Below are 55,508 nucleotides of genomic sequence, written 5' to 3' on the forward strand. Positions count from 1 at the left end.
GGACGTACCGGACGGAGGACGGCCGCTGCGTGCCGGCGGTCTGAGGTGCCGTAGCGCCCGGTGAGGCGGTGTGCGCCCGGTCAGGAGTCCAGACCGATGGCGAACGCCGCCTCCAGGTCGTGCTGGGAGTACGTGCGAAAAGCGACGTGCGTGTCCGTGCCCTCCACGCCGGGGATCTTGCTGATCCGCCCCGGAATGACCTCCGCGAGGTCCTCGTGCCGGCGCACCCGCACCATGGCGATCAGGTCGTACGTGCCCGTCACGGAGAACACCTCGCTCACCGATTCCAGCGAAGCGATCTGCTCGGCGATCTCGGGGATCCGGTCCACGCTGGTCTTGATGAGGACGATCGCGGTGATCACGGCTGGTTCTCTCCCTCGGGGGCCGGAGCAGGGGCGGCTTTCACTCTAGTCGCCCGCCCGTCGCCCACCACCGCCCCTCCCGGGCCCCGCTTCGCGCCCCTGTCCTTCCGGAAGAGGACCCACGCGACCAGGAAGCCCAGCCCGAACCCGATCAGATGGGCCAGGTACGCCACCCCCGGGCCCTGGGTGGCCCGCCCCGCCGCCAGCCATTGCAGCGCCGCCCAGAACGGCAGGACGACCCACGCCGGGAAGCGCAGCGGCACAAAGAACAGGAACGGCAGGAGACTGGTCACCCGGGCGCGGGGAAAGAGGGAGAGAAACGCGCCGAGGACCGCCGAGATCGCCCCCGAGGCGCCGACGAGCGACTGCTCGGATGCGGCGTGTGCGGCGGCGTATCCCAGCAGGGCCAGACAGCCGCAGCCGACGTAGAACACGACGAACCGGCCGCGGCCCATCCGTTCCTCGGTCATCGCTCCGAAGACGTAGAGGAAGAGCATGTTGCCGAGCAGATGCACCCAGCTGCCGTGCACGAACAGGGCGGTCACGGGCGTCAGGGCCGCTCGCGGGGAGCCCCGGAGGAGTTCGGCCGGGACCACGCCCCAGCGCCGGAACCAGGCCCGCTGGGCGGTGAGCAGCTCGTCACCGTGGCCGTAGGCCGGGTTCACACCCGCCGCCGGCCCCAGCAGGAAGATCAGGCAGCACGCGGCGATCAGTGCGTACGTCACCGGGGCCGAGGTGCGCCGGAGGGTCCTGGTCGCCTTGCCGACCGCGGTCGTCCAGTTGCCGATCATGTCTACAGAGCATGACGTAACGGGACGCATCGGACGAGGCCGCCTCGCCGCCGTGGACGGACCAGCGGCGAGTCACCGCCAGGCCGTAGGGTTACGAGCCACACGCACCGGGGAGCCCGGTGCGTCACCGACACTGGAAGAAAGCGAACAGTCACGATGACGGTTCCCCTGCCGACCGCCACGACGCGGTGGCGCTGCACGCTCTGCGGCAACCTCACCCGCTTCGACGTGACCCGCTCGTCGAAGGTCGTCGAGTACGTGCACCTCGATCTCGCGGGCGAGCCCAAGGTCGAGGAGCGCGAGGTGCTCAGTGAGACCATCGAGTCGGTGCGCTGCCGCTGGTGCAACGCCGTGGACCAGGTGGAGCTCGTGGACCGGCCCGCGGCCGAGGCCTGAGCAGAGCGCCCCTCACGGCCGACAGGGAAACGTACGACAGGTACAGGAGTGACGGATGGTGGAGACCGCAGGCGGGGGGCCGGGCGACGGCGCCGCTGAGGTGCTCGACCGTCCGCTGCCCGACGGCGTGCGCCGCAAAGTCGTCCAGATCGTCGCGGACGGCTTCGGCGGACTGACCGTCGGCGAACTGCCCGCACAGCTTCGGCAGTACGCGCGGTTCGCGCCGAACCGGCGGGCCAAGTTCGCCGGGAACGCGATGGCGGCCGCGCTGGAGACGGATCCGCTGTTCCGGCAGCGGATCGGCGAGAAGTTCAGAGAAGCGCAGCCGGAACTGGCCGGCGCCCTGGACTCCGGCTCGCCGCCCCCGGCCGCGGACCCGCTCGACGTGGCGGCCGCGGCCTATGTTCTGCGGCCGGCGGGCTGGGTCAAGCTGGTCACGGCGGCCGGCGAGGAGGCGCAGCGCGCCCACGCCGAGCGCGCCGACGAGGAGAGCCGCGCCGAGCTGGAGCGGCTGCGCGAGCTGCTCGCGCAGACGAAGGAGCACACCCGGGCCGAGACCGAGCGGCTGCGCGCGGAGCTGGACCAGGCCAAGAAGGAAGCGGAATCGCTTCACCGTAAGCTGCGCGCCGCCCTCAGCGACGTCAAGCGCGGTGCGGCGGCCGTGCGCAAGGTGCAGGCCGAGATGGAGACCGTACGCGCCGAGGGGCAGGCGCAGGTGTCCGCGGCGGAGAGCGAGTCACGGCGCCTGAAGGCGCGCCTCAGCGAGGCGGAGGCCGCCCTGGAGGCGACCCGCCGCGCGGCGCGCGAGGGCCGCAGCGTCGAGGACATGCGGGTCCGGCTGCTGCTGGACACCCTGCTGGACGCCACTCAGGGGCTGCGGCGGGAACTCGCCCTGCCGCCGGTGTCCGTGCGCCCGGCCGAGACCGTGGACGCCGTCGAGCCGGGGCGGATGACGCCGAAGGACATCGCGGCGCGCGCCCTGTCCGAGAACGACCCGGCGATCCTCGACCAGTTGCTCGCCCTGCCGCAGGCACACCTGGTCGTCGACGGCTACAACGTCACGAAGACCGGCTATCCCCAGATGCCGCTGGAGAAGCAGCGTCTGAGGCTCCTCGGGCAGCTGTCCGCACTCGCCGCGCAGACCGGCGCCGAGGTCACCTGTGTCTTCGACGGGGCCGAGCTGGTGGCGCCGGTGCTGCTGGCGCCGCCGCGCGGGGTGCGGGTGCTGTTCTCCAAGCCGGGCGTGACGGCGGACGAGCTGATCCGTCAGCTGGTGCGCGCCGAGCCGCCCGGCCGTCCGGTCATCGTCGCCTCCACCGACCGTGAGGTGGCCGACGGCGTCGCGCGGGCCGGTGCCCGGCCGGTGGCTTCTGCGGTACTCCTCAAGCGACTGTCCTAGAAGGTGAACGCACGGCCTCAATGCCCGAATTGAGGCTCCTGGCGCTCCACGGACGGTCAATCCGGTGTCACCCCTGGTGAGTTGTGTGCAAAGAATGCATGGCGGGGCCGGATTTTTTGCTGTGAGGATTTGAATGATCACAAGAAGGTCACTAGGGTCTGCCATCGAACCTCCGAACGGGTGATCACTCACAAGAAGGAGTTCGCCTCCGTGGCGTCCCACCGTCGACCCAAGCAGCCGAGCCGTGCACGTGTGACCGTGCTGACCACCGCAGCCGCCGCTGCCGTCGCCATCAGCGCTCAGGCGGCCAGCGCGGCGCCCAGCGAGAAGCCGAGCAAGGACGAGGTCAAGGCCAAGGTCGACAAGCTCTACGAGGAGGCCGAGCAGGCCACCGAGAAGTACAACGGCGCCAAGGAGAAGCAGGAGAGACTCCAGAAGGACATCTCCACCATCCAGGACAACGTGGCGCGCGGCCAGGAGGAGCTCAACGAACTGCGGGACGGCATAGGCCAGGCGGCCGCCGCCCAGTACCGCAGCGGCAGCATCGACTCCTCCGTCCAGCTGTTCCTCTCCGCCGACCCGGACGACTACCTCGACAAGGCCTCCACGCTCGACCAGTTGAGCGGCCAGCAGGTCGAGGCGCTGAAGAAGATCCAGGAGAAGCAGCGTCAGCTCGCCCAGGAGCGCTCCGAGGCCGCCGCGAAGCTCAAGGACCTCTCCACCACCCGCACCGAGCTGGGCAAGAAGAAGAAGGAAGTCCAGGGCAAGCTCGCCGAGGCGCAGAAGCTGCTCAACTCCCTGACCGCCGCCGAGAAGGCCGCCATGGCCGCCGAGGACGCCCGCGCCAGCCGCTCCGCGAGCAGCCGCGTCGACCTCGGCAACTCCAAGGCCGCCTCCGGCCGCGCCGCCGCCGCCTTCTCCGCCGCCCAGTCCAAGCTCGGCTCGCCGTACGTCTACGGCGCCTCCGGCCCGTCCTCCTTCGACTGCTCGGGCCTGACCTCCTGGGCCTACGCCCAGGCCGGCGTCTCCATTCCCCGCACCTCCCAGGCCCAGGCGAACGCCGGCACGCGCATCTACTCCATGAGCGACCTCCAGGTGGGCGACCTGGTGCTCTTCTACGGCGACCTGCACCACGTCGGCCTGTACGCGGGCAACGGCCAGGTGCTGCACGCCCCGCGCACCGGCACCGTCGTGCGCTACGAGTCGATCAACAACATGCCGTTCCAGTTCGGCGTGCGGATCTGACCCTGGCGTCACCCGCCGGGACACCTCGGACTCGACAAGATCAACACGTCGTGCCGCCCGAACGGGCGAATCGTGGCGACGGGAAATGACCCCACGCCCCGCCGATGACCTGCGTCAGCGGCGGGGCGTCACCGTGTGTGGCCGCGGCGGTCTTTGGCCGCCGGCCCGTGGCGGGGCTACTGTCTGCCGCGTTTCCCCCGGCCTTCGCCGTTCACGGTGTACCCGGTGCCGCGGGGAGCAGTCCTGTTCCCCAGTGGAAGGAGCGCGGCCTCCCGTGGGTTCCCATCGCCGTCGCCTCGCGCACTCCGGGTTCGACCGGGGCGCGTGCGCCGCCCTCAGTGTGCTGTCCGTCGCGGCCGCCGCCCTCGGCGCCGTACCGGCCGGTTCCGCCGTGGCCGCGCCGCAGGGCGACGCCCGGGCCGAGGTCGACCGCCTCTACGAGGAGGCCGAGAAGGCCACCGAGGCGTACAACAAGGCCGACGAGCGCACCGACACGCTGCGCCGGCAGGTGGGCGACAGCCAGGATCTGATCGCCCGTCAGCAGGAGAAGGTCAACGCCCTGCGGGACACGCTGGGTTCGCTGGCCGGCGCCCAGTACCGCTCCGGCGGCATGGACCCGGCCGTGGCGCTGCTGTTCTCCGCCGACCCCGACGACTACCTGGACAAGGCCTCCGTGCTCGACCGGATCACCGCCCATCAGGCGGGCCAACTGCACGAGCTGCAGGGCGCCCTGCGCGAACTCGCCCAGGAACGCGCCGAGGCGACCCGGCAGCTGGCCGAACTCGAGCGCAGCCGCGCCGCCGTCGCCCGGCACAAGAAGACCGTCGAGCACAAGCTCGCCAAGGCGCGCCGGCTGCTCAACTCCCTGCCGGACGCCGAACGCGCGTCCTACGAGCGCACCTCGCGCTCCGGCCGCACCGACCTGGCCGACCTCGGCGGCGCCGTGCCGGCCTCGGGGCGGGCCGCCGCCGCGGTCGCCGCCGCCCGCGCGGCCCTCGGCAGGCCGTACGTGTGGGGCGCCAACGGACCCTCCGGGTTCGACTGCTCGGGTCTGATGCAGTGGGCGTACGGGCGGGCCGGGGTGCACCTGCCGCGCACCTCGCAGGAACAGCGCTTCGCCGGCCGGCAGGTGCCGCTCTCCCAGGCCCGCCCCGGCGACCTCGTCGTCTACCGCTCCGACGCCAGCCACGTCGGGATGTACGTCGGGAACGGCCGCGTCATCCACGCCCCTTATCCGGGCGCCCCGGTGCGCTACGACCCGGTCGGCATGATGCCGATCTCGTCGGTGACCAGGGTCTGACCGGGCCCTGTCCCCGTACCCTCGGGAAGGTGGCTGGTCGAGGGCGTGCGTCGGGGATGTCGGTTCTCGTCTCGGTGTGCCTGCTGCTCGTGTCCCTCGTGGGGTGCGGCGCGCGGCCCGGCGCCGGCGGTGTGCAAGCCGACGTGCAGCGTCTGCTCGACCGGCGGGCGCAGGCGGTGCTGGACCACGACGCGCGGGCCTACCGCACCACGGGGACGCGGGCCGGGTTCGCCGAGGTGGGCGCGGTGCCGCTCACCTCGTGGTCGTACCGGGTCACCGGGGTGCGGCGCAGCGGTGACACCGCGACCGCGGACGCCGAGCTGCGCTACCGGGTGCGCGGGTACGACCAGGCGCCGGTGACGGCGGGGCGCACGCTCACGCTCACCCGTTCCCCGGACGGCCGCTGGTCGGTCACCGCCGACCGGCCCGCGCCGAAGTCCGCCGACCAGCTCTGGGACCAGGGCACGGTACGGGTCGTGCGCGGACGGCACAGCCTCGTGCTGGGCGTCGGTCAGTCCGACGGGCAGCTGCGCGCCTTCGTCGCGCTCGCCGACCGGGCGGTGCCCGCGGTGACCGACGCCTGGGGGACGAGCTGGCCCCGCCGGGTGGTGGTGCTGGTGCCCAGGTCGCTGGACGGGATGGCGCGGCTGCTCGGCTCGCCCGCCTCCTCCTACCGCGGCATCGCAGCCGTCACCACCGGTGAGACCGGGGCGCCGGCCAAGGCGGCCGCCGACCGGGTCATCGTCAACCCCGACGCCTACGGCATGCTGGGCTCGCTCGGCCGCCAGGTGGTCCTCACGCACGAGACCACGCACGTCGCCACCCGGCGAGCCACCGACGCAGCTACGCCGCTGTGGCTGTCGGAGGGGTTCGCCGACTGGGTCGGCTACCGCGGCAGCGGACGCACCGCCGCGCAGGCAGCGCCGGAACTCCAGCGGGCCGTGGCCGACGGCGAGGTGCCGGCCGCGCTGCCGAGCGACCAGGACTTCGGCTTCGCCGGGGACGCCGGGCGGCTGGCGCGGGCGTACGAGAGCGGCTGGCTGGCCTGCCGGATGATCGCCGAGCGGTGGGACGAGGCGCGGCTGCGCGCGTTCTACCGCGCGGTGGGCGAGCACCGGGAGCGGGCCGGGGCCGTGGAGGAAGCGATGCGGACGACGCTCGGCGTGACCCTGCCGGACTTCACCGCACAGTGGCGTGACTATCTGCGGGTCCAGCTGGGCTGAGGACTGGCGGCGGGGCGGCCGGGCGACCGGGCTGAGGACCGGCGGCGGGGGTGGTCGGCCTGCGGACTGTCCGCGGGTGCGGCCGGCCTGGGGACTGTCCGCGGGTCCAGCTGTGCCGAGGGCTGGCGGCGGGTTCGGCCGGCCTGCGGACCGTCTGTAGGTGCGGCCTGCCCGGGGACGGTCTGCGGGTCCAGCTGTGCCGAGGACTGGCGCTTCGGCCGGCCCAGGGACCCGCGGGTGCGGCCGGGCTGAGGGCGGCGTCCGCTCAGCCGGGTCGCTCCAGCTCGTCGATCGCCTCCCTCAGCCAGGCCCGCTCCGCCTCGCCGGTCGCCCGGGCCACCCTCAGCATCCCCTGGCGGAACAGATCGCCGGCCTCCTCCGCGCGCACCGGGCTGCCGTCGCGGTAGAAGAAGCTCGCGGGGGTCTCGAGGAACTCCAGGCGGCGGCGCAGAACGGCCGCCTGCTCCCCGCGGTCCGGCAGATGGCGCAGGAACGCCAGGACCACGTTGAAGCGGACCTGGTCGGTGATCTCCACCTGCTTCGGCCGCCGCAGGCGCTCCAGCAGGTCCGCTCGGCCGGCCTCGGTGAGGGAGAGCACCCGGCGGGGGGCCGCGCTCGCACCCTCCTCGGTGTGCTGGCCGAGCTTGCCCGCGCCGACCAGGCGGGTGATCGCCGGGTACAGCGCGCCGTCGCTCACCGGGCGGACATGGCCTTGAAGCGCCTTGATGCGCTCCTTCAGCTCGTAGCCGTGCAACGGCTCCTCGGCGAGGAAGCCCAGGATCGACAGCTCCAGCACGAATCCTCCTTGCGGGTGGTCTCCCCGTCATGGTACCTCTGGTCGAGTTACCTCGATTCGAGGTAGCCAGGCGCTGTCGAGGGGGACGTCATGGACACACATCGCAGGCAACTGATCGCACTCGCCCACCCGGTCTACTTCTCCCTGCTGGCCTCCGTCGCCGCCGGGATCATCAACACGGTCTGGGTCTCCCGGCTCGGCGGACCCGCCGTGGCCGCCGTGGCCGTGGCCACCAACACGGAGAACGTGCTGCTCGGGGTGGCCCTCGTCTTCGCCTCCGGGACGACCGTGCTGGTCGCGCACGCCCGAGGGGCGCGGGATCCGGGGGCGGTGCGCTCGGCCGTACGGGGCGGGTGGGCGCTGTTCGGGGTCGTCACCCCGGTGGTCGTGGCGGGCGGGTTCCTGCTGCGCGAACCGCTGGCCCGGCTGGTGCTCGGCGGCGGGGACGGAGCCGCGGTCCCGCTCGCCACGGCGTACTTCGCCATCTCCCTGCCGGGCGTCGCCGTCTTCTACGCGCAGCAGCTGCTCGACGCCGTCCTCAAGGGCACCGGCGACACCCGCACCCCGATGCGCCTCGCCCTGCTCGCAGGCGGCCTGATCCTGGTCGCCGACCCGCTCTTCATCCACGTCTACGGCGTCCGGGGCGCTGCCGCTTCCACCGTCGCGTGCCGCTGCGTCGCCCTCGCCGCGGGATTCCTCGCCCTGCGCCGCAACGCCCTGCTGCGCGCGGCCGGTTCGGCGGCGGCCGCCGAACCGGTCCCGGCCGCCCTGCGGCGGACCCTGGTCACCGGGCTGCCGATGTCCGCCGACTTCACCGTGCGGCAGACCGGCGCGCTCGTCCTCGTCGCGATCGTGGCACGGACCGGGGTGACCGCGGTGGCCGCCTACGCCATCGCCTACAAGGTCATGTACGTGGCGACCATGGCCTTCTACTCGGTCCGGCAGGCCGCCTCCATCCACACCGCGCACACCCGCGGCGAGGGCCGCGACGCGCGGCGGGCGATCGGCCGGCAGGCCGTGCTGGTCTCCGGGGCGGTGGGCCTCGCCGCCTCCGCGCTGCTCGCCCTCGCGGCCCCCTGGATCATGGCCGCCTTCGGTGCCGGGCCCGCGGTGGCCCACGACGGTGTGCTCTTCCTGCGCTGCGTCGGCCCCTACCTGCTGCTGATGGCCTGCTTCATCGCGCTCGGCGGGGTCTTCGAGGGCAGCGGCGGAGCGCCCGCTCTGCTGCGGGTCACCCTCGCCGGTACGGCCGTCCAGCTGCCGCTCGCCCTGGCGCTGGCCGGGCTCGGGCTGCCGGGGGTGTGTCTGGCGCTCGCGCTCGCGATGGCCGTGCAGTGCGCGGCGGTGGCGCTGCTGCTGCGGCGCTCCCCGGCGCCGGACGAGGAGAAGGTCTCCCTGGTGCGGGCCGCCTGAGGGCCGGCCTGGTTCAGGAGGCCACCGGCGTCTTGTCCGGGTCGGCCGTCCGGGCGGGGACCGTCTTGCGCGGCGCCGGCGGCACCGTCGAGCGCCACAGCATCACGGCGGCGGTGACGGTGGCGGCGACCAGCAGGCCGTTGCGGGCGAACAGCAGCGTCATGCCGAGGTTGTCGCTCGCGACCACATTGCCGAAGTGGACCGGGAACTCCAGCACCGTGAACAGGGTCGCCGCCAGCACGAGCGCCGCCGGCCACCGCATCCGCGTCGAGCGGAAGCACAGGCACACCGCCGCCAGACCGACCAGCCACACCAGGTACTGCGGGCTGATCACCCGGCTCGTCGTGGTGAACAGCAGCACGGCGGTGAACGCCGCGTCCGCCAGGGAGTGCGGCGAGAACTCGGACGCCAGCACCCGCCACAGCAGCAGCCAGGCGAACACGGCCCCGGTCAGCGCCAGCGCCGCCGTGCTGACGACCTGGACATACGGGCCGAGGAACTCCACCGAGCCGTAGTTCAGCAGCACCTGCCCGTCCCAGCCGAAGTGCCGGGCCACATGGAAGACCATCGAGCCGAGGGACTCCACCTCCGTGCCCCGGTCCCGCTGGGCGGTGAGGAAGGCGAAGGCGCCGGGCATCCAGAGCGCGAAACCGGCCGCCAGCACCGCCGCGGTCACCGCGGCCGTCGTCCAGGCCCGTCGCCTGGCCGCGCCCCACGCGCCGACCAGGAGCAGCGCCGGCCAGACCTTCAGCATCGCCCCGAAGGCGGCCAGCGCCCCCATCAGCCGCGGCCGGCGGACACCGGCGAGCAGCGCGGCCACGGCCACCGCGGTCACCATCACGTCGTAGCGGGCGTACACCGTCGGGCCCAGCAGCGGGACGCCGACCACCCACATCCACGGGCCCCACAGCGACTTGCCGGGGCGCAGGCCCGCGTACACGAGCAGCGCGAACGCCACCAGGTCGGCGAGGAAGGCGAGGACGAAGAAGGCGTGCGCGAAGCCGAGGAAGGGCAGCGCGGCGGGGGAGAGGATCGCCAGCGCGGCCGCCGGCGGGTACTGCCAGGTGACGTCCTGCTGCGGGAACGTTCCGCCACGCAGGACGTCGTACCAGCCCTGGTAGATCACCCACACGTCGCTGGTGACGTCCGGCCCGGGGAAGACGTACACCCGGAAGACGAACAGGAGCAGCAACAGCCGGGTCAGAGCCCACACGGCGAGCAGTCCGGTCAGGGACCACCTGGTGGCCGTCGTCTTCACGTGATCCCCGTCCGTTCGAATACCTGCCTGAAGGACATGATGGCGTGCCCGGCTGTGTGCCTGCCACATTCGACGGCTCTTGTAAGGTCGGCGGCGATGCACAAGACCCTGATCGTGACGAACGACTTCCCGCCCCGGCCGGGCGGCATCCAGGCCTTCCTGCACAACATGGCCCTCCGGCTGGATCCCGAGCGGGTCGTCGTCTACGCCTCCACGTGGAAGCGCGGCCGGGAGGGCGCCGAGGCGACCGCGGCCTTCGACGCCGAGCAGCCCTTCACCGTCGTACGCGACGCGACGACGATGCTGCTGCCGACGCCCCGGGTGACCCGGCGGGCGGTGGGACTGCTGCGTGAGCACGGGTGCACGTCGGTGTGGTTCGGGGCGGCCGCTCCGCTCGGGCTGATGGCGCCGGCGCTGCGCAGGGCGGGCGCGCGGCGGCTGGTCGCCACCACTCATGGGCACGAGGCCGGCTGGGCCCAGCTGCCCGCCGCACGGCAACTGCTGCGCCGGATCGGCGAGAGCACCGACACGATCACCTACCTCGGCGAGTACACGCGCTCGCGGATCGCCGGTGCGCTGACCCCCGAGGCGGCCGCGCGGATGGTGCAACTGCCGCCCGGTGTCGACGAGAAGACCTTCCATCCCACCTCCGGGGGCGACCAGGTGCGCGCCCGGCTCGGGCTCACCGACCGGCCCGTCGTCGTGTGCGTCTCCCGGCTCGTGCCGCGCAAGGGGCAGGACACGCTCATCCAGGCCATGCCGCGCATCCTGGCCGCCGAGCCGGACGCGGTGCTGCTCGTCGTCGGCGGCGGACCGTACGAGAAGGACCTGCGCCGCCTCGCCGCCGAGACGGGTGTCGCCGGCTCGGTGCGCTTCACCGGTGCCGTGCCCTGGTCGGACCTGCCCGCTCACTTCGGTGCCGGGGACGTGTTCGCCATGCCGTGCCGGACGCGGCGCGGCGGGCTCGACGTCGAGGGCCTCGGGATCGTCTACCTGGAGGCCTCCGCGACCGGACTGCCCGTCGTCGCGGGCGACTCCGGCGGGGCGCCCGACGCGGTCCTCGACGGCGAGACCGGCTGGGTCGTGCGCGGCGGCTCCCCGCAAGAGGCCGCCGAGCGCATCGTCGCCCTCCTCGGCGACGCGGAACTGCGCCGCCGGATGGGCGAGCGGGGCCGCCGGTGGGTCGAGGAGAAGTGGCGCTGGGACCTGCTGGCGGAGCACCTCGAGGAGTTGCTGTAGGCCCCTGGTGACGCCGATGGCGCGGTCCCTCGTGAGAAGGAGCCGCGCCGTTCGTCGTCGTAGGGCCTACTTCGCGTAGATCGCCTCGATCTCGTCCGCGTAGTCCTTCGCCACCACGTTCCGCTTCAGCTTCAGCGACGGGGTCAGATGGCCCGACTCCTCGCTGAACTGGTGGGAGAGGATGCGGAACTTGCGCACGGACTCGGCCTTCGACACCGCCGCGTTGCCGTCGTCGACCGCCGACTGGATCGCCGCCAGCAGGTCCGCGTCGTCCCGCAGCGACGCCACCGTGGCGCCGGCCGGCTTGCCGTGCTCCGCGGCCCAGCGGCCGAGGAACTCCTCGTCGATGGTGACCAGCGCGCCGACGAACGGCCGTCCGTCGCCCACCACCATGCACTCCGCGACCAGCGCGTGCGCCCGGATCCGGTCCTCGATCACGGCCGGCGCGACGTTCTTGCCGCCCGCCGTGACGATGATCTCCTTCTTCCGGCCGGTGATGCGCAGGTAGCCGTCCTCGTCGAGGGTGCCGATGTCCCCGGTGTGGAACCAGCCGTCGGCCAGCGCCTCGCCGGTAGCGCCCGGGTTGTTCCAGTACTCCTTGAACAGGTGCTCGCCGTGCAGCAGCACCTCGCCGTCGTCGGCGATGCGGACCACCGAGCCGGGCAGCGGCTGGCCGACCGTGCCGATCTTCTGCCGGTCCCACGGGTTGAACGCGGTCGCCGCACAGGACTCGGTCAGGCCGTAGCCCTCCAGCACCGTGAAGCCGATACCGCGGAAGAAGTGGCCGAGGCGCTCGCCGAGCGGGGCGCCGCCGGAGATGGCGTACTCGCCACGGCCGCCGAGGACCGCGCGCAGCTTGCTGTAGACGAGCTTGTCGAAGACCTTGTGCTTGATCTTCAGGCCGAGGGACGGGCCCGTGGGGGTGTCCAGCGCCTTGCTGAAGGCGATCGCGGTGTCCGCGGCCTTGTCGAAGATCGCGCCCTTGCCGTCGGCCTGCGCCTTGGCGCGCGCGGAGTTGTACACCTTCTCGAACACGCGCGGCACGCCGAGGATCAGCGTCGGGCGGAAGGCGGCCAGCTCGTCGGTGAGGTTCTTGATGTCCGGGACACAGCCCAGCTTGATCGGCGCCATCATCGGCGCGACCTGCACCAGCCGCCCGAAGACGTGCGCGAGCGGGAGGAACAGCAGCACCGAGCACTCACCGGTACGGAACAGGGGGCGCAGCCGCTCGACGACGTTGCCGCACTCGGCGAAGAAGCTGCGGTGGGTGAGCACACAACCCTTGGGGCGGCCGGTGGTGCCGGAGGTGTAGACGATCGTCGCCGGGTCGTCGGCCTTGGCGAGCGAGCTGCGCTCCTCGACCGTCTCGTCGGAGACGTCCAGGCCGGCCCGGCCCAGCTCCTCGAGGGCGCCGGCCTCGATCTGCCAGACGTGCTTGAGCGCGGGCAGGTGCTCGCGCACCGACTCCACGGCGGCGGTGTGGCTGTCCAGCTCGGTGACGCAGGCGGTGGCGCCCGAGTCCGACAGGATCCACTGCACCTGCTCCGGAGAGCTGGTCTCGTACACGGGCACGGTGATCGCGCCCGCGCTCCAGATCGCGAAGTCGAGCAGTGTCCACTCGTAACGGGTGCGGGACATCAGGCCGACCCGGTCGCCCGGCTGCACACCGGAGGCGATCAGGCCCTTGGCGGCGGCGTGGACCTCGGCCAGGAACGCCGTGGCCGTCACGTCCTGCCAGGCCCCTGCGACCTTACGGGCGATGACGGCGACGTCCGGGTGCAGCGCGGCGTTTCTGCGGACGATGTCGGTCAGATTGCCGTCCGCAGGGACCTCGTACAAAGCCGGAAGGCTGAACTCGCGCAAGACTGCTGCTCCTCATAGGGCGCCGGCGCCACGACGTTGTGTGATGCGACGGTCCGGTCCAAGGCTCGGTCAGGTGCTCGGGAGGACGCCAGGAGGATGGGGAGCCCACTGGTTGAAATCCTGAGCACGACTGGACTGCCCGGACGTTACCCGCCGGTATGGCTTCTTCGACAGGGGGTCCCGGCGAGATGTTCGCTGCGTCACACAGATTGGTGTTCCTTCGCGCACAGTAGTCCACGGCTTTCCTGACTAGCCAGTAACCGCAGGCCGGGCTGCCACTGTTCACAGGTGCATCGCTGCGCCTACGCTTGATCGCCATGTCATCCACACCGGCCCGCGGGCGCAGGACACGTGTTCATGTGGTCAGTGACGTGCACGGCAACGCCCGGGACCTGGCCCGCGCAGGCGACGGCGCCGACGCCCTGGTCTGCCTGGGTGATCTCGTCCTCTTCCTCGACTACGCCGACCACTCCCGCGGCATCTTCCCCGACCTGTTCGGGACCGAGAACGCCGACCGTCTCGTCGCACTGCGCACCGCCCGCCGCTTCAAGGAGGCCGGCGAACTCGGCGCCCGGCTGTGGGCGGGCATCGAGGGCGATCGCGCCACGGTGATCGAACAGGCGGTGCGGCGGCAGTACGCGGAGCTGTTCGCGGCGTTCCCCACGCCGACGTACGCCACGTACGGCAACGTCGACATGCCGGCGCTGTGGAAGGAGTACGCCGGCTCCGGCACCACGGTCCTCGACGGCGAGCGCGTCGAGATCGGCGGCTGGACCTTCGGCTTCGTCGGCGGCGGCCTGCGCACGCCGATGCGCACGCCGTACGAGATCTCCGACGAGGAGTACGCGGCGAAGATCGAGGCGGTCGGCGAGGTCGACGTCCTGTGCACGCACATCCCGCCGGAGGTACCGGAGCTCGTCTACGACACCGTCGCGCGCCGCTTCGAGCGCGGCAGCCGTGCCCTGCTGGAGGCGATCCGGCGCACCCGGCCGCGGTACGCGCTGTTCGGGCACGTGCACCAGCCGCTGGTGAAGCGGATGCGGATCGGCGCCACCGAGTGCGTGAACGTCGGGCACTTCGCGGGGACGGGCAAGCCGTGGGCGCTCGAGTGGTGACCGGCGGTGAAGGCGGCTGGTCGCGGGCGCGGTAGCCTTCACACCGCACCTGTTACCTCTCTCAACCGGCCCGCATCTGGAGGAGCCACGGCGATGGCGGAACACACCAGCTCGAGCATCGTGATCGAGGCGGCACCGGCCGACGTCATGGCGGTCATCGCCGACTTCGCCCGCTATCCCGACTGGACCGGTGAGGTGAAGGAGGCGGAGGTCCTCAAGACCGACGAGGCGGGCCGCGCGCAGCAGGTGCGGCTCGTGATGGACGCGGGCGCGATCAAGGACGACCAGACGCTGGCGTACACCTGGACCGGGGGCGACGAGGTCTCCTGGACGCTGGTGAAGTCGCAGATGCTGCGGTCGCTGGACGGCTCGTACCTGCTGAAACCGGTGGGCACGGGGTCGACCGAGGTCACCTACTCCCTCACCGTGGACGTCAAGATCCCCATGCTCGGCATGATCAAGCGCAAGGCCGAGAAGGTCATCATCGACCGGGCCCTGGCGGGACTGAAGAAGCGGGTCGAGTCGGGTCGGTAGGTCACCGACGCAGCCGCGGGCAGCTGGGGCGGCTGGGGTGGGCGGTGGGGTCCCCCCTGCTCGAAGAGCTTGGGGAGGCACCCCGCAAGCGCCGGGCCGCACGTCCCGCCCCCGGCCGGCCGCAACGCCGCGTCACCGCCGAACGGGCCGTAAGGCAACGTCCACTACCGTTCACCCTCATGCGCACCCTCCTGATCACGGGCCCCGGCGGCAGTGGCCGTACGACCATCGCGGCCGCCACCGCACTCGCCGCCGCCCGGCAGGGCACCCGCACCCTCGTCCTCGGTGCCGACCGCACCGACACCCTCGGCGCCGCCCTCGGCACGGCCACCGGACCGACCCCCACCCGGGTCACCGAGAACCTCACCGCCTGGCGTCCCGACGCCACCGCGGGATTCCGCGACGACCTCACCGGCTTCCAGAACCGCGCCGGACACGTCCTCGACCTGCTCGGCGCCTCCCGCCTCGACCCCGAAGAGGTCACCCCGCTGCCCGGCGCCGAGGAACTCACCCTGCTGCGCGCGCTGCGCGACGCCGCCCTCGCCGAGACCCACGACCTCCTCGTCGTCGACCTGCCGGCCACGCCGCAGGCCCTCGCCCTGCTCTCCCTCCCCGAGGAGCTGCGCCGCTACCTTCGCCGCATGCTCCCGCCGGAGCGGCAGGCCGCCCGCGCGCTGCGCCCGGTCCTCGGCCGCCTGGCCGGCGTCCCCATGCCGTCCGACTGGCTGTACGACACCGCCGGCCGCTGGGACACCGAGCTGGCGGCGGTGGAGGCCGTCCTCGCCGACCGGCACACCTCCGTACGCCTGGTCGCCGAACCCGGCCCCGCCGGCAGCGACGCGCTGCGCACCGCCACCCTGGGGCTCGCGCTGCGCGCCCTGCCCGTGGAGTCGGCGGTCGCCAACCGCGTCCTGCCGGAGGACGCCTCCGGCCCCTGGCTCGCCGGTCCCCTCGCCCAGCAGCGCAAGGCCCTGGGGGAGTGGCGGGAGACGCACGGCCCGGTGCACGAGGTCGGCCACCTCGGCCGTGACCCGCGCGGCGCCGACGACCTCGCCGCCCTCGCCGTACCCGGCGTCGATCCGGCGCCCGCCCCCGTCGAGTGGCCCCTCACCGACCGCATCGCCGACGACGGCGTCCTCGTCTGGCACGTCCCCCTGCCCGGCGCCGTACGCGAGGAACTCGACCTCGTGCGGCGTGGCGACGAACTCGTCGTCACCGCGGGTTCCTTCCGCCGTATCGTCACGCTGCCCTCGGCCCTGCGCCGCTGCACCGTCGACGGCGCCGCCCTGCGCGACGGCGAGCTGTGCGTCCGGTTCGCTCCCGACCCCGCACTGTGGCCCCGCGAGCGGTGAACCGGTTACCGCCGTTCGGGTAACGTCGTAAGGACCAGCCGTAGTCAGGAGTGCGTCATGAGCGAAGAGCGCCCCCCGTCCGGTGCCGGTGAGCAGGGACACGCCGGCGAGGAGTTCCGCGCCACCGACGCCGACGCCTGGGCCACCGCGTGTGCCGAGGATCTGGCGGCGGAGAAGGCCCGCCGCCGCACACAGCACGGCCCGCCTCCCGGCTCGGCCGCCGAGGAGCTGAAGAAGCTGGTCGACTCGGTCGCCGAGAAGCTCGCCGGCATCCAGTCACCGCTGCTCGGCTCGGTCGCCGGGCCGGCCGCCCAGCAGGTGGTGCGGCAGGTCGTGGAGCAGGCCAAGGCCGCCGTCGAGCCGGTCATCGAACGCAACCCGGACGTCTTCGACCACCTCGCCGCGGCCGGCAGCGAGCTGCTCGCCGCCTACCGCTCGGCCGTCCAGGCCCAGGAGAAGCGCTGGACGGCAGGCGCGAGCGACCTGGACGAGGACCTGCGGGGGCGCGGCGACGACGACGGCCCCGGCCAGCGCATCGACCTCGACTAGCCCCCCCCGCGTCGGCGCCGGGTCCACCGGGCGGACGACGGCGACCCGAGGGCAAACGCCTCGGGTACCGTTGGCCGTAGCGGGGCTCGACCGAAACTGAGGGATTCATGGGACTCACCATCGGCGTCGACATCGGCGGCACGAAGATCGCGGCCGGCGTGGTCGACGAGGAAGGCAACATCCTCTCGACCTTCAAGGTGCCGACCCCCACCACGCCCGAGGCCATCATCGACGCCATCGCCTCGGCGGTGGAGGGCGCACGCGCGGGGCACGAGATCGTCGGTGTGGGCATCGGCGCCGCCGGATACGTCAACCGGCAGCGCTCCACGGTCTACTTCGCGCCCAACATCGACTGGCGCAACGAGCCGCTGAAGGAGAAGGTCGAGGCGCGCACCGGCCTCCCGGTCGTCGTGGAGAACGACGCCAACGCCGCCGCGTGGGGCGAGTACAAGTTCGGCGCGGGCAAGGGCCACCGCAACGTCATCTGCATCACGCTCGGCACCGGTCTCGGCGGCGGCATCATCATCGGCAACAAGCTGCGCCGCGGCCACTTCGGCGTGGCCGCCGAGTTCGGCCACATCCGCATGGTGCCGGACGGCCTGCTGTGCGGCTGCGGCTCGCAGGGCTGCTGGGAGCAGTACGCCTCCGGCCGCGCCCTCGTGCGCTACGCCCGCCAGCGCGCCAACGCCACCCCGGAGCGCGCCGAGATCCTGCTCGGCCTCGGCAACGGCACCCCCGACGGCATCGAGGGCAAGCACATCTCCGTGGCCGCCCGCCAGGGCGACAAGGTCGCCGTCGACTCCTACCGCGAGCTCGCCCGCTGGGTCGGCGCCGGCCTGGCCGACCTGGCCTCGCTCTTCGACCCGTCCGCCTTCATCGTCGGCGGCGGTCTGTCCGACGAGGGCGAGCTGGTCCTCGACCCGATCCGCAAGTCGTACAAGCGCTGGCTGGTCGGCGGCAACTGGCGTCCGGTCGCCGAGGTCCGCGCCGCGGAACTGGGCAACGAAGCCGGCCTGGTGGGCGCGGCGGACCTGGCCCGGGAGCCCGACCCCATCATGTGATGTCCGCCTGCGATCGGTGCCCGTCGCTCCTCCGGGAGTGGACGGGCACCGGCGTATGTTGATCACCATGCTCACACCGCTCCCCAACTCCCGCACAGAGCCCGACGGTTCTGCAACCATCCGGGTCCTGAGCTACAACGTCCGCTCGATGCGCGACGACACCGACGCCCTCGCCCGCGTCATCCGGGCCTGCGCCCCCGACCTGGTCCTGATCCAGGAGGCCCCCCGCTTCTTCCGCTGGCGCAAGAAGCTCGCCCGCCTCGCCCACGCGGCGGACCTCGTCATGGTCACCGGCGGTGCGACGACCACCGGACCGGCGATCCTCAGCACCCTGCGCGCCACCGTCGAGCGCACCGAGGACGTGCTGCTGCCGCCGCCCCGCAATCCGGACCTGCACCGCCGCGGCCTCGCCACGGCGGTGGTCCGCTTCGGCGGGGCCCGGCTCGGCGTCGTCAGCTGCCACCTCTCCCTCGACGACGAGGAGCGCCGCACCCAGGCCGGCCTGTTCCTGGACCGGCTGGCCGCGCTCGGCGTGGACCACGTCGTGGCGGGCGGTGACATCAACGAATCCCCCGACGGCCCGGCCTTCCGCCACATCACCGAGTCGCTGCAGGACTGCCCCGCCGTCGCGCCCTGGGGAGGCACACACACCTGGAACTCGGCCGACCCCCACGAACGCATCGACGCGATCTTCGCCACCAAGGGCATCGAGGTGCTCGGCTGCGGCGTGCCCGTCGGTGCCCCCGGTGTCACGGAGGCAGACCTGAGGGCGGCCACCGACCACTTTCCGGTCCTGGCCGCCCTCAGAATTCCCGTGGGCTAGACGACCGCCCCGCGCCCGGGGTCCCCGTCGTCGTCCTCGTCCGTCCGCATCCGCATCACCAGCGTCACGCAGCCGCCGAGGAAGCCGCCGACCGAGAGGGTCGTCAGCCACCAGGTCATGTCCCAGCGCAGCAGCACCGCCAGCAGGAGCAGCAGCGGGCCGCCGACGACACCGAGCCAGGCGAATTTCGCCGTGGCGTCCGCCTCGGGCAGCGGCGGCGGCTCCGGTGGGACGAAGTGCCCCTCGTCGTCCTCGTCGAAGTCGTCGTCGGAGGGGTCGGGCGGGGAGTGGTCGCGCGGGCCGAGGCCGGGGGCGAAGGAGATCGAGCTGCCGAGCGGCCGCGCCGGTGTCGCCGGCTTGCGCTCCTCGGGCTCGTCGTCGGTGGTGGGTTCCGGCAGGGCCAGATCCTCCACCGACCGGAACGGTCTGCTGCCGGGAGGGTCCGCCGGCTCCTCACCGTAGGCGGCGATGATCGCCTTCCACGCGGCCTCCTCGTCGAAGGGGACGCTCTGCTCCTGGGGCTCGTGCGCGTCGCGCTCGTCGCGGCCCTCGCGCTCCTCGCGCTCCGAGTCGTGCTCAGCCACCTGCCGCCGTCCCTTCCTTGCCGAAGCTGGGTGCGAGCCGGCCGATGAACGCGAGGCTCTCGGCGAAGATGCGGTCCGCGTCGTGGTCCAACGTCGCCACGTGGTAGCTCTGTTCCAGCAGGATCTCCGTGACGTCGGTGGACGAAACGCGGCTGAGGATGCGTGCCGAGTCGGCCGGCGGGACGACATGGTCCTGCGGGCTGCGCAGGAGCAGCAGCGGCTGCGTGACCTGCGGCAGCTCGCCGTCGACCAGCCGGAAGAAGTTCCGCAGCGAGTGCGCGGCGTGCAGCGGCACCCGGTCGTAGCCCAGCTCGGCGCTGTTCGGCTTGGCGATGTCGCTGGCGATGCCCTTCGTCGCCGGCACCAGATGACGTACGACGGGCAGGGCGTGGGCGGCGAGGCCGTGCACCTTGTTCGCCGGGTTGACCACGACGACGCCCTCGACCGCGTCCCCGTGCCGCGCGGCGAGGCGCAGGGCGAGCGCGCCGCCCATGGACAGCCCGGCCACGAAGACGCGCGCGCACCGCTCGCGCAGGGCGCGCAGCTCGCGGTCCACCTCCGCGTACCAGTCGGGCCAGCCGGTGACCTGCATGTCCTCCCAGCGGGTGCCGTGCCCGGGCAGCAGCGGCAGCGAAACGGTCAGGCCGTGCTCGGCGAGGTACTCCGCCCAGGGGCGCAGCGACTGCGGGGAACCGGTGAAGCCGTGGCAGAGGAGGACCCCCACCTCCCCGCCCTCGTGGCGGTACGGCTCGGCTCCAGGAAGGACCGGCACGGTCGGTCTCCTGTTCGTGAGAAGGGTGTGAACTGCTCCCAAGACTTCCAGGTGAGCTTCACCGTACGCGACGGCACTGACACCGACCAGGGGCGTCGGTCTCTTCGCCGCCCTCCGGGTTAAGGTCTGTTCGACACATACAGGAGGCACTCGGTTGTTGTACGGCGCGATGAAGGTTTCTATCGGAGGGTCGCTGAAGCTCGTCTTCCGGCCCTGGGTGGAAGGCCTGGAGAACGTCCCGGCCGAGGGCCCGGCGATCCTGGCGAGCAACCACCTGTCCTTCTCCGACTCGTTCTTCCTGCCCGCAGTGCTCGACCGCAAGGTCACGTTCATCGCCAAGGCCGAGTACTTCACCACCCCCGGGGTCAAGGGCCGGTTGACTGCGGCGTTCTTCAAGGGCGTCGGCCAGCTCCCGGTGGACCGCTCCGGGGCGCGCGGTGCGGGTGAGGCCGCGATCAAGAGCGGTATCGAGGTGCTGGAGCGCGGCGAGCTGTTCGGGATCTACCCCGAGGGCACCCGCTCGCCCGACGGCCGCCTCTACCGCGGCAAGCCGGGCGGCCTCGCGCGCGTGGCGCTCGCCACCGGGGCGCCCGTGATCCCCGTCGCGATGATCGACACGGAGAAGATCCAGCCGCCCGGGAAGGTCGTCCCGAAGGTCATGCGGCCCGGCATCCGCATCGGCAAGCCGCTCGACTTCTCCCGCTACCAGGGCATGGAACACGACCGGTTCGTGCTGCGCGCGGTGACCGACGAGGTCATGTACGAGATCATGAAGCTCTCCGGCCAGGAGTACGTCGACATGTACGCGACCGCCGCCAAGCGGCAGATCGCGGAGGCGGCGAAGGCGCAGAAGGAGGCCGAAGCCGCGCTGGCGAAGGCCGAGAAGGAGCAGGCGAAGAAGGAGAAGGACGCTTAAGGGCGCCTGCGGACCGACGGGGGTGGGGGACGTGGCCAGACGCGAGCGAGTCATGCGCATGTCGGTCGAGCTGCCGCTGTGGCGTGCGCTGACCGCCTACCGGGTACTGACCATGCTGTACGCGGTCGGTCTGTTCGCCACCGCCTACGGACGCTTCACCCGCCCCTGGCTCGCCATCGCCTACTACGCGGTGCTGTGCGTGTGGACGCTCGCCACCCTGCCCAGGGTCGCCAACGCGCAGAGCTGCACCCGGCGTTTCCTCGCCGCCGACCTGACCGTGGCGCTGGCCGGCATCCTGCTGACCCCGCTCGCCGACAACCACCAGCGGATCATGGACGGTGGGCCGACGCTGCCGTCGATATGGACCGCCGGCGCGGTGCTGGCGTTCGCCATCAAGGGCGGCTGGCGCTGGGCGGCGTACGCCTCCACCCTCGTCGCCGTCGCGAACCTCCTCGAGCGCGGTGCCCCGGCCCGCGACACCGTCCACAACGTGATCCTCGTCTGGGTCGCCTCCATCGCCATCGGCTACGTCGTCGAGGTGGCCCGCGCCTCCGAGCGCACCCTGGCCCGCGCCCTGGAGATCGAGGCGGCGACCAGGGAGCGGGAGCGGCTCGCCCGGGACATCCACGACAGCGTGCTGCAGGTGCTCGCGATGGTGAAGCGGCGAGGTGCCGCGCTCGGCGGCGAGGCGGGCGAACTGGGCCGGCTGGCCGGCGAGCAGGAGGTGGCACTGCGCACCCTGGTCTCCGGCGGCCTGGTGCCCGTCTCCCGGGTGTCCGAGGACGCTGCCGAGGGGGCCTTCGTACGTGCCGTGGAGGAACCGGACGACGACGCCGGCCCGGTCGACCTGCGCGCGCTGCTCGCGCCGTACGCTGCGGACCGGGTCTCCTTCGCCGAGCCCGGCGCGCCCGTGCCGCTGCCACCGCTCGCCGCGCGGGAGCTGGCCGCCGCGGTCGGGGCGGCGCTGGACAACGTCCGCAGGCACGCCGGCGCGGGCGCCCGCGCATGGATCCTGCTGGAGGACGAGGCCGACGAGATCGTGGTGACGGTCCGCGACGACGGCCCCGGCATCCCCGAGGGACGGCTCGCGCAGGCCGAGGGGGAGGGGCGGCTCGGGGTCGCCCTGTCGATCCGCGGGCGGCTGCGTGACCTCGGCGGCAGCGCCGAACTGATCTCGACGCCCGGGCAGGGCACCGAAGTGGAACTGAAGGTACCGAAGGCGAAGGCCGCACGGGGGAAGGCGGAAGCGCGATGAGTGAGCAGCAGGACCCGATCAAGGTCATGGTGGTCGACGACCACCCGATGTGGCGCGACGCCGTCGCCCGCGACCTGGGGGAGTCCGGCTTCGAGGTGGTCGCCACCGCCGGAGACGGCGAGCAGGCCGTGCGCCGCGCCCGGGCCGCCGCGCCCGACGTGCTCGTCCTCGACCTCAACCTGCCCGCCAAGCCCGGCGTCCAGGTCTGCAAGGAGGTCGTCGCCGCCGACCCCGCGCTGCGTGTGCTGGTGCTCTCCGCGAGCGGCGAGCACGCCGACGTACTGGAGGCCGTGAAGTCCGGCGCCACCGGCTACCTGCTGAAGTCCGCCTCCACCGAGGAGCTGCTGGACGCGGTGCGCCGCACCGCGGCCGGCGACCCGGTCTTCACGCCCGGCCTGGCCGGGCTGGTCCTCGGCGAGTACCGGCGCCTGGCCTCCGAGCCCGCGCCCGCCCCGGACGCCGGCGAGCCGAGTGCGCCCCGGCTCACCGAACGCGAGACCGAGGTGCTGCGGCTGGTCGCCAAGGGCCTGAGCTACAAACAGATCGCCGAACGCCTCGTCATCTCGCACCGCACGGTGCAGAACCACGTGCAGAACACCCTCGGCAAGCTCCAGCTGCACAACCGGGTCGAGCTGGTGCGGTACGCGATAGAGCGCGGTCTCGACGACGAGTGAGTCGCCCGCGCACGGCCCCGTCGCACCGCTAGCGTGGAGAACAGCAGCTCGTGGGGAGCAGCAGCGTGACGTCCGCGAAGGGACATCCCATGCGCGTCGGAGTACTGACCGGAGGCCGTGACTGCCCGGGCCTCAACGCCGTGGTGCGCGCCGTCGTCCGCAAGGGCGTCCAGGAGTACGGCGACGAGTTCGTCGGCTTCGTGGACGGCTGGCGCGGTCCGCTGGAGGGGGAGACCGTCCCGCTGGGCATTCCGCAGGTGCGGGGCACCCTGCCGCGCGGCGGCACCATCCTCGGCTCCTCGCGCACCCACCCGCTGGACGACCCGGACGGGGTCCGCCGGATCCGCGAGAACCTCGCCAAGGCCGAGGTGGAGGCGCTGATCACGATCGGCGGCCGGGACACGCTCGGCACCGCGGCCCGCCTCGCGGACGAGTACGGGCTGCCCCTGGTCGGCGTACCGAAGACCATAGACAACGACCTGTCCGGCACCGACTACACGGTGGGCTACGACACCGCCGTCTCCGTCGCGACCGCGGCGATCGACCGGCTGCACACCACCGCCGAGTCCCACAAGCGGGTGCTCGTCGTCGAGGTGATGGGCGGCGACTCGGGCTGGATCGCGCTGCGCTCGGGCCTGGCCGGCGGCGCGAACGTCATCCTGATCCCGGAGCAGCCCTTCGACGTCGACCAGGTGTGCGCGTGGGTCACCTCCCGTTTCCGGGCGTCGTACGCGCCGATCGTGGTCGTCGGTGACGGGGCGCGCCCCAAGGACGGCTCGATGGTGCTGCAGCACACGCCGGACGGCGGCCTGGGTCAGGTGCGGCTGTCGGGTGTGGGCGAGTGGCTCGCCCGGGAGATCGAGCACCGCTCCGGCAAGGAGGCCCGCACGACGGTCCTCGGCCACATCCAGCGCGGCGGTTCGCCCAGCCCCTTCGACCGGTGGCTGGCCACCCGCTTCGGTCTGCATGCCATCGACGCCGTGCACGAGGGCGACTTCGGCACGATGGTCGCGCTGCACGGCACGGACGTCGTGCGGGTGCCGATCTCCGAGGCGACGGCCCGGGTGAAGAGGGTGGAGCCGAAGCTGTACGAGGAGGTCGGGGTGTTCTTCGGCTGAGCGGCGGCCGGCGGTGAGGGGACGTGTATTCCGGCCAGAACCGACCGGAAGGGGACAGCTGGTGGACATCCTGGCCTTCGGTGTACAGGCCGACGAAAGGCCCCTGATCGAGGCCGCCTTCGCCGGCCGGCACGAGGTGCGCTGCCTGGACGTCTTCCTCAACGAGGACACCGCCCCCATCGCCGCCGGCCACGAGGTGATCTCCACCAGCGTCAACGCCGACCTGAACGGCTGTGTCCTCGAGACCCTCGCCGCCGGCGGCACCCGGATGATCGCCCAGCGCTCCACCGGCTTCAACAACATCGACCTGGCCGCCGCCGAACGGCTCGGCATGACCATCGCCCGGGTGTCCTTCTACTCGCCGTACTCCGTCGCCGAGTTCGCCTGGGCGCTCGCCCTGGCCGTCAACCGCCGGATCGTCCGCGCCTCCACCCGCACCCGCGACTTCGACTTCCGGCTCGACGGACTGATGGGCCGCGACATGCACGCTCGCACCGCCGGAGTACTCGGCACGGGCAAGATCGGCGAGGCGTTCGCCCGGATCGCCCACGGCTTCGGCATGCGGCTGCTCGGCTGGGACTCGCCGAGAACCCGGCGTGCGTGGAGCTGGGCATGCGGTACGTCCCCAAGGACGAACTGCTCGCCGAGTCCGACCTGGTCACCCTGCACATGCCGCTGACCCCGCAGACCCAGCACCTCCTCGACGCCGCCGCGCTGAAGGCGATGAAGGACGACGCGATCCTGGTCAACTCCAGCCGCGGCGGCCTCGTCGACACCGCGGCCCTCGTCGACGAACTGCGCGAGGGCCGCTTCACGGGTGTCGGACTGGACGTCTACGAGTCGGAGGCGGGCCTGTTCTTCCTCGACAAGTCCCTTCAGGCCATCGAGGACGACATCCTGGCCCGCCTGGTCACCTTCCCGAACGTGCTGGTCACGTCCCACCAGGCGTACTACACCGAGGACGCCGTCGGGCAGATCGTCGACACCACGGTACGCAACGTCCTGGACTACACCGCGGGCCGCCGCTCGGGGAACGTGCTGGTGCCGCGCAGCTGATCCAGCAGCTCCCGCACCACCGCGGCGCCGTTCAGGGACAGCACCGACTCCGGGTGGAACTGCACCCCGCCGAAGCCGGGACCCCGCACCGCATGCACCTCGTGTGAGGCGTTACGGCTGACCTCGATGCCGTGCGCGGCCAGCTCCGCGGCGCTGTCGTCGTCGCAGCGGGCGACGAAGCTGTTGTAGAAGCCGACGGTCTCCTCGCGGCCGAACAGGTCGATCACCGTCTGCGCCCCCTGGTACGGCACCTCCTTGCGGACCAGGTCCAGGCCCAGCTCGGCCGCGATCAGCTCGTGGCCGAGGCAGACGCCGAGAACGCCGTGCCGGTGCCCGGCGAGGACGGCCGCGGTCAGCTCCCGCAGGACGCGCATCTTGGGATCGTCCAGGTCGCGGGGGTCGCCCGGGCCGGGGCCCAGCACCACCGGGCCCTCGTGCGCGAGGACCGCCCGGCGCAGGTCCGGCTCGTCGTAGCGCCTGACGGTGACGGTCAGTCCGGCGGCCCGCAGCACATGCGCCAGCATCGCCGTGAAGGTGTCCTCACCGTCGACGACCAGGGCGTGCCCGGTCAGCTCCGCCGACGGCTCCTGCATCCGCAGCCAGAACGGCGCGAGCAAGGCGCGGCGCCCGTCGAGGGCGGCACGCACGCGGGGGTCGTCGGCGAGTCGCACGCGCGTGTGCTCCGCACGCGGGCGGGAGGGGCGCACGCCCAGCGCGGCGAGCACACCCGCCGCCTTCGCGTGGGTCTCCGCGACCTCACCGGCCGGGTCGGAGCCGCGCACCAGGGTGGCGCCGACCGGGACGCGCAGCCGTCCGGCCGCGTCGATGTCGGCGGTGCGGATGAGGATGGGGGAGTCGAGGGTCTGCGCGCCGCCGGAGTCCCGGCCGAGCAGCGCCAGGGCGCCGGCGTAGTAGCCGCGTCCGCCCACCTCGTGCCGCTGGATGACCCGGCAGGCGTTCTGCACCGGCGAGCCGGTCACGGTCGCCGCGAACATCGTCTCGCGCAGCACCTCCCTGGCGTCCAGCGTCGACCTGCCGCGCAGCTCGTACTCGGTGTGCGCGAGGTGGGCCATCTCCTTCAGCCGCGGGCCGACGACGACCCCGCCCATGTCGCCGACGGTGCACATCATCTTCAGTTCCTCGTCGACGACCATCGACAGCTCCTCGATCTCCTTGCCGTCGGCGAGGAAGTCCAGCAGATGCTCCGGCGTCGGCCCCCCGGCGGGGTAGCGGTACGTTCCGCTGATCGGGTTCATCACCACCGTCCCGCCGGACATCCGCACATGCACCTCGGGACTCGCGCCGACGAGCGTGCGGTCCCCGGTGTGCACGACGAACGTCCAGTACGCCCCCCGCTCGCCCTCCAGCAGCCGCCGGAACAGGGCCAGCGCGTCGGCCCTGCCGAAACCCGGGATGTCGCCCTCGTAAGTGCGCCGGATGACGAAGTTGGCGCCCTCGCCCCGGCCGATCTCCTCCCGCAGCACCCGAGCGACGATCGCGCCGTACTCCTCGTCCTCGATGTCGAAGCCGCCGCCCTCGACCCGCACCGCGTGGGCGGGCAACTCGGCCAGCGCGGTGCCGAGGGACAGCGAGTGCCGCTCCTCGGGGACCAGTACCGCGAGCGGTGTGCCGTCGTCGCGGACGTCGAAGCCGCGCTCGCGGATCTGCCGGAACGGCACCAGCGCCAGGCACTCGTCGGGCAGGTCGGCGAGGCGGTCGTGGTGGGTGACCGGGCCGATCAGCAGCTCGACCACGTCCTCGCGGTGGCCGGGGGTGCGGCGGCGCAGCAGGGCGAAGGGGCGGGGGTCGGACAGCAGGTCCGTGAGGTTCATGGGGTGGGTCCTTCTCGATCTGTCGATGGAGAGGAACGACCCCGGACACACCGAAGGCCGCCCCTCGGGCGGCCTTCGCGAAGTCTTGCGTACGCGCAGTCAGTGGGCCGCCGGAGAAGCGGTCCACCACCAGTTCTGGACGAGTTGCGCGAACATGCCGGGCACCCTACCCGATGCCGCTACGGGTTACGATCCCCTTCTGCCTTTTTGGCATGTCCCTATCGACTCCACGGAAGGTGTGCATGGGACTCATACGGGGATCCAGGCCGCTCGCCTGGCTCGCGGCCCTCGCGGCGCTGCTGACGGCTCTGACCATCCGTCCGGCCGCGGCCGCGGACACGCCGACGATGACGCAACTCTCGCTCGGGGCGGACCAGTTCAAGCTCACCGACACCAGCTCCGTGTCGGCCGCGAACAGCCTCTACACCAACCACCTCACCAGCCACGCGACGCTGTCCGACGTCGTCACCACCGACATCACCAGGAACTCCGCAGGCGCCGACGACCCCTGGCTGAACCTGCGCTCGATGCGCTCCTGCGCCGGAACCGAGACCAAGGCCCTGCCCCCGGTGGGCACAGGGACGGCCTGGTGCTGGTCGCAGGCCCACGGCGACGACACCAGTCCGCACTGGTGGCCGCAGGGCATGAGCAGCACCGGCACCGCCGACGGCGCCGACGGCACCATCCAGGGCCGTCACGTCCTGGCCGTCGCCTGGCACTACCGCACGCTCAGCGACGAGACGTCCGCCGGCTGCAAGACCGACAACCTGCTCAAGCTCTCCCTGCTGGACCGCGACACCGGTAAGTACCGCCACATCCTGCTCGCCGAGCCCACCGGCACCGGCAGCAACTTCCGGTTCGTCACCGGCCATGGCGGCGGCATCGTCTGGTACGCCAACTACCTGTACGTCACGGACACCGCCCACGGCATCCGGGTCTTCGACCTGAACAAGCTCGCCAAGGTCGACACCTACGGCTCCGGAGTGAGCACCTACGGCATCGACGGCGCCGGACGTTCCAGCGCCTGCGGCTACCCGTACGTCGTGCCGCAGGTGCACTACTACCAGCAGGCGGGCACCCCCTCCGACTGCTCGGGCCACAGCATCGACCCCGAGCAGCTGTGCTTCTCCTGGCTGTCCCTGGACAAGACCGGCGGCGCGCCCTACAAGCTGGTCGCCGGTGAGTGGCAGGGCTACACCGACGGCGGCCGTGTCGTGCGGTACCAGCTGAACCCGACCAGCGCCGCCTCCTACCCGGGCCTGCTCAACATGTCCGGCGGCAGGACGGTGATCCAGGACGCCTGGGCCGCCTCCCGCTACCGGGGCCTGCAGGGCGGTATGACCTGGACCGACGGCCAGGGCGTACTGAACTTCGCCTTCCACAAGGGCTGCGGCACCAAGCCCGGCGTCTACTCGCACACCTGGGTGGGCGACACCCGGGCCGGCACCAGCTGCGCGGCCGGCGGCAACTGGTCGGCGGGTCCGCCGCAGGCCCTCAGCTACTGGCCCCGACTCGACGCCGATCAGGTCGACGAGGTGTGGGGGCTGACCGAGGGCATCTGCCCGGGCAGCGCCCTGAGGGCGGCGCACCCGGAGTTCACGGCCGCCACCGAGGAGGGTGACGCGTGCCTCGGCCACCAGGGCGCCGACAACCTCTCCCTGCGCGCGGTGTTCTCCGTCGGCTTCACCGATCCGGCGGTACAGGACCTGCACTGACGCACCGGACGGGTCCGCCGCGCGCCGGCCGCGCGGCGGACCCGTCCGTCTCATCTTTTGAGCCACGGCATGGACGTCTGCGGTGACCCCGTAATGTTGAGGGCGTGACCGTGAACGCAACCAGCCCCAGCGCTGGCAACACCTGGCGAAACCTGCCCGCGGCGCAGCAGCCCGAGTACCCCGACCCCGAGGCTCTGCGCGCAGTGATCGCGGACCTCGAGTCGTATCCGCCGCTCGTCTTCGCGGGCGAGTGCGACCAGCTGCGCGCCCGGATGGCGGCCGTCGCCAAGGGAGAGGCGTTCCTCCTCCAGGGCGGCGACTGCGCCGAGGCTTTCGACGCGGTGTCCGCCGACCACATCCGCAACAAGCTCAAGACGCTGCTCCAGATGGGTGCCGTACTGACGTACGCCGCGTCCGTCCCGGTGGTGAAGGTGGGCCGGATCGCCGGCCAGTACTCCAAGCCGCGCTCGAAGCCGACCGAGACCCGGGACGGGGTGACGCTTCCGACCTACCGGGGCGACTCCGTCAACGGTTTCGAGTTCACCGAGGCCGCGCGCGTGCCGGACCCGGAGCGCCTGAAGCGCATGTACCACGCGTCGGCCTCGACGCTGAACCTGGTACGTGCCTTCACCACCGGCGGCTACGCCGACCTGCGCCAGGTGCACGCCTGGAACCAGGACTTCGTGAAGTCCTCGCCGTCGGGGCAGCGCTACGAGCAGCTGGCGCGCGAGATCGACAACGCGCTGAACTTCATGCACGCCTGCGGGACGGACCCGGAGGAGTTCAAGACGGTCGAGTTCTACGCCTCGCACGAGGCGCTGCTCCTCGACTACGAGACGGCGCTGACCCGCGTCGACTCGCGCACCGGGAAGCTGTACGACGTCTCGGGCCACATGGTGTGGATCGGTGAGCGCACCCGGCAGCTGGACGGCGCGCACATCGAGTTCGCCTCCAAGATCCGCAACCCGATCGGGATCAAGCTCGGCCCGTCCACGACGGCCGAGGAGGCGCTGCAGTACATCGACCGCCTCGACCCCGAGCGCGAGCCGGGCCGGCTGACGTTCATCGTCCGCATGGGCGCCGACAAGATCCGCGACAAGCTCCCCGAGCTGGTCGAGAAGGTCACCGCGTCCGGCGCCACCGTGGCCTGGGTGACCGACCCGATGCACGGCAACACCTTCGAGGCGGCCTCCGGGCACAAGACCCGCCGCTTCGACGACGTGCTCGACGAGGTCAAGGGCTTCTTCGAGGTCCACAAGGCTCTCGGCACCCACCCGGGCGGCATCCACGTGGAGCTGACCGGCGACGACGTCACGGAGTGCGTGGGCGGCGGCGACGAGATCTTCGTCGACGACCTGCACCAGCGCTACGAGACGGCCTGCGACCCGCGGCTGAACCGCAGCCAGTCGCTGGACCTGGCGTTCCTGGTCGCGGAGATGTACCGGGACCAGTGAGCGGCCTGTACGGCGGCCAGTGACGGGGCCGCTCGGTACGGGTTGTTTTCGGCCAAGAAGTGGGGCGCGGATCACATACGATCCGCGCCCCACGGCTCTTTTGCGGCCCCCGCACGACAGGTAAGGTTAGGTTAGCCTCACCGATCAAGGGTCGGAGTGGCACGACCCCGACCGACCGGGAGGTGACCCGCGTGTTCGTCTGCAGCTGCTTCGGTGTGACCGAGGCCCAGGTCAAGCAGCATGCGGAGAACGGTGCCTGCACCCCCCGCCAGATCGCCTCCGCCTGCAAGGCCGGCACGGACTGCGGCTCCTGCGTCCGCCGCATCCAGGCGCTGCTGGGCCGGGGCTCCTGCCCGCGGCGCGACCTCGCCGGCCAGGGCAAGCCGGTGCTCGCCGAGCTGCAGCGCCTGGACGAGGCCGCCTAGCTTCTCGGGGCTGTTCGGCCCGCTGGGCCCGCGCGGTCGCTCAGCTCTCCGGCTGCTCGACGAGCTGCGCGATGTACAGCGCCTCGCCGAGCTTCTCGACCAGCTCCAGCTGGGTGTCGAGGTAGTCGATGTGGTGCTCCTCGTCGGCGAGGATGTCCTCGAAAATGTTCGCGGACGTGATGTCACCCTTTTCGCGCATCACCTTGATGCCGCGCCTGAGCCGGTCGATCGCCTCCACCTCGATCTGACGGTCGGCCTGGAACATCTCCGTGACCGTCTGCCCGACCCGTACATGGAACAGCCGCTGGTAGTTCGGCAGCCCGTCCAGGAACAGGATCCGGTCGGTGAGCACCTCGGCGTGCTTCATCTCGTCGAACGACTCGTGCCGCGTGTATTTGGCTAGCTTGGTCCAGCCGAAGTTCTCCTGCATCTTCGCGTGCAGGAAGTACTGGTTGATCGCGGTCAGCTCACCGGTCAGCTGCTCGTTGAGGAACTCGATGACCTCGGGGTCGCCCTGCATCGCGGCGGGCTCCTTCCACCTGGGGGATCGGGAGGTTGCGGCGGCATGATTGCACCGGCCTCGTGGATCGTCCAGTAAGTGCGCACTTAGTAAGTAAGGGCATGCTTGGCGGATTTGGCGGCGAGTTGTCCGGTTCGGGGGCTGCCTGGTCCTGTGCACTGCTCCCGGTCTGTCAGGATGGATACATGGGTCATCCGGTGGAGCGAGAATCTGGAGAAGCAGCAGTGTCCGAGCTTCCGCCGGGACAGCGAGTGCAGAAGGGCTGGCCGGTCACGCACTACGGGCCGGTGCCCAAGTTCCGGCCCGAACGCTGGGAGTTCCGGGTGTTCGGCGCCACCGCCGACGGCGCGAAGCACTGCTGGAGCCACGAGGAGTTCACGGCGCTTCCGTACACCACGGTCGTCGCCGATCTGCACTGCGTGACGAAGTTCAGCATGCTGGGCGCGGAGTGGGGTGGCATCCCCGCCCGGGCCATCCTGGACATCGCGCCGCCCGCCCCCGAGGTCACCCATGTGATGGTGTGGGCGGAGTACGGCTTCAGCTCCAACCTGCGCCTCGCCGACTTCACCGCCGAGCGCACGCTCTTCGCCACGCACAAGGACGGCGAACTGCTGACCGCCGAGCACGGGTTCCCGCTCCGGCTGGTCGTGCCCCACCTGTACGCCTGGAAGGGCCCCAAGTGGGTGCGGGGCGTGGAGTACATGACCGCCGACCGCCGCGGCTTCTGGGAGGAGCGCGGCTACCACAACATCGGCGACCCCTGGAAGGAACAGCGCTACTCCTACCAGGAAGAGCCCGGGGACGGCCCCGAGCTCTGAGTCCTGCTGCCGCCGTGGGTCAGTGGTGGTACTGGTGCACCACCGCGTGGCCCTTGCCGCGGCCGATCATCCACTTGTTCACCGGGGTCGTCACGACGAAGGCGAGCGCCAGCGAGATCGCCAGCGCGCCCCAGAAGAGCAGGTCGTCCAGGTGGGCGTCCATTGCGGCCGGCCACAGCGCGATCACGCCGTTGTCGATCAGCTCCATCACGGCGATCGACAGGGTGTCCGCGGCCAGCGCCACCCGGAAGGCCGTACGGAAGTCGACGCCGGCCTTCAGCACGCCGCGCAGCGTGAGGGAGTAGCCGAAGACGAAGGCCAGCGCGATCGCCAGCACCATCGTCGCCGCGTTGCCCCAGCCGAGCCAGGTGCCGATCACCATGCCCAGCACCTCGCCGATGGCGCAGCCGGTGAGGCAGTGCAGGGTGGCCTGCGCGGCCATGGCCCAGCTCGCGGCCGGCGCGTGGTGATGGCCGTCGTGGCCGTGGCTGCTGTGACCGGCGTGGTCGCTGTGGCCGGCGTGGTCGCCGTGACCGTGGTCGTCCTGGCCGTGGTCCCTGTGGTGCGTGTGCTCGGCGTGCGCTTCGTGCTGCATGACTGCCCCCATGGCCAGGTAACGGTTCCTGCGACGACAGGAACCGTATACCCCCCGGGGGTATTCCTCAATGCTTTATGACGCGCGGAGTTTCTTCAGCCGCTCCACGTCCGCCGCGTGCCCCTCCTTGCCACCGGGCGTCTCGATGACCAGCGGCACACCGTCGGTCGCGGGGTGCGTCAGCAGCGCGCGGAAAGCGTCCTCGCCGATGTGACCGGCGCCGATGTTCGCGTGCCGGTCCTTGTGCGCGCCCACCACGTCCTTCGAGTCGTTGGCGTGGATCAGCTTCAGCCGTCCCTCGCCGACCGTTTCCACCAGCAGGTCCAGCGTCTGGTGGGCGCCGTCCGGCCCGGTCAGGTCGTGCCCGGCGGCGAAGATGTGGCAGGTGTCCAGGCACACGCCGAGCTTGGGGTGACGGTCCAGCGCGTCGAAGTACGGCCCGAAGTCCCAGGTCCGCGAGCACAGCGAGGCACCCTGCCCGGCCGTGGACTCCAGCAGCAGGAACGGATCGTCGTCGTGGGTCAGCTCCTCCAGCAGCGGCAGCACGTGCTCACGCACCTGCTTCAGCGCCACCTCCCGGTGCCGGCCGCCGGTCGCGCTGCCGGTGTGCACCACCACACCCAGCGCCCCGATCTCACGCCCCCGCCGCAACGAGTGCCGCAGCGACTCGACCGACTTCTCGACCGTCGCCTCCGTGTGGGAGCCGAAGTTGATCAGGTACGGCGCGTGCACATACGCCGGGATCGACTCCGCCTCGCACGCCGCGCGGAACGCCTCGTCCTGCCGAGGGTTCCCGGCGGGCGTGGCCCAGCCGCGCGGGTTGGCGACGAAGACCTGCACGGTCTCGGCGCCCAGGTCACGGGCGTACGACAGACCGACGGAATGCAGACCGCCGGCCACCGGGACGTGCGAGCCGACGGGGTTGCGCAAGGGAGATCGAGGTATCACCCGTTCAGCCTGCCATGCGCGTCGGGGTGCCCCCTCACGCGGCCGAGGTGGCCTCGGTCACCGCCGGCCCCGGCTCGTACGTCAGCGGATGGTGATCGTGATCGTCGACCCCTTCGGCGCCTTCTCGCCGCCCTTCACGGACTGCTTCTTCACGGTGTCGCCGAACAGCCCGAGCAGCCCGCGGTCCTCCTTGACCTGGAAACCGGCGTCCTTCAGGGCCTGCTTGGCGTCGTCGACGCTGTCCCCCACCACGTCCGGGACCTCGATCATCTGCGGTCCCTTGGACAGGGTCAGCGTCACCGTGTCGCCCTCGGCGGCCTGCCCCCCGGAGTCCGGGGACTGCGCGGCGACCTGTCCGGCGTCGAGCTCCGAGTTCACCCGCTCCGGGGCGACCTTCACCTTCAGGCCGGCCTCCTCCAGCTGGGACCGGGCGTCGGCAAGGTCCGAGCCGGTGACGTCCGGGATGTCGACGGGGCTGCCCTTGCTGACGGTGAGCGCGACCGCCGAGCCCGCGCGGCGCTCCGTGCCCGCCTCGGGGTCGGTGCCGATCACCGAGCCGCGCGTCACCTCGTCGCTGAACTCCCGGTTGATCATGCCCGGCTCCAGTCCGCTGTCCTTCAGCACGGACCGGGCCTTGTCCAGCCTGTATCCCTGCAGATCGGGCACCTTCACGGTCTCCGGGCCCTTGGACACGGTCAGTCGCACCGCGTCGTGGTCACGGATGCGGGCCCCCGGCTCCGGGTCGGTGCTGATGACCTTGCCCCGCGCGACCGTGTCGCTGTAGGCGTAGGTGACCTTGCCGGACTCCAGACCGGCCCGCTCCAGCCGCTGCTTCGCCTGCGCCTCGGACTGCGCCAGCAACGGCGGCACCTTGGTGAACTGCCCCGAGTTGATGTACCAGACGCCCGCGCCGACGCCGAACACCAGCAGCACGGCGGCGACCAGGGTGAGCAGCCGCCGCCGGGACCGCGAAGGCCCCGGGTGCGGGGGAGCCGGCGGCGGGCTCTGCCAGCGGCTGGTGCGGTTCAGCGCGGCCGCGTCGCCCTCGTCGTCCTCGTTGACCGGCAGCGGACGGGGCACGGTCAGCGCGCGGGGGATCACGCTCGTGCGGTCGTCGGCGTTGTCGTGCTGCGCGGACAGCGCCTGCGGCGGCACCGCGTCCAGCTGCTCCTCGCTCAGCCCGGCCCGCGCCTCGCGCGCGTGCGCCAGCATCGCCACCGCGTCGTGCGGGCGCGCCTCGGGAGTGCGGGCGGTCGCCGCCGCGACCAGCCCGTCCAGCGGGTGCGCCAGCCCCGGCACCAGTGTGGAAGGCGCCGGAACGTCTTCGTGCAGATGCTTGTAGAGCACGGCGGCCGGGGAGTCGCCGTCGTGCGGCTTGCCGCCGGTCAGCATCTCGTAGAGCACGACACCGCACGCGTACACGTCCACGCGCGGGTCGGCCGTGCCGTGCTCGATCTGCTCCGGCGCAAGGTAGGAGACGGTGCCGAGCACCTCGCCGGTCGTGCTGGTGACCGTGTCCACCGAGCGCACCAGCCCGAAGTCGGCGACCTTGACCCGGCCGTCGTCCCCTATCAGGACGTTCTCCGGCTTCATGTCGCGGTGCACGAACCCGGCCCGGTGCGCGGAGCCGAGCGCGGCCAGCACCGGCTCCAGGATGTCCAGCGCGGCCCGCGGCTGCAGCGCCCCGCGCTCACGCAGCACGTCGCGCAGGGTGCAGCCGGCGATGTACTCCATCGCCAGATACACGTACCGGCCGTCGGCGCCCTGGTCGAAGACCTGGACCACGTTGGGATGGGCCAGCCTGGCGACGGACTTCGCCTCCCGGATGAACCGCTCGACGAACGAGGCGTCGGCCGCGAGCGTCGGGTGCATCACCTTCAGCGCGAGCACGCGGTCCAGACGGGTGTCCAGGGCCCGGTAGACCGTGGCCATCCCGCCGGCCGCGATCCGCGCGTCGACGCGATACCGGCCGTCGAGCACCTGCCCGACGAGGGGGTCCGAGAGGGTCGTATCCACGCAGGCGAGTCTACGAGCCGTGACCGACACACCAGCCGTTTCACCCAGCCAGGGGGGTGACTGCAGCCGACCTGTGACGTGTCGCGCGCACCGGCATCACGCATGTCACGCGCACCGGCACCGCACACGGGCCGCGGGCCTCAGAAGGCAGGCCGCTCCGGGTCCAGCCGGGCCACGCCCTCGGTGGGCGAGGAAGCCTCGGCGAAGTGCCGCTTGGGGATCCGTCCCGCCCGGAACGCCAGCCGGCCCGCCTCCACCGCGTGGCGCATGGCCTCCGCCATCACCACCGGCTCCTGCGCCCGCGTCACCGCCGAGGCGAGCATCACACCCGCGCACCCCAGCTCCATCGCCAGCGCCACGTCCGACGCCGTGCCCGCGCCCGCGTCCAGGATCACCGGCACGCGCGCGTGCTCGACGATCAGCTGGAAGTTGTGGGGGTTGCGGATGCCGAGCCCGGAACCGATGGGCGAGCCGAGCGGCATGATCGCCGCACAGCCGACGTCCTCCAGCTTCCGCGCGAGCACCGGGTCGTCGTTGGTGTACGGCAGCACCGTGAACCCGTCGTCGACCAGCGTCTCCGCCGCGTCCAGCAGCTCGATCGGGTCCGGCAGCAGCGTGCGCTCGTCGGCGATGACCTCCAGCTTGACCAGGTCCGTGCCCAGCGCCTCCCGCGCGAGGCGGGCCGTGAGCACCGCCTCCCCGGCGGTGAAGCAGCCGGCGGTGTTCGGCAGCACCCGGATGCCCAGACGGTCCAGCACCGACAGCACCGAGCCGTGCACGTCGGGGTTGACCCGGCGCATCGCGACGGTCGTCAGCTCGGTTCCGGAGGCGACCAGCGCCCGCTCCAGCACGTCCAGGCTCGGCGCGCCGCCGGTGCCCATGATCAGACGGGACGAGAACGGCGCACCTGCGAGGACGAAGGGGTCGTCAGCCATGGTTCAGCCTCCCTGGACGGCGGTCAGGACCTCGACGCGGTCGCCGTCGGCGAGGGCCGTGGTGGACCACTGCGTGCGCGGGACGACGGTCTCGTTGAGGGCGGCGGCCACCCCGGAGGGGGCCGCGGTGAGCGACTTCACGACGGCGTCGAGAGCCGTGCCGGGATCGATGCGGCGGGGCTCACCGTTGACGGAGATGTTCATGCGGGCTGCTCCGTGAGGGTGCGTGCGGGCTGCTGCGCGGCCGCGACGGGGGCAAAGCGCTTCGGGGTGAAGGGGCGGGCCTCTTCCGGCAGCTCACCGGTGACGAGGGCCTGGGCCAGCACGTCCCCGGTGACGGGGGTGAGCAGGACGCCGTTGCGGTGGTGCCCGGTGGCCAGCAGCAGCCCGTCCAGCGCGGTCGGGCCGAGCAGCGGCGCGTTGTCGGGGGAGCCGGGGCGCAGCCCGGCCCGGGTCTCCGTCAGCGGCAGCTCGGTGATGCCGGGCACCAGCTCGTGGGCGTCGCGCAGCAGCTCGTAGACGCCGCCCGCGGTGACCGTGGTGTCCCAGCCCATCTCCTCGCTGGTCGCGCCGACGACCAGCTCGCCGCTCTCGCGCGGCACCAGATACAGCGCGCCGCCGCGCACCACCGCGCGCACGGTCCGGCTCAGGAACGGCGTCCGGTGGCCCGGCATGGTGAGCCGCAGGACCTGTCCCTTCACCGGCCGCACCGGCGGCAGCACATCCTCCGGCACGCCCGGAAGGCGCCCGCTCAGGCTGCCGGCGGCGAGCACGACCTGTGCCGCGCCCAGCTCCTCGCCCCCGCGGGTGACGACGCCCGCGGCGCGCTCCCGGGAGACGACGAGCCGCTCGGCCCAGTCGCGGTGGAACAACACTCCGGCCCGCTCGCAGGCGGTGACCAGCGCGGCCGCCAGCCGCCGCGGGTCCACCTGGTGGTCGCCGTCGACCCGCAGTCCGCCGCGCACACCCGGTGCCAGCATCGGCTCCAGGCGCCGGCACTCCCGGCCCGACAGCCACTCCGACTCCAGGCCGGACTGCCGCTGCAGGGCGTGCAGTTCCTTGAGGTGGGCACGGTCGTCGGCGTCCAGGGCGACGGCGAGAGTGCCGCTGCGGCGGTAGCCCAGGTCGTGGCCGCTCGCCTCGGTGAGTTCGGCCGCGAAGTCCGGATAGCGGCGCGCCGAGGCCAGGTTGAGGGCGAGCAGGGTCTGCTCGCCGTAGTGCAGTTCCGTGACGGCGGCCAGCATCCCGGCCGCCACCTGCGCGGCTCCGCCGCCGGGCTCGGGCTCCACGACCGCGGTGGCGAAGCCCCGCTGCGCGGCCCGCCAGGCCGTGACCAGCCCGATGATCCCGCCCCCGATGACGAGGACGTCTGACGTACGCGTAGGCGACATGGGCGTCCAGCCCCTCCCTTCGCCGGCATGACCCGGATCAGGTTCGTACGGTCGGAGGCCGTCCCAGCCTCCCTCTCAGCCCAGTGCGTCCGGGCTCCCGCGAGTGCTTTACGGTGGCCACCCTAGCCCGTGCCGCTGTGTGTCTGTAAGGGAGCCTTCCGTCATGACCCGGTCCCTCGACGGTCTCGTCCTCGCCCCGGTCGCCGACCAGGCACCAGGTCAGGTGGGCACGCGCACCCGCTTCACCTACCACGAGCGCGGCGGCGAGATCTGGGCCGAGTACGCCGGCGGCGACGTGGTGCGCGGGCACCTCGTGGGCACCCGGCAGGGGGACCGGCTGGACTTCCGGTACGTGCAGCTCAAGCAGGACGGGACCACCTCCTCCGGGCACTGCGTCTCCACGGTCGTCGAGCTGCCCGACGGGCGGGTGCGGCTGGAGGAGACCTGGGAGTGGGAGTCCCAGGAGGGCAGCGGTACCAGCGTGGTGGAGGAGCTGCACGCGCGTGTGGAGCAGGTCACGGCGCAGGACCGCTGACTGACGGTCTGTCAGTTGTCTATGGTGATCAGGTGAGCGAGCAGACGCAGCAACGGGGCACCTCATCGGCGGCGCAGGCGCGGCGCGTGGTCGTCGTGGGCGCGGGCATGGCCGGGGTGCAGACCGCGGTGGCCCTGCGCGAACAGGGCTTCACCGGCACCGTCACGCTCATCGGCGCCGAACCCCACCAGCCCTACGACCGGCCGCCGCTCTCCAAGGCCGTCCTGCTCGGCACGGCCGAGGGCTCCGCCTTCGACGTGGACTTCGAGGCGCTGGGCATCGAGCTGCGCCTCGGCTGCGAGGTGCTGGGCGTACGCCCCGCCGACCACGAACTCGACACCGAGGCCGGGCCCGTCCCGTACGACGTCCTCGTGCTCGCCACCGGCGCCGAACCGATCACCCTGCCCGGCGCCGAGGGCGTGCCCGGCGTGCACCTGCTGCGCACCCTGGACGACGCGGAACGGCTGCGCCCGGTGCTCGTCCTGCAGCACGACATCGTCGTGGTCGGGGCCGGCTGGATCGGCGCCGAGTTCGCCACGGCCGCGCGCGAGGCGGGCTGCGCGGTCACCGTCGTGGAGGCCGCCGACCGCCCGCTCGCCGGGGCGCTGCCCGCCGAGGTCGCCGCGCCGATGACCCAGTGGTACGCCGACGCCGGTGCCGAGCTGCGCACGCACGCGCGCGTGGCGGGCGTCGAGCCGGGCGTGGTGGTCCTCGACGACGGCACCCGGCTGCCCGCCGGCGCGGTCGTCGTCGGCATCGGCGCACGGCCGGCCACCGGCTGGCTGGCGGGCTCCGGCGTCGCGCTGGGACCGCAGGGCGAGGTGGTGGCCGACGCGCATCTGCGTACCTCGGCGGAGGACGTGTACGCGGTCGGCGACTGCGCCTCCTTCCCCTCCGCCCGCTACGGCGAACGACTGCTCGTCCACCACTGGGACAACGCACTGCAGGGCCCGCGCACGGTCGCCGCGAACATCGTCGGCGACACGCCCGCGGAGTACGACCCGGTGCCGTACTTCTGGTCCGAGCAGTTCGGCCGCTTCGTCCAGTACGCCGGCCACCACACCGCGGCCGACCGCACCGTGTGGCGGGGTGACGCGTCCGGCCCGGCCTGGACGGTGTGCTGGCTGCGCGAGAACCGGCTGGTCGCCCTGCTGGCGGTGGGCCGCCCGCGCGACCTGGCCCAGGGGCGGCGGCTGATCGAGGCGGGCACGGCGATGGATCCGGAGCTGCTGGCGGACCCGGTGAGGCCGCTGAAGGCGGCCACGGCCTGAGCCGTCCGGGGGTGTCGTCAGGGGTGTGTCGTCCCAGGTCGACGGGCCCGGGTGGACCGCCCTGACTTCCGACTGTCAGTGGCAGATGGCAGGCTTGTCCCGTGACCGAGATTGACGCAAAGATCGATGCTCTCGTCCCCGCCTGGCTCACCCTTCCCGACATCGCCGAGATGCTCGGCGTCGAGGTGACGCGTGTCCGGCAGCTGGTCAAGGAGGGCCAGCTCATCGCCGTACGCCGCGGTGAGAACCGCGCGCTGCACGTCCCTGCCCCCTTCATCGACGGGGACAAGGTCGTCAAGGGCCTGACGGGCACCCTGACGCTCCTGCGGGACGACGGGTTCACGGACGAGGAGATGCTGGAGTGGCTCTTCACGCCGGACCCGACCCTGCCCGGTACGCCCGCGCAGGCGCTGAGCGAGAATCGCGGCACGGAGGTGAAGCGCCGCGCCCAGGCGCTCGCCGTCTGACGCACCCACACTGAACACCGTCGACACATGGGCCGCGGCCCGGGGGCCACGGCCGGGGCCACGTGCGGCCTCGGACACGGCCTCCCGGGCCGCGGCGCTCTTCGTCGCGGTGCTCTCCGCCGCGGTGCTCTCCGCCGCGGCGCTCGGCGTCCGCGGCGCTCGGCGTCCGCGGCGCCCGCCGGCTCGACGGCCCGAGGGCCGCGGCTCGCGGGGCGAGACGCTTCGCGGCCGAGGCCGGGCGACTCCGGCGGAGCCGCCTGCGGCCGGGCTCCGGGCCGCGGCGTGAAGTCCTGCTCGCCCGGGACTCTGGGCGGGCCGAAAGCCTGGTCCTGCCCGAAGCCCGGCCCCGCCGGAAAGCCGGACCCCGGAAACACCGGGCCCCGCCGGAAAGCCGGACCTGCGGAAAGCAGGGCCGCGCCCGTAGTGGCGAGCCGGGGCTGCCGGGTCGGCCGGGCCCGGGCTCCCACCTCGTGGTGTTCGCGGGATACGTTCCTGGGGTGCGTCCGTGGGCCGGGTCCGCGGAGCGCGCCGCCGCCGCCCGCACGCCGCGGCCCGTACGATCCGGACACCTCACCCACCCCGGGGGGATCACGCATGACCACCGCCGCCACCGCTCGCGCCCACCTCGCCGACGCCCGGCTGTACCTGTGCACCGACGCCCGCAGGCGCCAGGGCGACCTGCCCGAGTTCCTCGACGCGGTCCTCGCCGGCGGAGTCGACATCGTGCAGCTGCGCGACAAGGGCATGGAGGCCGCCGAGGAACTGGACCACCTGAGCGTCTTCGCCGACGCCTGCGCCCGCCACGGCAAGCTCCTCGCGGTCAACGACCGCGCGGACGTCGCCCACGCGGCCCGTGCCGACGTCCTGCACCTCGGACAGGGCGACCTCCCGGTCCCGGCGGCCCGCGCGATCCTCGGCGACGACGTGCTGATCGGCCGCTCCACCCACGCGGCGGCGGAGGCGGAGGCCGCCGCCGTCCAGGACGGCGTGGACTACTTCTGCACCGGCCCGTGCTGGCCGACTCCCACCAAGCCGGGCCGCCACGCCCCCGGCCTCGACCTGGTCCGGCACACCGCCGCGCTCGGCACCGACCGCCCCTGGTTCGCCATCGGCGGCATCGACCTCGGCAACCTCGACGAGGTGCTCGAGGCGGGCGCCCGCCGTGTCGTCGTCGTCCGGGCGATCACCGAGGCGCAGGACCCCGGTGTCGCCGCGGCGGAGTTCGCCAAGCGGTTGCGCCAGGTGTGAGCGCCGGGGCGGCCGCGGCCGGCCCCGGCACCCGCGGCTCACCCGCCGTCGTCTCATGAATGTCCAAGGGGTGGACAACAACCCGACAAATCGGGCAAATTTCCCGCTTTCGGTTGGGGGACCGTCCACCCCTGGCTAACCTGCCCGTATGGCCCTAGGAACCGCATCCACCAGGACTGATCGCGCCCGTACCGTGCGCGACATCCTCGCCACCGGCAAGACGACGTACTCGTTCGAGTTCTACGCGCCCAAGACGCCGGCCGGTGAGCGGAACCTGTGGAACGCGCTGCGCAGGGTCGAGGCCATGGCCCCCGACTTCGTCTCCGTCACCTACGGCGCCGGCGGTACCACCCGCACCACCACGGTGAAGGAGACCCAGCAGATCGTCGTGGACACCACGCTCACGCCGGTCGCCCACCTCACCGCGGTCAACCACTCCCTCGCCGAACTGCGCAACATCATCGGCCAGTACGCCGACGCCGGCATCCGCAACATGCTCGCCGTGCGCGGCGACCCGCCCGGCGACCCCATGGGCGAATGGGTGCCGCACCCGCAGGGTCTGACGTACGCCGTCGACCTCGTCCGGCTCATCAAGGAGTCGGGCGACTTCTGTGTGGGCGTCGCCGCCTTCCCGGAGATGCACCCGCGCTCCACCGACTGGGACACCGACGTCCGGCACTTCGTCGACAAGTGCCGGGCCGGCGCGGACTACGCCATCACACAGATGTTCTTCCACCCCGAGTCCTACCTGCGCCTGCGCGACCGCGTGGCCGCGGCCGGCTGCGACACCCCGGTGATCCCGGAGGTCCTGCCGGTGACCAGCATGAAGATGCTGGAGCGGCTCCCCACGCTGAGCACCGCCGCATTCCCGGACGAGCTGAAAGAACGGATCCTCTCAGCAAAGGACGATCCGGCCGCTGTACGCTCCATTGGCATCGACTTCGCCACGGAGTTCTGCGCTCGGCTGCTGGCCGAGGGAGTGCCGGGTCTGCACTTCATCACGCTCAACAACTCCACGGCGACGCTGGAAATCTACGAGAACCTGGGCCTGCACCACCCTCCGCGGGCCTAGACCGGTCGCACCGCTGTACGACACACTGCGGTGCGGCCACTGGGAGAGGGGCGTACATGGGCTGGACGGTCCTCTACATCGCGTTCGGCGGCGTCGCGCTGTGGCTGCTCGGTGAAGTGCTGCTGCAGTACAAGGCGCGGCTTCGCTGGCGGCTGCTCGCGTTCGTCGGCTTCCTCGGCGTCGTGCTCGGCGTGCTGATTCCGTCGGTCGTCGTCATCGGACTGGGCGCGGCGGCGTTCGCGGTCGGGCAGACCTACGTCACGCTGTCGTTCCGGCGTGGCTTCGCCGCGGGCTGGGCGGTCCGCCGCCGGGACGAGGAGCCCGTGAAGGGGCGCCGGGGCCGGGCCGAGCGCCGGGACCCGACACTGGAGGTCTCCGACCCGGAGCCGGCCGACGCGGGACACTCCGACACGGACCCGGACCACGGGGGTGCCTTCGCCGCCGAGGCCATGGCCTACGGCCCCGACGACGACCACGACGACGTCTTCACCCCGGCCCGTCCGCCCGCCGCCATGGCCGCCGAGTCGACCATGGTCTACGAGCCGCAGCCGATGCCCGACGACACCGGCTCCTACGGCGTCTACGGCGACCCGGCCTCCTCCGCCGCGTACGCCGCGACGGCCCAGACCGCCGCCGGTGAGCAGCAGTCGTCCTACGGCTACGACTACTCCGGCTACGGGCAGTACGGCTACGACACCACCGGCCAGCAGCAGTACGCCGCCTACTCCGACCCGTACATCGGCACCCAGACCTACGGCGGCGCCCCGTACGACGCGGCTTACGGCGGCTCGTACGACCAGCAGGGCTATGTGCAGGACCCCTATCTCGGCGGCTACGACCAGACGCCGCCCGACGGGGTCTGGGTCCCGCAGCAGCGCACCGACGACTCCTACGGCAGTGAGCTCCCGCAGGAGCAGCCGTACCCCTATCAGCAGGGCACCGGGACCGGCCAGCAGCAGGCCGGCCACGGCTTCGACGAGCAGTACCGCTTCTGACGCCGCCCGGCGGTCTCACTGGGAGCCGCGGAACTCCGGCCCCTCGACGATGAGCCCGGCGACCAGGGCACCCGACATGCCTGCGTGGGGGAGCCCCCCACCGGGGTGCGACCAGCCGCCGACGCGATAGAGGCCGGGGAGACGGGTGGCGTTGGCCGGGTGCAGCAGGCGTCCCGCGTCGGCCGCGAGGGCGGGGGCGGGTACGGCTCCGAAGGGGGCGCCCGTCTCGTCCTCCGTGTGCCCGGGAGTGCGCACCTCGTGCCAGAGGACCCGCTCGCGCAGCTGGGGTACGGCCGCACCGGCGGCCTGGAGGAGATGGTCCGTGTAGCGCCGGACCGTGCCCTCGTCCTCCCAGTCGGCCTCGGTCGACACCACCGCGGACAGCACCACGGATTCGTGGGCGTCGTCAGGGACGAGCGAGGGGTCGTCCGGGCGCAGCACGGTCACGGTGGGACGCGGGGGCAGGTCGCCACCCGGGGAGACCAGGAAGTCCAGCTCCGACTCGGGAGCCGGCGGGTGGATCACCGTGCGATGCACAGCGTCGGCCTCCCGCGCGCCGCGCAGCGCCAGCAGCGCCGTGAAGCGTCCGGGGCGAGCGGTCACCGTGTCCGCCCGGACGTCGCCGTCCGCGTCGAGCAGATGCTCGGTCAGCCCGCGCAGCCGCACGGGATCGACCCCGGCCACCACATGGTCCGCCTCGATCACCGTCCCTCCACCGGAGCCGGAAGCCTGGGAGGTGCCCCCGGCCAGTTCCACCCCCGCTGCCCGGCCGTCCTTCTCCACGATGCCGGTGACCTCGGCGCCGAAGACGAACTCGACCTTGCGCGCGACGCACCGCTCGTACACGGCGCGAGCGAGTTCCCTGATGCCGCCGCGCACGTACCAGACGCCGAAGGCGTGCTCCATGTAGGGCAGGACGGCGGCGCTCGCCGGAGCGGTCCGGGGATCGAGGCCGTGTCCGAGCACGCAGCTCTCCAGCAGCGCCGCCAGCCGCTCGTCCCCCAGCTCCCACACCCCGATCTGCTCCGGCGTCGCCGCCCTCCGCGTCCGCAGCAGCCGCTTGCGCTCAAGCGCCGGGTACGGCTCCTTGTCCGCCAGCACCCGCCAGTTCGGCCACAGGGGCTCCTCCAGCAGGGGCCGGCGGGTGCGGTCCCATGTCTCGCGGGCCCGGACCAGGAAGTCGCCCCAGCGCTCGCCGGCGCCCTTGCCGAGCGCCTCGTCCAGGGCGGCGACGACGCCCGCGCGGGAGGCGTTCGGCAGGGACACGCGTGTGCCGTCGGGGAAGACGTGGCGCGAGGCCGGGTCGACCTGCACCAGTTCGACGCAGCTCTCCAGCGGCTCCTTGCCGGTCTTGACGAACAGGTCCCGCCATACCGCGGGCAGCGGCAGCAGCCCCGGGCCCGTGTCGAAGCGGAACCCGTCCCGTTCGAAGCGGCGCACCGCCCCGCCGTACGTGTCCGACCGCTCGTACACCACCACCCGGTGGCCCGCGACGGCCAGCCGGGCGGCGGCCGCCATCGCGCCCATCCCGGCGCCGATCACCGCAATCCGTGCCATGCCTGCGACTTTATCCGCCCCCACCGACACCGCCGACCGAGTGCCCTGGGCATGAGCGCGCAGGTCTGAGTATCCGTACTCAGCCGGTGAGATGAGTAGCTGTGCGGATGGGCCGCGACCTGCGTGAACGAGAGAGTGGAGACACGGAGACGGGGCACCGCTCCGGTACCGGCGGCACGGGGCGCCGGAACCGGACGGCCCTCGATCCTCTCCTTCCGCCGACGGATGCCGGCGGGAGCGAGACACGGGGGAGATCCGGGGGACGACCGCACACGGGGGTCCCACGGGGGACGTACGGGGGAGCAACAGGAAGCGCCGGTTCCGGCGTGGCCCGCGGGGGACGCGGCCACCTCGGACCGGCGCTTTCCCCTGCGTCCGGCGTCCGGCGGCGACCGGTCAGCGGCGGCCGCTCACCCGGCCCTGCAGCAGCCGGGACAGCGCCGCGTGCACGTCGTCCAGGGAGCGCTCCGGCTGGAAGGACTTCCAGTCCAGGGCGGCCACCAGCACCATGCCGACCAGGGCCGCGGCGGTCAGCGGCACGTCGATCTCCTCACTGAACTCCCCGCCCGCCACACCCTCGCGCAGGACGCCCTCGACGACCGCGACCGCCTCCTGCCGGACCACCATCAGGGTGGACTGCCAGGCCCGGTTGGTACGCCACAGCTCCGCCACGTACAGCTGGGTGAAGGCCGGGTAGCGGTCGATGAACACGAGCCCCGCGCGGATCATCGAGTCCAGCGCGTCCACCCGGGAGCCGCCGCCCTGCACGGTGGACTCGGCGGCCTGGCGCAGGGAGGCGGTCAGCAGGCCCACGCCGTGCCGCAGCAGCTCCTCGAACAGGACGGACTTGCTCGCGAAGTTGTAGTAGACCGTGCCCTTCGCGACGCCCGCCCGTTCGGCGATCTCGTCCACCGTGGTGGCGGAGAACCCCTGCTCGGCGATGAGCGTGACGGCGGCCTCGTAGAGCTTCTGCCGGGTCGCCTCGCGGCGGGAGCTGCCGCCCGGCGTGGTGCTGCTGTCCATGGCGCTGATTCTCACAGGTCCCGCCGGGCGGTACGCGCGCGTGGTCACAGGCTCGGTTCCGGGCGCGGTGGCCACCGGGTCGGTTCCGGGTGCGGCGGTCACAGGCTCAGCTCCGGGTGCAGCCGGTCCAGGGTCCACACCTGCCGGCGTCGCGCCGACAGGGCGGTCAGGGCGAGCGCCCCGGCCGTGAACGCCGTGAGGACCAGGCACGCCGTCCACACCGGTCCCAGCCCGCCGCCGGTGACGAGCCTGCGCAGCGCCTCGACGACGTAGCTCATCGGCAGGAAGGGGTGGATCGCGTTGAAGAAGCCCGGCGAGGTCTGCACCGGATAGGTGCCGCCCGCCGAGGTCAGCTGGAGCATCAGCAGCGCGAGGACCAGGATGCGGCCGGCCGCGCCGAACCGGGCGTTCAGCCACTGCACGATCGCCGCGAAACACGCCGCCACCAGGAACAGGAAGCCGACCGTGCCGGCCGCGCGGACCATCTGCAGACCGATCGCCCAGTGCAGCACGGCCATGAGCGCCGCCGTCTGCAGGACGCCGACGGCCACCACCGGCAGCCAGCCCGCCAGCGCGATCCGCCAGGCCGGGGCGCCCGCGGCGAGCGCGCGCCGGTTCATCGGCGGAATCAGCATGTACGCCACCATCGCGCCCACCCACAGCGACAGCGGGATGAAGTACGGCGCGAACCCGGTGCCGTAGTTGGGCGCCTTGTGCAGGTCCTGCGCGGCGAGCCGCACGGGGTCGGCCATGACGCCGGTGCGCCGGTCGCGGTCCTGCCGGTCGTAGTCGGGGATCTTCCCGGCGCCGTCGTGGAGCCCGCCGGCCAGCTTGCCGGAGCCGTCGACCAGCTTGTACATGCCGCCGTTCAGGGTCTCGGCGCCCGTCTTGAGCTTGCCGACGCCCTGGTCGAGGGCGCCGGCGCCGGTCGAGGCGGTGCCGAGCCCGGTGTGCAGCTTCTTGGCGCCCGCGGCGACCTTGGCGGCCCCGTCGTTGAGCTTGTTGATCTTCGATACGGCGTCGTCGAGGTCCTCGGTGAGGTGCGGGGCGCGCTTGGCGAGGGCCTGCGCCTGCTTCTGCAGCGTGCCGAGGTTGGCGCGGATGGTCTTCAGGTCGCCGTTCTGATCGGCGATCAGGATGTTGAGGTCGTCCGCGATGCCCGCCACGTCGGCGGCCGCCTGCTTGGCGTCCTTCAGCTTGGCGCAGCCGGAGTCCGGCAGCAGGGACTTCTCGCAGTGCTCGCGGTAGAAGGTGTTCAGCGCGTCGGAGGCCAGATGGGCCCCCTTGGCGGCCTGCGGGGCCCGCTTCACCAGGTCGTCCAGGTTGTGCTGGACGGCGGCCGCCGAGTCGGCGACGAGCCGGGCGGTGTCCCCGATGGTCTTCTCGTTGGCCTTCAGGAACGGGCGTACCTGGTCGGCGGTGCCGTTGACCTTGTCGGCGAGTGCCTGCGTGCCGTCGGCGACCCGCTGCGAGCCGTCCTCCAGATCGCTCGCACCCCGGTTCAGCTTGGTGAGCCCCGTGTTCAGCTTGCCGCTCCCCGCCTTCGCTTCCCTCAGGCCGTCGGCGAGGTCCTTGGAGCCCTTCTCCGCCTTGCCGATGCCCGTGCTGAGCCGGTCGGCGCCACTCGCCGCCTGGACGGTCTTGTCGTGGATGTCGGAGAACGAGATGAAGATCTTGTCCAGGAAGGAGCGCGAGGCCTTGCTGGACGCCGCGGCGCGCACCTCGCTGAACACCGTCCGGGAGATCTGCCCGACGATGTAGTTGTTGGCGTCGTTGGTGCGTACCTGCAGAGCGCCGGTCTCGGGGCTGCCGCCCGCGCTGGAGGCGATCCGTGCGCTGAAGTCGGCGGGCATGGTCAGCGACAGGTAGTACCTGCCGTCCTCGACGCCCTGGCGGGCCTGCTCGGCGCTCACCTGGTGCCACTCGAAGGTGCGGCTGTCCAGCAGCCGCTTCGTGATGTCGTCGCCTGCGGTGAGCTTCTTGCCGTCGACGGTGGCACCGTCGTCCGCGTTCACGAGGGCGACCGGTATGCGGTCGAGGCGGCCGTAGGGATCCCAGAAGGACCACAGGTACAGCGCGCCGTACAGCAGCGGGAGCAGCAGCAGCGCGACCAGGGCGGCGCGCGGCAGCTTGCCCCGGCCGAAGCGCCGCAGCTCAAGAGCGGCCAGTTTCGGCGAGCGCATCGGCCGCCGCCTCCTTCTCGTCGTCCTTCGGGCTCGCGTCGCCCGCGCCGGTCTTGTCGTCGTCGTGGGCGGTCGCGTCGCTCGCGCCGGCCTTCTCGCCGTCTTCGGCGGTCTCGTCGCCCGCGTCGGCCGTGTCGTCGTCCTTGGCGGTCTCATCGCCGCCGGTTTCTTCGTCGTCCCCGGGGGCGGTGGCGTCGTCGCCGGTGGACACGGTGACGGCGCCGTCCGGTGCCTCGCTGCACACCGCGGCGACGGTGATGCCGGACTCGGTCAGGGACCTGAGCAGCGCCCACATCTCGGCGCGCTCGGACTCCGCCAGCTTCAGGTCGGCGTCGTCGACGCCGAGCAGCCCGGGTCGCCCGATCAGCGCGAGCGCGATGGACAGCCGTAGCGCCTCCAGCCGCTCGAGATCGCGTACGGCGGTGCGCGGCCCCTTGGGCAGGGCCTCGAGGTCCAGTCCGGCGGCCGCCAGGGCGGCCTCGACGCGCCGGCCGGCCGTCGCGGCCCGTTCTGTGCGCGGCCGGAGCAGGGCGCGCAGCCCGTCCCCGAAACGCCGCTGGAGCAGGGCCCGTTCCCGCAGGTGCTCGCCGACGGTCAGCGCGGGGTCGAGGTCGGTCACGCCGGGGACGTGGGCGAGTGCGGCGACCCGGCGCAGGCCGGCCATCTGCCGGGGCAGCCGGTGGCCGCCGACCGTGACCGTTCCCTCGGTGGAACGCATACGTCCGGTGAGCGCGAGCAGGAGACAGGTACGGCCCGAACCGGACGGCCCGGTGACCGCGATCAGCGAGCCCGGTCCCGTCTCGATGTCGATGCCGCGGAAGGCCCAGCCCCGCGGCCCCTTGAGGCCGAGGCCGCGGGCCGCTACGGCGAGCCCGGGCGAGTCGTCGTCCACGTGACCCCCTGCACTTTTTGAACTGACTGGTCAGTGCAAAAACTAGCCCGAACCTTCGATCGAGGCAAAAGCCCAGGTCAGAACGGATTGTCAGTGGCATACCCGACGATGGGCACATACGGCACCCCCGTAGGGCAGTGCCGTCACGCAGACGACAGGAGGTTCGTCATGGCCACCTACTCCGCAGCAGCCGCGCACCGGCGCCGCGCCACCGGCCCTGCCCCCTCACTGAACGGCCCGGCGAGCGACGTGCATCCGGTGCTGCGCCGGGCATCTGCCCCGCCCGCCGCACTCGACCTGCTCGCCCAGGCACGCGCCGGCCTCGATGAGGCCGCAGTCCTCGACACCCCCAACGAGCGCTACGCCACGGCCCACCTCGCCGCGCTGCGCACCGCCGCCGCCGTGCTCGCCGCGCGGGGCCGGCCGGAGTCCAGTCCCAGGAAGCGGGCCAGGATCCGGAGCGCCTGGGAAGTGCTCCCCGAGATCGCGCCCGAACTGACCGAGTGGAGCGCCCTGTTCGCCTCCGGCGCCCGGCGCCGCGCCCGGGCGGAGGCGGGCATCCAGGGCGCGGCCAGCAACCGCGACGCCGACGACCTGATACGCGACGTGGCGATGTTCCTCCGCCTCGTCGAGCGGATGCTGGTCCTCCAGCCGGTCCTGCCGCAACCGCGCCAGGACACGGACGAGGCGGGCCGCGGGGAGGTGAGGGGCGCGGACATGCCGGACGCGGGCTGACGCGGTGGCCTGGGGCGACCACGGAGGCAATAGGGTGGAGCACGCCTGAAGCCTTCCGTCCCGCACCCGGGCCCGGAGGGCAGCCCGTATCGCGCCGCCGTGACGTGGCGGTGCCGCGCCGAGGAGTCAACCAACGTGTCGGACCCGATGCGACCCCGAGCCTCTCTTCGTACCGCCGTCGTCTGGGAGGTCCTCCAGGACGCCCTCGACCGCCAGGTGAAGGCCACGGGCCGGCAGGCGCTGGACGTCCTCGACACCGGCGGCGGCAGCGGCAACTTCGCGGTGCCCGTCGCCCGCCTCGGCCACAAGGTCACGGTCGTCGACCCCAGTCCCAACGCGCTGTTCGCCCTGGAGCGCCGCGCCGCCGAGGCGGGCGTGGCCGACCGGGTGCAGGGCGTGCAGGGCGACGCCCACGGACTGTTCGACGTGGCCGAGCGCGGCGGGTACGACGCGGTCCTGTGTCACGGCGTCCTGGAGTACGTGGACGACCCGGCCGAGGGCGTGCGCAACGCGGTCGCCGCGCTGCGCTCCGAGGGCGTGCTGAGCCTGCTCGCCGCCGGCCTCGGCGGAGCCGTGCTCGCCCGCGCGCTCGCCGGGCACTTCACGGAGGCCCGGCAGGCCCTCGCCGACCCCGACGGCCGCTGGGGCACCGGCGATCCGGTGCCGCGGCGCTTCACCACCGAGCAGCTCACCGGGCTGGTCGAGAGCGCGGGGCTGCGGGTCGCCGCGGTGCACGGCGTGCGGGTCTTCGCCGACCTCGTCCCCGGGGTGCTGGTCGACACGGAGCCCGGTGCGCTGGAGGCGCTGCTCAAGCTGGAGGAGGCCGCCGCCGAGCTCCCCGCCTTCCACTCCGTGGCGACCCAGCTCCACGTCCTGGGTGAGACGCGGGCGACCGCACAGGGCTGACTGGCCTCGCGAGGCGATCCGCGGCGCGCCGTTGATCAGCGCGTTGGCCGGGGATGGAGTCCGCCACAGACCCCCCGTTCGGGGGCTTGTCGCCGTATGATCTAAGGAGACCGCTCGGCATGACGGGTCGGCCGCCGGGGAATGGAAGCCTCAGCGAGCCGAGACGTTCATGACGGATTCCGGTTGGCCAATTGGCGCAGAGGGGCGGGTTTCACGGGGGCGATTCCCTGCCTATCCTGAAGGGACCCCCCGGGTCGCCCCGGCGACTGCACGATGAGGAGGACTCCGTGCCGCTCTCGGAGCACGAGCAGCGCATGCTCGAGCAGATGGAGCGAGCGCTGTACGCCGAAGATCCCAAGTTCGCGTCGGCGCTCGAGGGAAGCGGGCTGCGTACGTACACCCGGCGGCGGGTCTACCAGGCGGTCGCGGGCTTCCTCGTGGGTATCGCGCTCCTCATGGCCGGAATGGTCGCCAAGCAGGTCTGGCTCAGTGTCGTGGGCTTCCTCGTGATGCTGGGATGTGCCGTCCTCGCGGTGACCGGCTGGCGCAAGGCACCCAAGCCGGGAGAGCATCCGGCCGCTGCGGGTCCGCATGCGCGGCGGCAGCGGGGGCCGAAGCGTTCCATGATGGACCGCATCGAACAGCGCTGGCAGCGGCGCCGGGACGAGCAAGGCCACTGAAGCCCAGGGTCCTCGACGACATCCCGAGGGGTGACCACCATCAGGTGGTCACCCCTCGCGCGTCTGTGCCTGTGCGCCTGTGCGCCTGTGCGCCTGTGCCGTCGGCGCGAGGAACGCCGCGCCCACCGGACCGGACGCCCCCGGCCGACGCGTGAACCCGAAGCCCCGAGGCGCCACGCCGCCCGAGGGCGGCCGCCCCGACCTGCCACATCGAGTCAGCCGTATGAGTTCCGTCGGGTCGGCCGGGAGGAGCCCCGGGCCGCGGGCTGAGGATGTGCCACGTCGAGTCAGCCGTGGAAGTCTGGTCGGGTCGGGCCGGGGAGGCCCGGGCCGGTCAGGGGAGCCCTGAGCCGGCCGGGCCAGGGCCGGCTCAGCTGGTTTCCTGGCCCCGTGGGCGGTGGAGCAGGTGCGTCCAGCGCAGGGACCAGCGGGATCTGAGTGCTGTCCAACGGGCCGAGACGTCCCACAGCGCCCGGACCGCGGAGCGGGGGGCGACGAGGGCTCGCAGCCGGGTGCGACGGCCGGCCTTCGCTCGGAGGTCGGCCCGCATCCGGCGCACGTCGTCGGCCAGCCCGGCCTCCGCCTGCGGCCGCGGCGCGTACAGCACCTGCTCCACCGCACCCGCCACCCGGTGCACCGACGCGGCCGCCGGTCCCTCCAGCTCGCCCAGCCGCACGATCCGTGCCGCCGCTTTGCGCGGGGTGAGCGCGTCGTCCGGCGGAATGCCGTAGTCCCACGCCGTGTCGATCAGCTCGCGCCACACCGCGAGGACATGCCCGGCCGCCTGCTGCGCCGCGAGCCGCGCCGGCTCCGCGGTCATCTCGAGGTCCTCGGCGCCGCCCTTGCGGCCCGAAGGGTACGCGGCCGGCCCGCGCGGCGCGTGCTGCGCCGATGCCAGCCGCAGCGAGCGCCGCCGCACCCGCCACAGCATGGGCAGCAGGAGCACGGTCACCGCGGCCAGGCCCAGCAGCGTCCAGGTGGCGATCGCCCACCAGGGCGTGGAGTCGTCGCTGCCCTGCGTCGGGTTCAGCGGCAGCGCACCGGCGCACTCGTCGAGCTTCTTGGCCTGCACCGAGCAGCTCGTGCTCGCCGAGGGCGCCGCCGACGGGGCGGTGCCCGCCGAACGCGAGGCCTGCGGAGCCTCGGGGAGGTTGTTGCCCGGGCTGTCCGGCGTGGTGTACGACGGCGTCGTCCCGCGGGTCGGCGTGGGCTCGAACCGGGTCCAGCCCACGCCCTCGAAGTACAGCTCCGGCCAGGCGTGCGCGTCCTTCACCCCGACCGCGACCGAGCCGTCCGACTGCACCGTCCCCGGCGCGAAGCCGACCGCGACCCGGGCCGGGATGCCGAGCGTCCGGGCCATCGCCGCCATCGCGAAGGAGAAGTGGACGCAGAAGCCCTCCTTGTCCTTGAGGAACTTGGCGATCGCGTCGGACCCGCTGCCCACCTCCACCTGCGTGTCGTACTGGAAACCGCCGGTCAGCGCGAAGTAGTCCTGCAGCGCGACCGCCTTGCCGTAGTCGCTCGTCGCGTTCCGGGTGATCTGGCGGGCCGTCCGCGCCACCACCGACGGCACCGAGCCCGGCACCTTGGTGTACTCCTGGCGGATCCGCTCCGGCGCCTGCGGAGCCGATGCCAGCTGCTGGGCCGTCGGCCGCACGTCGAGGCTGCGCACCTCGTACGTCTCACCGCGTGTGGTCTGGCCGTGGTCGCCGACCAGCGTCATGCCCACCGGCTCGTAGCGCCACTTGCCCCCCACGCTCACACCGCTCGGCGGGTAGGGCATCGGCAGCCAGTCCTGGGCGTACCAGTCGGCCGCGGAGATGCGGGTGGTGATCTGCGCGCGCCGGACGTCCGCGCCCAGGCCGGCCGGGCCGGGGAACTCCTCCGGTACCGCGGTGATGTGCCGCTTGGCGGGTTTCCACGTGGTGCCGTCGAAGTCGTCCAGCGACACGATCCGCAGATACAGATCGTTGAAGTCGTCGCTGTTGGTGCGCAGCACCATGGCCGTGCGGTCCTGGTCCTGGTTCAGGCTGTCGCGCAGGGAGACCAGCGGGTTGACCGCGGAGATCGTGCCCCCGGCGCCGCTGCCCGAGCCCACGCCGCCCCGGGCGTCGGCCAGCAGTCCGCCCTGGACAGCCGGCAGCGGAAGCAGCGGCACCGCCAGGGCGATGCCCAGGGCGACGGCGCCGATGCGCCGGCCCGTGCGCACCGGGGCCAGCGGGCCGTCCGGCGCCCCGGGGACGCGGGGGGTGCCGCCGAAGACGCGCCCCCACTGCGACAGCCGCTCCCGGCCCTCGGCGAGCAGCAGCATCAGATAACCGGCGGCCGCCACCAGGAACCACAGCCAGTCCATGCCGCCGTCGGACAGCCCCGCCGCGACCGAGTACAGCGCGAGCAGCGGCAGACCCGCCGGGGCCGCGCTGCGGTAGGTCACCGCGAGCGTGTCCACCAGCAACCCGATCACCAGGACACCGCCGACGAGCATCAGCCGGATGCCGTCGGACTCCAGCGGCGCCGGAATCGCGTACCGCGCTATGTCGTCCGAGCCCTGCCGCAGTAGGTCGGAGAAGTGCTGGAACGCCTGCGGACCGGGCACGAACCCGGCCACGGCCTGCCGGCCGGCGAAGACGAGGGTGAGCAGCAGCAGCGTGACCAGCGCCTGCGCGGCCACGGTGAGCGGCCGGGCCAGCGGCACCCGCCGGGTCGCCGCGCCCACGCCGGACTGGATCGCCAGCAGGACCGCCGCCTGCAGGATCCAGGTGGCCGGGTCGACCAGGGGCAGCAGCGCGCAGGACGCCATCACCGTGGCCGCCCACGCGCACAGCGCCAGCCGTGCCCGTCCGCTCATCATCGTGCCTCCCCCGTACTGCCCGGGCCGCCCGCGGCCGCCAGACTCGTGCGCTCCCGGTCCGCCTGGCGCCACAGATCGGCCGGTGTCGCCCCCCGCGGGACGCTCAGCGCCGTCCAGCCCGCCTCCCGCAGCAGCCGCAACCGCTCTTCCGTCCTGTTCATCGGACGAGGGGCGTCGATCGGTTCACGCAGCCACACGTCGCTGTCCAGGACGAACGCGATCGCGCCTGCGCTGCGCTGCCGCATCCGGGCGGCCACCGCGGCCTGCTGCTCGTCCAGGTCGCCGAAGAAGGCCACCAGCAGCCCCTCGTTGCCGCCGCGCAGCACGTCGTAGGCCCGGGACAGGCCCGCACCGTCGGAGTGGTCGATCACCGCGAGGGTGTCCATCATCAGCCCGGCCGCGTCCGCGGACTGGTGGCTGGCGCCGGCGAACCCGTCCGCGCCCTCGCCGGGCACCGAACTGCCGGTGTCGGTCAGCAGCCGCACCGAGAAGCCCCGCTCCAGCATGTGCGTCAGCACCGAGGCGCAGCCGGACACCGCCCACTCGAACGCGGAGTCCGGGCCCGCGCCGCGGAAGGCGACACCCCGGGTGTCCAGCAGCACCGTGCAGCGCGAACGCTGCGGCTGCTCCTCGCGCCGCACCATCAGCTCGCCGTAACGGGCGGTGGACCGCCAGTGCACGCGGCGCAGATCGTCGCCGTAGCGGTAGCCGCGGGGGATGACGTCGTCCTCGCCGGCCAGGGCCAGTGAACGCTGCCGTCCGTCGCCGTAGCCCTTCGCCTCACCGGTCAGCCTCACCGGCGGCAGCGGCTCCACCCGCGGGATCACCGTCAGGGTGTCGTACGAGGAGAAGGACCGCGTCAGCTCGCACATGCCGAACGGGTCCGACAGCCGCAGTTGCAGCGGGCCCAGCGGAAAGCGGCCGCGCAGGTCCGAGCGGACCCGGTAGGACACCTCGCGGCGTCCGCCGGCCTCCACCCGGTCCAGCACGAAGCGCGGGCGCGGACCGAGCACGTAGGGCACCCGGTCCTGGAGCATCAGCAGGCCCGTGGGCAGCCGCGAGACGTTGTCCACCCGCAGATGGACCCGGGCCTCGCTGCCGGCGGGCACCCGCGCGGGGCTCAGCCGGCGGCTGCCGGCGACCCGGTAGCGGGTGCGGTAGAGCACGGCCGCGCACACCAGCGGCAGCGCCGCCAGGAGCAGGCCGACGCGCAGCAGACCCTCCTGTCCGAGGACGTAGGCGCAGATCGCGGCGGCGATACCGGCGGCCAGAAAGGAGCGGCCGCGCGTGGTCAGCCCGGCCAGGGCCGTACGGACGCCGCCCTGCTCCCCGCGGCCGGCCTCCGGACGT

53 protein-coding genes, 1 pseudogene and 1 riboswitch (2 of these 55 cut by a window edge) are annotated in these 55,508 nt (G+C 72.6%); of the genes and pseudogenes, 32 read left to right on the top strand and 22 right to left on the bottom strand.

Annotated elements, in window-relative coordinates:
* On the top strand, positions 1-44 hold the 3' end of the coding sequence (locus ACZ67Q_RS10530) for an aminotransferase class V-fold PLP-dependent enzyme (RefSeq protein ID WP_471179208.1). Its footprint begins 1,333 nt before the window's first position; only the last 44 of its 1,377 coding nucleotides appear in the window; the start codon falls outside the window, past its left edge; it ends in the stop codon at positions 42-44.
* A 36-nt stretch (positions 45-80) separates the two neighbouring features.
* On the opposite strand, the gene ACZ67Q_RS10535 is transcribed toward ACZ67Q_RS10530, so the two are convergent.
* Both ACZ67Q_RS10535 and ACZ67Q_RS10540 read right to left on the bottom strand, forming a co-directional pair.
* Positions 81-362 carry an Lrp/AsnC family transcriptional regulator gene (locus ACZ67Q_RS10535; RefSeq protein ID WP_361632674.1) on the bottom strand — a complete coding sequence of 94 codons (282 nt, stop codon included), beginning with the start codon at positions 360-362 and terminating at the stop codon, positions 81-83.
* Complete coding sequence (locus tag ACZ67Q_RS10540; RefSeq protein ID WP_471179210.1) at positions 359-1,153, bottom strand: rhomboid family intramembrane serine protease; 795 nt, start codon at positions 1,151-1,153, stop codon at positions 359-361. The genes ACZ67Q_RS10535 and ACZ67Q_RS10540 overlap by 4 nt, the downstream gene beginning before the upstream one ends.
* Before the next feature lie 156 nt (positions 1,154-1,309).
* Between ACZ67Q_RS10540 and ACZ67Q_RS10545 the strand changes: the two genes are divergently transcribed.
* The 5 genes from ACZ67Q_RS10545 (at position 1,310) to ACZ67Q_RS10565 (ending at position 6,716) form a co-directional block, all read left to right on the top strand.
* Entirely contained in the window at positions 1,310-1,549 is a 240-nt protein-coding gene (locus ACZ67Q_RS10545) for a hypothetical protein (RefSeq protein WP_361632678.1), read from the top strand.
* A gap of 55 nt (positions 1,550-1,604) precedes the next feature.
* Positions 1,605-2,948, top strand: a complete 1,344-nt coding sequence (locus ACZ67Q_RS10550) for an NYN domain-containing protein (RefSeq protein ID WP_471179214.1) — start codon at positions 1,605-1,607, stop codon at positions 2,946-2,948.
* A 210-nt stretch (positions 2,949-3,158) separates the two neighbouring features.
* Entirely contained in the window at positions 3,159-4,193 is a 1,035-nt protein-coding gene (locus tag ACZ67Q_RS10555; RefSeq protein WP_471180088.1) for a C40 family peptidase, read from the top strand.
* Positions 4,194-4,467: 274 nt separating this feature from the next.
* Entirely contained in the window at positions 4,468-5,493 is a 1,026-nt protein-coding gene (locus ACZ67Q_RS10560; protein WP_471179216.1) for a C40 family peptidase, read from the top strand.
* A 56-nt stretch (positions 5,494-5,549) separates the two neighbouring features.
* On the top strand, positions 5,550-6,716 hold the full coding sequence (locus ACZ67Q_RS10565; protein WP_471179219.1) for a hypothetical protein: 1,167 nt from the start codon (positions 5,550-5,552) through the stop codon (positions 6,714-6,716).
* Between the two features lie 265 nt (positions 6,717-6,981).
* Here ACZ67Q_RS10565 and ACZ67Q_RS10570 read toward each other — a convergent pair whose 3' ends face one another.
* On the bottom strand, positions 6,982-7,512 hold the full coding sequence (locus tag ACZ67Q_RS10570) for a PadR family transcriptional regulator (RefSeq protein ID WP_471179221.1): 531 nt from the start codon (positions 7,510-7,512) through the stop codon (positions 6,982-6,984).
* A gap of 90 nt (positions 7,513-7,602) precedes the next feature.
* On the opposite strand from ACZ67Q_RS10570, the gene ACZ67Q_RS10575 reads away from it, so the two are divergent.
* Positions 7,603-8,925, top strand: coding sequence for an MATE family efflux transporter (locus ACZ67Q_RS10575; RefSeq protein WP_471179223.1), 1,323 nt, complete (start codon positions 7,603-7,605; stop codon positions 8,923-8,925).
* 13 nt (positions 8,926-8,938) lie between these two features.
* Here the strand turns inward: ACZ67Q_RS10575 and ACZ67Q_RS10580 are convergent, their stop codons facing one another.
* The gene (locus ACZ67Q_RS10580; RefSeq protein WP_471179226.1) at positions 8,939-10,183 is read right to left on the bottom strand and encodes a glycosyltransferase 87 family protein; all 1,245 of its coding nucleotides are present in this window, start codon (positions 10,181-10,183) and stop codon (positions 8,939-8,941) included.
* Positions 10,184-10,279: 96 nt separating this feature from the next.
* Here ACZ67Q_RS10580 and ACZ67Q_RS10585 point away from each other — a divergent pair, with 96 nt between their 5' ends.
* Positions 10,280-11,422 (top strand): glycosyltransferase family 4 protein, encoded by a 1,143-nt coding sequence (locus ACZ67Q_RS10585; RefSeq protein ID WP_471179228.1) that lies wholly within the window; start codon positions 10,280-10,282, stop codon positions 11,420-11,422.
* 66 nt (positions 11,423-11,488) lie between these two features.
* On the opposite strand, the gene ACZ67Q_RS10590 is transcribed toward ACZ67Q_RS10585, so the two are convergent.
* On the bottom strand, positions 11,489-13,285 hold the full coding sequence (locus ACZ67Q_RS10590; RefSeq protein ID WP_471179230.1) for an AMP-dependent synthetase/ligase: 1,797 nt from the start codon (positions 13,283-13,285) through the stop codon (positions 11,489-11,491).
* 317 nt (positions 13,286-13,602) lie between these two features.
* Between ACZ67Q_RS10590 and ACZ67Q_RS10595 the strand changes: the two genes are divergently transcribed.
* The 6 genes from ACZ67Q_RS10595 (at position 13,603) to ACZ67Q_RS10620 (ending at position 18,719) form a co-directional block, all read left to right on the top strand.
* Positions 13,603-14,400 carry a metallophosphoesterase family protein gene (locus ACZ67Q_RS10595; RefSeq protein ID WP_471179232.1) on the top strand — a complete coding sequence of 266 codons (798 nt, stop codon included), beginning with the start codon at positions 13,603-13,605 and terminating at the stop codon, positions 14,398-14,400.
* 93 nt (positions 14,401-14,493) lie between these two features.
* The gene (locus ACZ67Q_RS10600; protein WP_471179234.1) at positions 14,494-14,934 is read left to right on the top strand and encodes an SRPBCC family protein; all 441 of its coding nucleotides are present in this window, start codon (positions 14,494-14,496) and stop codon (positions 14,932-14,934) included.
* Between the two features lie 179 nt (positions 14,935-15,113).
* The gene (locus ACZ67Q_RS10605; RefSeq protein ID WP_471179237.1) at positions 15,114-16,286 is read left to right on the top strand and encodes an ArsA family ATPase; all 1,173 of its coding nucleotides are present in this window, start codon (positions 15,114-15,116) and stop codon (positions 16,284-16,286) included.
* Between the two features lie 57 nt (positions 16,287-16,343).
* Complete coding sequence (locus tag ACZ67Q_RS10610; RefSeq protein ID WP_471179239.1) at positions 16,344-16,835, top strand: DUF5304 domain-containing protein; 492 nt, start codon at positions 16,344-16,346, stop codon at positions 16,833-16,835.
* 107 nt (positions 16,836-16,942) lie between these two features.
* Positions 16,943-17,896 (top strand): ROK family glucokinase, encoded by a 954-nt coding sequence (locus ACZ67Q_RS10615; protein WP_469809748.1) that lies wholly within the window; start codon positions 16,943-16,945, stop codon positions 17,894-17,896.
* 67 nt (positions 17,897-17,963) lie between these two features.
* Entirely contained in the window at positions 17,964-18,719 is a 756-nt protein-coding gene (locus ACZ67Q_RS10620) for an endonuclease/exonuclease/phosphatase family protein (protein WP_471179242.1), read from the top strand.
* Here ACZ67Q_RS10620 and ACZ67Q_RS10625 read toward each other — a convergent pair.
* Positions 18,716-19,303: a hypothetical protein gene (locus ACZ67Q_RS10625; RefSeq protein WP_471179244.1), complete on the bottom strand. Its 588-nt coding sequence runs from the start codon at positions 19,301-19,303 to the stop codon at positions 18,716-18,718. The genes ACZ67Q_RS10620 and ACZ67Q_RS10625 overlap by 4 nt on opposite strands.
* Positions 19,296-20,075 carry an alpha/beta hydrolase gene (locus ACZ67Q_RS10630; protein WP_471179247.1) on the bottom strand — a complete coding sequence of 260 codons (780 nt, stop codon included), beginning with the start codon at positions 20,073-20,075 and terminating at the stop codon, positions 19,296-19,298. Before ACZ67Q_RS10630 ends, ACZ67Q_RS10625 begins: the two co-directional genes overlap by 8 nt.
* Before the next feature lie 169 nt (positions 20,076-20,244).
* On the opposite strand from ACZ67Q_RS10630, the gene ACZ67Q_RS10635 reads away from it, so the two are divergent.
* The 5 genes and pseudogenes from ACZ67Q_RS10635 (at position 20,245) to ACZ67Q_RS10655 (ending at position 25,094) form a co-directional block, all read left to right on the top strand.
* Entirely contained in the window at positions 20,245-20,991 is a 747-nt protein-coding gene (locus ACZ67Q_RS10635; protein WP_471179250.1) for a lysophospholipid acyltransferase family protein, read from the top strand.
* Positions 20,992-21,022: 31 nt separating this feature from the next.
* Positions 21,023-22,246, top strand: coding sequence for a MacS family sensor histidine kinase (gene macS, locus ACZ67Q_RS10640; RefSeq protein WP_471179253.1), 1,224 nt, complete (start codon positions 21,023-21,025; stop codon positions 22,244-22,246).
* Entirely contained in the window at positions 22,243-22,920 is a 678-nt protein-coding gene (locus ACZ67Q_RS10645) for a response regulator (protein ID WP_471179256.1), read from the top strand. Before macS ends, ACZ67Q_RS10645 begins: the two co-directional genes overlap by 4 nt.
* Positions 22,921-23,009: 89 nt before the next feature.
* Positions 23,010-24,038: a 6-phosphofructokinase gene (locus ACZ67Q_RS10650; RefSeq protein WP_471179258.1), complete on the top strand. Its 1,029-nt coding sequence runs from the start codon at positions 23,010-23,012 to the stop codon at positions 24,036-24,038.
* 61 nt (positions 24,039-24,099) lie between these two features.
* Positions 24,100-25,094 (top strand): annotated as a pseudogene (locus tag ACZ67Q_RS10655) (2-hydroxyacid dehydrogenase).
* Here ACZ67Q_RS10655 and ACZ67Q_RS10660 read toward each other — a convergent pair.
* The gene (locus ACZ67Q_RS10660) at positions 25,046-26,926 is read right to left on the bottom strand and encodes an anthranilate synthase family protein (protein ID WP_471179261.1); all 1,881 of its coding nucleotides are present in this window, start codon (positions 26,924-26,926) and stop codon (positions 25,046-25,048) included. The pseudogene ACZ67Q_RS10655 and the gene ACZ67Q_RS10660 sit on opposite strands and share 49 nt — an antisense overlap.
* A gap of 99 nt (positions 26,927-27,025) precedes the next feature.
* The gene (locus ACZ67Q_RS10665) at positions 27,026-27,082 is read right to left on the bottom strand and encodes a trp operon leader peptide (RefSeq protein WP_471180090.1); all 57 of its coding nucleotides are present in this window, start codon (positions 27,080-27,082) and stop codon (positions 27,026-27,028) included.
* A gap of 86 nt (positions 27,083-27,168) precedes the next feature.
* Here ACZ67Q_RS10665 and ACZ67Q_RS10670 point away from each other — a divergent pair, with 86 nt between their 5' ends.
* The 3 genes from ACZ67Q_RS10670 to ACZ67Q_RS10680 all read left to right on the top strand — a co-directional run bounded on the left by ACZ67Q_RS10670 (position 27,169) and on the right by ACZ67Q_RS10680 (position 30,520).
* Positions 27,169-28,641: a hypothetical protein gene (locus ACZ67Q_RS10670; protein ID WP_471179263.1), complete on the top strand. Its 1,473-nt coding sequence runs from the start codon at positions 27,169-27,171 to the stop codon at positions 28,639-28,641.
* Positions 28,642-28,745: 104 nt separating this feature from the next.
* Positions 28,746-30,095 carry a class II 3-deoxy-7-phosphoheptulonate synthase gene (locus ACZ67Q_RS10675; protein ID WP_471179266.1) on the top strand — a complete coding sequence of 450 codons (1,350 nt, stop codon included), beginning with the start codon at positions 28,746-28,748 and terminating at the stop codon, positions 30,093-30,095.
* A 182-nt stretch (positions 30,096-30,277) separates the two neighbouring features.
* Complete coding sequence (locus tag ACZ67Q_RS10680) at positions 30,278-30,520, top strand: (2Fe-2S)-binding protein (RefSeq protein WP_471179269.1); 243 nt, start codon at positions 30,278-30,280, stop codon at positions 30,518-30,520.
* 40 nt (positions 30,521-30,560) lie between these two features.
* Here the strand turns inward: ACZ67Q_RS10680 and bfr are convergent, their stop codons facing one another.
* Positions 30,561-31,040, bottom strand: a complete 480-nt coding sequence (gene bfr / locus ACZ67Q_RS10685) for a bacterioferritin (RefSeq protein WP_471179272.1) — start codon at positions 31,038-31,040, stop codon at positions 30,561-30,563.
* A gap of 185 nt (positions 31,041-31,225) precedes the next feature.
* On the opposite strand from bfr, the gene ACZ67Q_RS10690 reads away from it, so the two are divergent.
* Positions 31,226-31,858, top strand: a complete 633-nt coding sequence (locus ACZ67Q_RS10690) for a sulfite oxidase-like oxidoreductase (protein ID WP_471179275.1) — start codon at positions 31,226-31,228, stop codon at positions 31,856-31,858.
* A 19-nt stretch (positions 31,859-31,877) separates the two neighbouring features.
* Here ACZ67Q_RS10690 and ACZ67Q_RS10695 read toward each other — a convergent pair whose 3' ends face one another.
* From ACZ67Q_RS10695 to thiO, 6 genes are all read right to left on the bottom strand, one after another.
* Positions 31,878-32,453, bottom strand: coding sequence for a DUF4396 domain-containing protein (locus ACZ67Q_RS10695; protein ID WP_471179277.1), 576 nt, complete (start codon positions 32,451-32,453; stop codon positions 31,878-31,880).
* Between the two features lie 75 nt (positions 32,454-32,528).
* On the bottom strand, positions 32,529-33,398 hold the full coding sequence (locus ACZ67Q_RS10700) for a deoxyribonuclease IV (RefSeq protein WP_471180093.1): 870 nt from the start codon (positions 33,396-33,398) through the stop codon (positions 32,529-32,531).
* 84 nt (positions 33,399-33,482) lie between these two features.
* Complete coding sequence (gene pknB / locus ACZ67Q_RS10705; RefSeq protein ID WP_471179280.1) at positions 33,483-35,417, bottom strand: Stk1 family PASTA domain-containing Ser/Thr kinase; 1,935 nt, start codon at positions 35,415-35,417, stop codon at positions 33,483-33,485.
* A gap of 140 nt (positions 35,418-35,557) precedes the next feature.
* Entirely contained in the window at positions 35,558-36,352 is a 795-nt protein-coding gene (locus ACZ67Q_RS10710; protein WP_471179283.1) for a thiazole synthase, read from the bottom strand.
* A 3-nt stretch (positions 36,353-36,355) separates the two neighbouring features.
* Positions 36,356-36,556, bottom strand: a complete 201-nt coding sequence (gene thiS, locus ACZ67Q_RS10715) for a sulfur carrier protein ThiS (RefSeq protein WP_471179286.1) — start codon at positions 36,554-36,556, stop codon at positions 36,356-36,358.
* Entirely contained in the window at positions 36,553-37,743 is a 1,191-nt protein-coding gene (gene thiO / locus ACZ67Q_RS10720) for a glycine oxidase ThiO (protein WP_471179289.1), read from the bottom strand. Before thiO ends, thiS begins: the two co-directional genes overlap by 4 nt.
* Positions 37,741-37,854: riboswitch (TPP riboswitch) on the bottom strand. (Overlaps the previous gene by 3 nt.)
* Positions 37,855-37,906: 52 nt before the next feature.
* Here thiO and ACZ67Q_RS10725 point away from each other — a divergent pair.
* From ACZ67Q_RS10725 to ACZ67Q_RS10750, 6 genes are all read left to right on the top strand, one after another.
* The gene (locus tag ACZ67Q_RS10725; protein WP_471179292.1) at positions 37,907-38,278 is read left to right on the top strand and encodes an avidin-fold protein; all 372 of its coding nucleotides are present in this window, start codon (positions 37,907-37,909) and stop codon (positions 38,276-38,278) included.
* Positions 38,279-38,310: 32 nt separating this feature from the next.
* Positions 38,311-39,549, top strand: a complete 1,239-nt coding sequence (locus ACZ67Q_RS10730) for an NAD(P)/FAD-dependent oxidoreductase (RefSeq protein WP_471179294.1) — start codon at positions 38,311-38,313, stop codon at positions 39,547-39,549.
* A gap of 101 nt (positions 39,550-39,650) precedes the next feature.
* A complete protein-coding gene (locus ACZ67Q_RS10735) occupies positions 39,651-40,016 on the top strand; it encodes an Rv2175c family DNA-binding protein (protein WP_471179297.1) in 366 nt (121 codons plus the stop codon).
* A 594-nt stretch (positions 40,017-40,610) separates the two neighbouring features.
* A complete protein-coding gene (thiE, locus tag ACZ67Q_RS10740) occupies positions 40,611-41,264 on the top strand; it encodes a thiamine phosphate synthase (protein WP_471179299.1) in 654 nt (217 codons plus the stop codon).
* Positions 41,265-41,412: 148 nt separating this feature from the next.
* A complete protein-coding gene (gene metF / locus ACZ67Q_RS10745) occupies positions 41,413-42,336 on the top strand; it encodes a methylenetetrahydrofolate reductase [NAD(P)H] (RefSeq protein ID WP_471179302.1) in 924 nt (307 codons plus the stop codon).
* 56 nt (positions 42,337-42,392) lie between these two features.
* On the top strand, positions 42,393-43,331 hold the full coding sequence (locus ACZ67Q_RS10750; protein WP_471179305.1) for an SCO2102 family sporulation regulator: 939 nt from the start codon (positions 42,393-42,395) through the stop codon (positions 43,329-43,331).
* Between the two features lie 15 nt (positions 43,332-43,346).
* On the opposite strand, the gene ACZ67Q_RS10755 is transcribed toward ACZ67Q_RS10750, so the two are convergent.
* The 4 genes from ACZ67Q_RS10755 to ACZ67Q_RS10770 form a co-directional block, all read right to left on the bottom strand.
* Complete coding sequence (locus ACZ67Q_RS10755) at positions 43,347-44,888, bottom strand: phytoene desaturase family protein (RefSeq protein WP_471179308.1); 1,542 nt, start codon at positions 44,886-44,888, stop codon at positions 43,347-43,349.
* 396 nt (positions 44,889-45,284) lie between these two features.
* Positions 45,285-45,911 (bottom strand): TetR/AcrR family transcriptional regulator, encoded by a 627-nt coding sequence (locus ACZ67Q_RS10760; protein WP_471179311.1) that lies wholly within the window; start codon positions 45,909-45,911, stop codon positions 45,285-45,287.
* Between the two features lie 98 nt (positions 45,912-46,009).
* Entirely contained in the window at positions 46,010-48,094 is a 2,085-nt protein-coding gene (locus tag ACZ67Q_RS10765; RefSeq protein WP_471179314.1) for a YhgE/Pip family protein, read from the bottom strand.
* Positions 48,066-48,986: an ATP-binding cassette domain-containing protein gene (locus tag ACZ67Q_RS10770; protein WP_471179317.1), complete on the bottom strand. Its 921-nt coding sequence runs from the start codon at positions 48,984-48,986 to the stop codon at positions 48,066-48,068. Before ACZ67Q_RS10770 ends, ACZ67Q_RS10765 begins: the two co-directional genes overlap by 29 nt.
* A 168-nt stretch (positions 48,987-49,154) precedes the next feature.
* On the opposite strand from ACZ67Q_RS10770, the gene ACZ67Q_RS10775 reads away from it, so the two are divergent.
* The 3 genes from ACZ67Q_RS10775 to ACZ67Q_RS10785 all read left to right on the top strand — a co-directional run bounded on the left by ACZ67Q_RS10775 (position 49,155) and on the right by ACZ67Q_RS10785 (position 51,307).
* Positions 49,155-49,721, top strand: a complete 567-nt coding sequence (locus tag ACZ67Q_RS10775; RefSeq protein WP_471179320.1) for an SAV_6107 family HEPN domain-containing protein — start codon at positions 49,155-49,157, stop codon at positions 49,719-49,721.
* Between the two features lie 135 nt (positions 49,722-49,856).
* On the top strand, positions 49,857-50,627 hold the full coding sequence (locus ACZ67Q_RS10780) for a methyltransferase (RefSeq protein WP_471179322.1): 771 nt from the start codon (positions 49,857-49,859) through the stop codon (positions 50,625-50,627).
* Positions 50,628-50,914: 287 nt separating this feature from the next.
* Positions 50,915-51,307 (top strand): DUF3040 domain-containing protein, encoded by a 393-nt coding sequence (locus tag ACZ67Q_RS10785; protein WP_361632768.1) that lies wholly within the window; start codon positions 50,915-50,917, stop codon positions 51,305-51,307.
* A 370-nt stretch (positions 51,308-51,677) separates the two neighbouring features.
* On the opposite strand, the gene ACZ67Q_RS10790 is transcribed toward ACZ67Q_RS10785, so the two are convergent.
* On the bottom strand, positions 51,678-54,155 hold the full coding sequence (locus ACZ67Q_RS10790; protein ID WP_471179325.1) for a transglutaminase TgpA family protein: 2,478 nt from the start codon (positions 54,153-54,155) through the stop codon (positions 51,678-51,680).
* Positions 54,155-55,508, bottom strand: the 3' portion of a protein-coding gene (locus tag ACZ67Q_RS10795; protein WP_471179328.1) for a DUF58 domain-containing protein. It continues 23 nt past the right edge of the window; the window shows 1,354 of its 1,377 coding nt (coding positions 24-1,377); the start codon falls outside the window, past its right edge; its stop codon occupies positions 54,155-54,157. Before ACZ67Q_RS10795 ends, ACZ67Q_RS10790 begins: the two co-directional genes overlap by 1 nt.

The sequence above is a fragment of the Streptomyces sp. NPDC036813 genome (assembly GCF_055609245.1).

What these genes read in the sequence shown, in the direction of transcription:
- ACZ67Q_RS10540 (WP_471179210.1), bottom strand. Translation starts at nt 1,153, where the DNA reads ATGATCGGCAACTGGACGACCGCGGTCGGCAAGGCGACCAGGACCCTC.
- ACZ67Q_RS10545 (WP_361632678.1), top strand. Translation starts at nt 1,310, where the DNA reads ATGACGGTTCCCCTGCCGACCGCCACGACGCGGTGGCGCTGCACGCTC.
- ACZ67Q_RS10550 (WP_471179214.1), top strand. Translation starts at nt 1,605, where the DNA reads ATGGTGGAGACCGCAGGCGGGGGGCCGGGCGACGGCGCCGCTGAGGTG.
- ACZ67Q_RS10565 (WP_471179219.1), top strand. Translation starts at nt 5,550, where the DNA reads ATGTCGGTTCTCGTCTCGGTGTGCCTGCTGCTCGTGTCCCTCGTGGGG.
- ACZ67Q_RS10575 (WP_471179223.1), top strand. Translation starts at nt 7,603, where the DNA reads ATGGACACACATCGCAGGCAACTGATCGCACTCGCCCACCCGGTCTAC.
- ACZ67Q_RS10585 (WP_471179228.1), top strand. Translation starts at nt 10,280, where the DNA reads ATGCACAAGACCCTGATCGTGACGAACGACTTCCCGCCCCGGCCGGGC.
- ACZ67Q_RS10595 (WP_471179232.1), top strand. Translation starts at nt 13,603, where the DNA reads ATGTCATCCACACCGGCCCGCGGGCGCAGGACACGTGTTCATGTGGTC.
- ACZ67Q_RS10600 (WP_471179234.1), top strand. Translation starts at nt 14,494, where the DNA reads ATGGCGGAACACACCAGCTCGAGCATCGTGATCGAGGCGGCACCGGCC.
- ACZ67Q_RS10605 (WP_471179237.1), top strand. Translation starts at nt 15,114, where the DNA reads ATGCGCACCCTCCTGATCACGGGCCCCGGCGGCAGTGGCCGTACGACC.
- ACZ67Q_RS10610 (WP_471179239.1), top strand. Translation starts at nt 16,344, where the DNA reads ATGAGCGAAGAGCGCCCCCCGTCCGGTGCCGGTGAGCAGGGACACGCC.
- ACZ67Q_RS10615 (WP_469809748.1), top strand. Translation starts at nt 16,943, where the DNA reads ATGGGACTCACCATCGGCGTCGACATCGGCGGCACGAAGATCGCGGCC.
- ACZ67Q_RS10620 (WP_471179242.1), top strand. Translation starts at nt 17,964, where the DNA reads ATGCTCACACCGCTCCCCAACTCCCGCACAGAGCCCGACGGTTCTGCA.
- ACZ67Q_RS10635 (WP_471179250.1), top strand. Translation starts at nt 20,245, where the DNA reads ATGAAGGTTTCTATCGGAGGGTCGCTGAAGCTCGTCTTCCGGCCCTGG.
- ACZ67Q_RS10645 (WP_471179256.1), top strand. Translation starts at nt 22,243, where the DNA reads ATGAGTGAGCAGCAGGACCCGATCAAGGTCATGGTGGTCGACGACCAC.
- ACZ67Q_RS10650 (WP_471179258.1), top strand. Translation starts at nt 23,010, where the DNA reads ATGCGCGTCGGAGTACTGACCGGAGGCCGTGACTGCCCGGGCCTCAAC.
- ACZ67Q_RS10660 (WP_471179261.1), bottom strand. Translation starts at nt 26,926, where the DNA reads ATGAACCTCACGGACCTGCTGTCCGACCCCCGCCCCTTCGCCCTGCTG.
- ACZ67Q_RS10670 (WP_471179263.1), top strand. Translation starts at nt 27,169, where the DNA reads ATGGGACTCATACGGGGATCCAGGCCGCTCGCCTGGCTCGCGGCCCTC.
- bfr (WP_471179272.1), bottom strand. Translation starts at nt 31,040, where the DNA reads ATGCAGGGCGACCCCGAGGTCATCGAGTTCCTCAACGAGCAGCTGACC.
- ACZ67Q_RS10690 (WP_471179275.1), top strand. Translation starts at nt 31,226, where the DNA reads ATGGGTCATCCGGTGGAGCGAGAATCTGGAGAAGCAGCAGTGTCCGAG.
- ACZ67Q_RS10695 (WP_471179277.1), bottom strand. Translation starts at nt 32,453, where the DNA reads ATGCAGCACGAAGCGCACGCCGAGCACACGCACCACAGGGACCACGGC.
- ACZ67Q_RS10710 (WP_471179283.1), bottom strand. Translation starts at nt 36,352, where the DNA reads ATGGCTGACGACCCCTTCGTCCTCGCAGGTGCGCCGTTCTCGTCCCGT.
- thiS (WP_471179286.1), bottom strand. Translation starts at nt 36,556, where the DNA reads ATGAACATCTCCGTCAACGGTGAGCCCCGCCGCATCGATCCCGGCACG.
- thiO (WP_471179289.1), bottom strand. Translation starts at nt 37,743, where the DNA reads ATGTCGCCTACGCGTACGTCAGACGTCCTCGTCATCGGGGGCGGGATC.
- ACZ67Q_RS10725 (WP_471179292.1), top strand. Translation starts at nt 37,907, where the DNA reads ATGACCCGGTCCCTCGACGGTCTCGTCCTCGCCCCGGTCGCCGACCAG.
- thiE (WP_471179299.1), top strand. Translation starts at nt 40,611, where the DNA reads ATGACCACCGCCGCCACCGCTCGCGCCCACCTCGCCGACGCCCGGCTG.
- metF (WP_471179302.1), top strand. Translation starts at nt 41,413, where the DNA reads ATGGCCCTAGGAACCGCATCCACCAGGACTGATCGCGCCCGTACCGTG.
- ACZ67Q_RS10750 (WP_471179305.1), top strand. Translation starts at nt 42,393, where the DNA reads ATGGGCTGGACGGTCCTCTACATCGCGTTCGGCGGCGTCGCGCTGTGG.
- ACZ67Q_RS10755 (WP_471179308.1), bottom strand. Translation starts at nt 44,888, where the DNA reads ATGGCACGGATTGCGGTGATCGGCGCCGGGATGGGCGCGATGGCGGCC.
- ACZ67Q_RS10760 (WP_471179311.1), bottom strand. Translation starts at nt 45,911, where the DNA reads ATGGACAGCAGCACCACGCCGGGCGGCAGCTCCCGCCGCGAGGCGACC.
- ACZ67Q_RS10765 (WP_471179314.1), bottom strand. Translation starts at nt 48,094, where the DNA reads ATGCGCTCGCCGAAACTGGCCGCTCTTGAGCTGCGGCGCTTCGGCCGG.
- ACZ67Q_RS10775 (WP_471179320.1), top strand. Translation starts at nt 49,155, where the DNA reads ATGGCCACCTACTCCGCAGCAGCCGCGCACCGGCGCCGCGCCACCGGC.
- ACZ67Q_RS10790 (WP_471179325.1), bottom strand. Translation starts at nt 54,155, where the DNA reads ATGAGCGGACGGGCACGGCTGGCGCTGTGCGCGTGGGCGGCCACGGTG.